Consider the following 57,671-nt stretch of genomic DNA (forward strand, 5'->3'; position numbering starts at 1 on the left):
GCCACCCTTACCTGAAGGGCCTGATGGCAGCCGTTCCGCATTTCGACCTGAAGCCTGGCGAAAGGCTCAAGGCGCTCCGCGAGGTGCCGGTGAATGTCGGGAACCTGCTTGGCAAGCAGACGGCGCCGGTATCGAAGGGGCCAGACGACATCCTGCTGTCGGTCAGGGATCTGGCCAAGACCTTCACCATCCGCAAGTCCGGATGGTTCGGCGGAGATCATCAAACCTCTGTTCGCGCCGTGGACGGCGTGAGCTTCGATATCAGGCGGGGTGAGTGCCTGGGTCTTGTCGGCGAAAGCGGCTGCGGTAAAACCACCGTCAGCAAGATCCTGATGCGGGCTGTCACCCCTAGCGGCGGCTCTGTGATCTTCAACGGCCGCGATGGTCCGATCGACGTCTTGGAAGCCGAGGGAGACGCCCTGCGCATGCTGCGCGCGAAAATCCAGATGGTCTTCCAGGATCCGGTTTCGTCGCTTTCACCTCGCATGACGGTGGAGAACATCTTGAGCGAGCCGCTGGAAATCCATCAACGTGGCAATGCCGCGTCCCGACTCGCCACGGTCAAGAGCCTGATGCAGGCAATCGGGCTCGATCCGCGCTTCATCAAGCGTTATCCGCACAGTTTCTCCGGCGGGCAGCGTCAGCGTATCGGCATCGCGCGCGCGTTGGCGCTGGGGCCTGAACTCCTGATCTGCGACGAGCCGGTTTCGGCACTCGATGTCTCTGTCCAGGCGCAGATCCTGAACCTTCTGAAGGACCTGCAGAAGGAACTGGGCCTGACCTACCTGTTCATATCCCACAATTTGGCGGTGGTGGACTACATGGCAGACCGCATCGCGGTGATGTGCGGCGGGCGTATCGTCGAGCTGGCGCCGCGCGAAATTCTGCTTAGGAAACCAGTCCATCCCTACACGCGCTCACTGGTCGCCGCAGTACCTTTCCCCGATCTCGACAGGCCGATGGATTTCAAGGCGCTGAAGCTCGGCGGCGCTTCCGACAGCAGCGCATGGGGACCGCAGTTCCGAGAGGAAGGCAACGAGGATATGCTGTCGTCGCTCGACCTCGGCGGCGGCCACCTCGTGCTGGCCCGGCGTACGGCCGATGTCGGCGAGTTACGCCATTGATCAGCCGGCGCACCGTCCTTGGACTCGTGGCTTCGGCATTTCTGCCGGGCACGTCGCGTGCCGGCGATCTGGAGCCGGAATTTCTTCAGCCGCAGCTGAAGGCCAAGGCGCTGCCGGCGCTCGCCGAACGCTTGCCCAAGAGCCCGCGCGCGTTGAACCTCGCCGCGATGGGCCGGCAGCCCGGCCAGTATGGCGGCACACTGCGCACGATCATCGGCAGCCAGAAAGATATCCGGATGATGACGATCTACGGGTATGCTCGCCTGGTCGGCTATGACGAAAAGCTTAACTTGCAAGCCGACATTCTCGAAAGTTTCGACGTAGCAGATGATCGCGTCTTCACTTTCAAGATTCGGGAAGGGCATAAATGGTCTGACGGTAGCCTGCTGACGCCGGAGGATTTTCGCTATTGCTGGGAAGATGTCTGGCTGAACGATGAGCTTTCGCAAGGCGGGCTTGCCCCGACCCTATTGGCGGACGGCAAGCCGCCACGCTTCGAGATCGTCGATCCGTTGACGGTCCGCTATAGTTGGGATGCGCCCAATCCCGACTTCCTGCCCAAGCTCGCTGCTGCTTCGCCGCTATCGCTTGTTCTGCCGGCCACCTATCTCAAGCAGTTCCACAAGAAATACCAGGATCCATTCCGGCTCGCCGGCCTAATGAAGGAGAACCGGGCCAAGAAATGGACACTCCTGCATATCCGCATGTCGCGGCAGTATCGCCCGGAGAACCCGGAACTGCCGACGCTCGATCCCTGGCAGAACCGGACCAAGCCGCCGGCCGAGCAGTTCGTCTTCGAGCGCAATCCGTTCTTTCATCGAATGGATGAGAATGGCCGGCAACTGCCCTATGTCGACCGGATCGTCATGAATGTCAGCTCGTCGGCGATCATCTCCGCCAAGACCGGTGCGGGCGAGAGCGACCTGCAATGCATGGGGATCGACTTCAGCGATTACTCCTTCCTTAAGGACGCGGAGAAGCGCTACCCGGTGAAGATGCATCTGTGGAAACGCACACAGGGTTCGCGGCTGGCGCTGCTGCCCAATCTGAATTGTTCCGACCAGGTGTGGCGTGGCCTTCTTCGTGACGTGCGCGTGCGCCGCGCCCTTTCGCTCGCCGTAGACAGGCGCGAGATCAATATGGCTGTGTTCTACGGATTGGCGCAGGAAAGTGCCGATACGGTCCTGCCGGAGAGCCCGCTCTATCGGCCGGAATTCGCGAAAGCCTGGGTTGCCCACGATCCCGACCAGGCCAATGCCCTGCTTGACGAGGTCGGGCTTCAGACGCGTGACGATGACGGCCTGCGGATACTTCCCGATGGACGCCCTGCGCAGATCATCGTGGAGACGGCCGGCGAAAGCACGCTGGAAACCGACGCACTCGAACTCATCACCGATCACTGGCGCAAGATCGGGATCGCCCTGTTCATCCGGACTTCGCAGCGCGATATCTTCCGCAGCCGCGCGCTTGGCGGCCAGATCATGATGTCGATGTGGTCGGGCATCGACAATGGCGTGCCGACCGCCGACATGAACCCGTACCAGCTGGCCCCCACCATCGACGACCAACTGCAATGGCCGCTCTGGGGCGCTTACTACTTATCTCACGGCAAGATGGGTGAGGCGCCCGATCTTCCTGAAGTGATCGAGTTGATGGCTTTACTCAAGCGCTGGAACGCATCGACCGAATCCACGGAGCGCGCCGAAATCTGGAGTTCGATGCTGTCGATCTACACCGATCAGGTGTTCTCGATCGGCACGGTGAACGGAACGCACCAGCCGGTTCTGGTGTCCTCACGGCTGCGCAATCTGCCTGACAAGGCGCTCTACGGCTACGATCCGACCGCCTATTTCGGTGTCTACATGCCGGATACATTCTGGCTTGGAGACACCTGAGCGTGCTTCGATATTTTGTCTGGCGCATCGCCGTGATGGTTCCAACACTGCTGGTCATATCGGCACTGGTGTTCACCATCATCGAACTTCCACCAGGCGATTATTTCGACAGTTATGTCGCCGAGCTTCGGGCTCAGGGCGAAGCGGTGGATTCCGATCGTATCGAGATGATGCGCGAGGAATATGGTTTCGACCAGCCGCCGGTCATTCGCTACTTCTACTGGGTCGGCGGGATGCTGCACGGCGATTTCGGCTATTCCTTTGAATATGAGCTGCCGGTTCGCGACGTCGTCGGGGACCGAATGTGGCTGACGGTGCTGGTTTCCTTCGTCACGATCATCTTCACCTGGCTCATCGCCTTTCCGATCGGCATGTACTCCGCCACGCATCAATACAGCTGGGGCGACTACGGCCTGACTTTCTTCGGCCTTCTCGGCCTTGCCATTCCGAACTTCATGCTGGCGCTGATCCTGATGTATTTCGCCAACATCTGGTTCGGCACATCCATCGGCCATCTCATGGACCAGCAATATCTCGGCGAGCCGATGAGCTGGGCCAAGGCGAAGTCGATCCTCGCCCATCTCTGGATTCCGGTCTTGATCATCGGCACCGGAGGCACGGCAAGCATGATCCGGCGGCTGCGCGCCAATCTTCTCGACGAGCTACACAAGCAATATGTCGTGACCGCGCGCGCCAAAGGACTTCATCCGTTCAAGGCGCTGGTCAAATATCCGCTGCGCATGGCGCTCAATTTCTTCATTTCCGATATCGGTTCTATCCTGCCGGCCATCATCTCCGGCGCCGAAATCACGGCGATCGTACTGTCTTTGGAAACGACCGGGCCGATGCTGATCAAGGCGCTGCAGAGCCAGGATATGTATCTGGCAGGGTCGTTTCTGATGTTCCTGGCCTTTCTGACAGTCATCGGTGTCCTGATTTCCGACCTGGCGCTGGCGCTGCTTGATCCACGAATTCGTTTGCAGGGCGGCAGCACCAAATGAACACGCATTCGCCCCTGCCCGCTCCGGGTGCTCCACTGCAGCACTACGTTTCCACCGCGCCCTTTGACCTGCAGTCGGTCGAGGCGATGACGCCGGAGCAGTCGAAGGTCTTTCAGGCGTCGCAGTTGCGGCTGATGTGGTGGAAATTTCGGAAGCACCGGGTTGCCGTTATATCAGGCATATTCCTGGCAGCGCTTTATTTCGGGATACTCATCTGCGAATTCCTGGCGCCCTACAATCTGCACACGCGCAACATGGACTACATCTATTCGCCGCCGCAGCGGGTGCACCTGTTCCACGACGGCCAATTCGTCGGTCCGTTCGTCTATGGCCGCCAGATGACGCTGGATATGGACACGCTCAAGCGGAACTACATCGAGAAAAAGGATGATGTTCAGCGGATCCGTTTCTTCTGCAAGGGCGACAGTTATCAGTTCTGGGGCTTGATCGAAGGTGACAGGCATTTTGTCTGCCCCGCCGAAAACGGCCAGCTCTTTCTAGCCGGCACTGACAGGTTGGGGCGCGATGTGCTCTCGCGCATCATCTATGGCGCACGCATTTCACTGACAATCGGCCTCGTCGGTATCAGTTTCAGCTTCCTGCTCGGCATTGTCATCGGCGGACTGGCCGGCTATCACGGCGGTATCTTCGACCTGATCGTTCAACGGATAATCGAAGTTCTGCAATCGATCCCCAGCATTCCGCTATGGCTGGCTCTGGCGGCGATCATGCCGATAACCTGGAGTCCGATCCTGATCTATTTCGGCATCACCGTCATCCTCGGGCTGCTCGACTGGACCGGACTGGCGCGGGCCGTGCGTTCAAAGCTTTTAGCCTTGCGCGAGGAGGATTACGTTCTGGCCGCCCAATTGATGGGCGCCAAGAGCAGCCGCATCATCGGGCGGCACCTCATTCCCGGCTTCATGTCGCATCTGATCGCGACGGCGACGATCTCCATACCCGGCATGATCCTGGGTGAGACGGCGCTGAGCTTCCTCGGGCTCGGCCTGAGGGCGCCGATAACCAGCTGGGGCATCCTGCTCACCGAGGCGCGCAGCGTCAGCGTCATCGCTTTCTATCCATGGCTGCTTTTGCCGATGCTCCCGGTCATTCTCGTCATCATGGCGTTCAACTTCCTCGGCGACGGCTTGCGGGACGCCGCAGATCCCTACAAGTGAGATCGCTGTTCCGCCGCGCGGCCCTGCCGACGACTCCACCCGGTATGACGCTTGTCGGCGGCCGGTTGGGTTATTGCAGGGTTTGTCATTCGCCTCTATATGCGGCAAGCCTCGATCGGGGCTGCTGGTTCAGGACATAAAATCGCATATGAGTCGCCTTGATAATTTCATCAGCAGGATGACCGCACAGCGCGACATTCTCAATCAAATCTGCCCCGAGGTGGCCAGGATGGAAGGGCTTGTGCTCGAGCTCGGCCTCGGCAATGGCCGGACGTTCCACCATCTGCGCGAGCGCCTGCCCGGGCGCCGGATCGTGGTGTTCGACCGCGAAGTTGGCGCACACGCCAGCTCAATTCCCGAAGCTGAAAACCTCGTGCTGGGCGAAATACGCGAGACGGCCCGCAAGTTCATTGGCATCGACGCCGCTCTTGTTCATGCCGACATCGGCACCGGCTATGACGATCGCGATGCAGTGACCGCTACCTGGCTTCCCGATCTGATTGCGCGCCTGCTTCGCGTCGGCGGCTTCGCGGTCAGTGGCACGCCGCTCGATCACCCGCTGCTGCAACGCCTCCCGCCGCCGACTTCGGAGCCCGCCGATCGTTATTTCCTCTGCAGGCGCGTCTGAGGGGCCGAGACGACCCAAATCTTCAGGGGCTAAATCTTTAGAGGCCAAGTCTTCAGGGGCCAAGTCTTCAGGGGATCGTATAGACTGCGATCTCCCGCTCAATGCCGCGCAGCGAGACCTCGTGGGGCACGGGTGTCAGCGCGTTCCTGTGCAGCAGTTCGGCGGTGAGATTGTCGTCCACCACCGCACGCGTGGCAAAGATCGCCTGTGCGTTGGCAAGGTTCTGGACCCGCGAAGCAATGTTGACCGTTTGGCCGAAATAGTCCTGCCGCTCGTTCATGGACACGGCGATGCAGGGGCCGGCATGGACTCCGATCTTGAGCAGCAGATCCTCGCGCCCGCTCTTGTCGTTGAGCTCACGCATGGCATCGCGCATCCTGAGGGCCGCAGCAATCGCACGATCAGGCGTCGCGAAGGTCGCCATCACCGCATCACCGATCGTCTTCACCACGGCGCCAGCCTCCGCCGCGACGATCTCGTGCAGAACCTGGAAATGCTCGCGCACGAGATCGAAGGCTGAAAGATCGCCCACCCGCTCGTAAAGCTCGGTCGATCCGCGCAGGTCGGTGAACAGGAAGGTCAGGCTGGTGATTTTCAGGCGCTGGTTGATGTCGAGCGTATCCGTGCGATAGAGATCGCGGAACGTCTGGTTGGTGAGCAGGCGCTTGGCGGTCAGGAAGGGCCGGCGTTTGCCCAGGAAATCATGCAATTCCTGGCCGGCGATGAAGACCGTCGGCAGCACGCGGGTGTCGGTCCTGTTCTCCAGCGAAATGCGCAACGGGCCGGGCTGCATCTCCAGCGTCTGGTTCTGGACATGGTCGCGGTCGAAGACCAAAGAGAGGCTTCGGCGCTCTTTTGTTGGTTCGCCTTTCCCGTCGATGAACTGCACTGAATGGGTGACGGGCTCGAAGACGATGACGAATTCGGACGGAAGCTGTATGGGCAGAACCGCCTTTTCACCGGGGGCAAGCTCGATATCCTCCAGCGAGAATGCTTCCATCTTCTTCGCGAAATCCTCTTCCGGCAGATCGACGCCGGACGCCCAGTAGATCTGGCGGAAATATTCCATCAACGGCAATTCGTGTGGATTGTGGGCGGCAATCCTGCGCACGCGGGGGCTGACGGTGAATGTCACCTCGACCATCTCGTCCAGGGTCGGCGAATAGCCCTCGGAACATAGCGCGCAGGTGTATTCATCCTTCTGGAGGGTTTTCAGCGTGGCGTTGGTGTCGAGCACGCCGCCACAGCCGGGGCACAGAACATTCCAGGAAATGTCGAAGATGCCCACCCGTGCCGCATGGAGAAAGGCGCTTATGGCGCGTTCCTCGTCGAGGCCATGCTTGCTGGCGAAGGCTGGCACATTGATGCGGCAAAGGTCGCGGTCCTTGGCCTCCGCGATGGTTCGCTTGATCGCGTCGATTGCCTGCGGATCGACATCGGTCGATTGCCGTAGAAGCGAGAACAGATCCTGAGCTTCGTTCATCGTGCAGGCTCCGGAAAATGCGCCCCGGAGGCGTGTTGACCGGACCGGTCTTCCGTCCGGGCAGTCCATCTTACTCCGAAACGAACCGTACGGCCATTCGAATGGACAAGCCTGGTGGCGGTTCAATTTCCATCCGGCGGATTTTCACCGGCCGCAAGCGGCACTATGATGGGTCCATGAGGCATTCATCCTTGGGATTTTCTCCCATGCCGACATCCGACAACCCGCCGTTTCCCGCGGCGCTGCGCCTTTTTTCAGTGGGGGTCATCATCGTCCTCATCGTAGGCGCCGGCCTGTTTTTCGCGCCGGTGCTGGTCAAGCCGCGCTGGCCTTGGGCCGTCACGCCGTTCAATGCCCGCTTCCTCGGCGGCTTCTACACCGCCGAAATGGTCGTGATGGCGGCGCTGCTGGTCTGGAATCGCTGGTCGCCCGGCAGGCTCGTGCTCGTCATGGCCTTCATCTTCACCGTCATCGTGTCGGTGGCTTCGTTCATTAATCTCGACTATTTCAACTTCGAGCGCAAAGCGCCCTGGCTCTGGTTTTTGGTCTATCTTGCTTCGGTCGCGGTATCCGGGCTGTTCCTGTGGCGGAACAGGGGCCGCCCTTCCGCAGAAGGCGTGATCTTAAACGCTGCATGGCGCGGCTACATGCCGGTAGAATCGGCGATCCTCGGGCTCTATGGCGTCGGCCTGTTGCTGTTGCCCCTGACATCTAGCAGCTTCTGGCCATGGCCGATCGATGCCTTTCACGCTCAGCTCTACAGCGCCATCTTCCTCGCCGGTGCGGGCGGTGTGTATCTCGTCTGGAGAAGCACGCCGCGCGAGGAACTGCTGGTGCTCGCCCTGGCGCAGTTTCTGGTTGGCCTGCTTGCCATCCTTGGCATCGTCATCACCGACGCTGCGGTGCACCGGATCGACTGGACGGCGACCGGGACATTGTGCTGGCTCGCCCTTTTCGGCTGGATCGGCATCAGCGGCGCCTTCAAACTCTACGCCGCCTCCGGGGCTTTCAGCCCGCAATCGGCATCATAAGTTGGACGGACGGCTGGATTTTTAGGTGACGTCCGGTGCATCGTGCCGGACCGATGCCTTCGCCGGGAGCGCCATGACCAGCACGACCTCGCCATCCCAAGAGATCCAGCCTCAGCTCCGGGCCGTCCGGCCAAGCGATGCGGAGGCGCTTTGCGCTATCTTCAACATGCCGGGCTTCCGCTGGGGCACGCTGAGGATGCCTTTCGAGATGGTGGAGCAGGTGGAGCGGCGCATCGCCAAGTCCGGACAGGAAACCACCTGGATCGTTGCGGAATTGGACGGCAAGGTCGTCGGCCATGGCAGCCTGGTCGTGCAGGGTTCGCCGCGCCGTTCGCATATCGGCGAGATCAATATCGGCCTTGACGATGCCTTTGTCGGCAAGGGCATCGGCTCTGCCATACTTGGCGCACTGCTTGACGTGGCCGACAACTGGCGCGCCCTGAAGCGGGTCGAGTTGACCGTCTATGCCGACAATGAACCGGCCATCCGTCTCTATACAAGCCACGGCTTCGAGGTCGAAGGCCGGCATGTGAAGGCCGGTTTTACCGACGGGCAATACCACGATCTTCTGAGCATGGCGCGGCTGCGGTTCTGAGATCCGCTGTTTAGTTGATGATCTATGTGTGGGCGGCCGCATCCGGCAAGTCTGGTCTCACTTGGCGTTTGCACCGCAAGCGGCTAGACCGGACCAATGACCGCCGACCCAACCCCTGCGCCTCCGGTGGAAATTCTGGCTGTGCTGTCGCTGCTTTGCCCGGAAGTCGTGCGTGACATCGAGCAGAACTGGAATGCGCCGGTTTCCGATTATGCCCGCCATCTGTGGCGGCCGGTGGCAAGGCCTGCATCGGGCCCGGCGATTGCTGCCCGCTCGATCCTGCGCGAAGTCCTGCATCAGCGCCTTGCGGTGATCATGCAGCCTGAAGAGATCGGCAAGGCCCTCGATGAATTCGAGCACAGACCGGTGATTCAGTCCGGCCTGCACTGCCTGCTTCTGATGGACCGGATCACCTTCGATGCCCTCCTGCTTGCCTGGCTCGGCGCGGTCGAAAACGGGCTGTCGGCCTTCTTCGGCTTCATGGGAACGACGATGACCATGGAGACAATTGGCCGGGAGGGACCGGGATGGCTCGATGTCGGTGACGACAAGGTCAACCTGTTTGGCATGGGGCGCCACAAACTGTGCCGCAAAAGCGCCTGCGCGGCCGGTCCCGTCACCCTCAACAAGCGCGCGCTCGAAGCGGTGGGCGACGAAACGGATGCCAGCCGCTGGCTGGGCACACTACTTGCCAGCCAGGACAAGGTGTTTGGAACCGCCGCCGATGCCCTTACAGCCCTCAACGAGGATCTGGTCGCCGATTGGGATCGTTCCGGCATGGCCCTGCCGGTTTTCATCGATGATCGGCTCGCCGCTTCTGTCGTGGCGCGGCATCTAGAACATGATGGCAGCCTTCTTTCCAGGCTGCTCATCGAGCCCGCAAGGCGCCAGCGTCTCGAATGTGCCTTGCAAGCGGCCGCATCGAGCCCGTTTGGCAGATTCCTGCCCAATGCCACGGCCTATTTCTGGGGCATCCGCGAGGAGCGCGTGCGCAAGCTTGCCCTCGAGAACGGGCACCTGATCGAGCCTGACAGGCCGAACGGTCTTTCCATCCCGTTCGAGCGGCCGCACCTCAGGCGGGCGCTGCTGGACGGCGTGCTGCTGCCAAACTTGTTCCTGATGTTCCTCGTCCTTGCCATATTGCCGCGCGTGCGGGTTGTGGGCGGCCTGAGGCAGATTGGTTACGTAGCGCTTTTCCACTCAATCCTGCTGGCTGCGCTAGATGAGAACGCGCCGGAAGAGCGCGATCTGGCTGCGGAGTTGCAGGTTCGGGAAAATGCCTGGGGCATGCGGGTCATCGATGAAAAGATCTCGGTCCGCGAGCAGCTTGCCGGACTGCCGGAAGGGGCGCTCTTCCCGGACCTGCTCCGGCAATACCGTTCGCGGACATTTGCCGAGACGACCGACGACTTGAAACTGGTTCGCGAAAACGCCCGATGGCGCAAGATCGGCCAGGCAGAGATCAAGGCGAGCTGAGCTTTACGTCAGGTTGATTTTCTGGTCCGCACCGCAAGCGATGGCAATCTATGAGTGAGCCTCTGGCGTCTGATCCGGCCGCTTCCTTGACGTTGATGCCTTCGGGATTTCGACTACGGCTTCCGCTTCGATCGGCAGCGCTCTGCCACCCCACCCACACTGATCGCTCGATGTCCATTTGTGCTGCCGCTTGCTGGTCGACGGTTATCGGTTCATCCTTGTGAAATACCCTGGCCGTGAAGTGCGTAGCGAGATCACGCCGGCACGGCCCCTAGTGAGGTCATGTCCTATGGACTGCTCGGGCTGCGGTTTCGAGGTTGAGGGCGGTTACGCTTTCTGTCCGAGGTGTGGTAGGCGCCAGCCCGTGCCATGCGCCAGTTGCGGCTACCCCTGCGCACCTGATTTCGAGTTCTGTCCGAAATGCGGGGCAAACGTCGGTGCGCCCGCAAAAACCGTCGAACGGCCTACTCTCACACCAAGCCGGACCGTTGTGCCGCCTTCTCGAACTCCGTCGCTGCTCCCGAACATCGAAAGCGAAGATGGCCTGCATCCCGTCTCCGACGCCGATCGCCGGACGGTAACAGTTCTGTTCGCTGACCTTTGCGGCTTCACGACACTCAGCGAGCAGCTTGACCCCGAGGTCACGCAAGCGCTGCAGAACGAACTGTTCAAGGAATGGACGGCGGCCGTGCGAAACTTCGGTGGTTTCGTCGACAAATTCATCGGCGATGCACTGCTCGCCTTGTTCGGTGCGCCGGTTGCGCATGAGGACGATCCGGAACGTGCGCTTCGCGCCGCTCTCGACATGATCGCCCGGACGGCGCGGCTCGGCGAAAGCACCTTCCACTCCGGCTCGCCTCTGTTACTCCACATCGGCATAAACACTGGTCCCGTCGTTACCGGTGGATTGGGCATCGGCACCGCCAAATCCTATTCGGTGACCGGCGACACAGTGAATACGGCGCAACGCCTGCAATCACTGGCCGCACCGGGTGAGGTGCTGGTAGGCGAGCTCACTCACAGGCTGACCCGGCATGCCTTCTCTTACGAGTCGCTGGGTGATGTCGTGTTTCGCGGCAAGGCCGGCAGTGTGCTCGTCCATCGACTGGATGCACCGCTTGCGGCGCCTCGTGCCGCGCGAGGGCTCGAGGCGCTCGGCCTCAGTGCGCCGATAATAGGTCGTGGTGCGGAGCTCAATAGAATGATGGCGAGCCTTGACCAGGCGTGCAGCGGCTCGGCCCAACTTGTCCGCCTCGTCGGAGAAGCAGGTATCGGCAAATCGCGGCTGGTGAAGGAGTTCGTCGCCCGCGTCGGCGACGAGGATCGTTTTCGCAACGTCGCCGTGCGGCTAGCCACTTGCTCACCGCTGGGCGAACAATCATTTGGCGCCTTGGGCGCAGTGGTGCGCAGCGCTGCCGGGATGATGCAAAACGACAGTGGGGACGAGGTGCGGGGGAAGCTCTCGGGCATGCTTACCGATCTTGGCCTGCAGGGCGAGGAGGCGGAGCGGCTGATGCCTTTGCTCTACCACGTGCTCGGCCTTGGCGACCCCGATGCCACCTTGCAGCATGTCGAGCCCGAGCAGCTGCGGCGGCAAATTCTCTACGCAGTCCGCACAATCATCGAACGGCGGCTTGCGTTGTCGCCGCTGTTGATTGTCGTCGAAGACCTGCACTGGGCCGACGCCGTGTCGCTTGAGGCACTGCGTTTCGTGATGGACAGGTTGGAACGCACGCGGTTGATGTTGCTGGTCACGCATCGTCCGGCGCCGGACAACGGCCAGCTCGATTCAAGTCGGGTCAGTCACACAGCGCTCAGGCTTCCGCCGCTCAACAATGATGACGGACGCAACCTGCTCGCGGCGCTTTTCGGCGAGAGCTGGGTAAACGCCGCAGGCGGGCTTCTCGACCAGATCCTCGAGCGCGCGGGCGGCAACCCCCTTTTTGTAGAGGAGATCGTTCGCGGCCTAATCGATCGCGGTGTACTGATGCGCGAGGGCCAGCGATGGCGGACTGTGGCAGGCGAAGTCGCAACCGACATTCCCGCCACTATCCAGGCAATGTTGCTTGCTCGCGTCGACCGGCTGCCCCAAGAGGTACGCCGGTTGGCCCAGGAAGCCGCGGTAATCGGCTCGCGCTTCGATGCCACACTTCTGAAAACCGTGACAGCCGATCCCGACCGGCTAGAAGCCGGCTGCGAACTGCTTTGCGATGCGGAAATCATCGAGGAAGTTGCTGGATCAGGCTCGGTCTCGTCGCAGAGCTACCGCTTTACGCAAACCTTGCTGCAGGACGTGATCTACCAGAATCTGCTCCTGCAACGCCGGACCGACATCCACGGGCGGGTCGGTGCTGCCTTGGAGCAACTGTTCGGCGACAAGCCGGAACGGCTCGAGGATTTGACCGTGCTCGGTCATCATTTCGCACAGAGCGCCGAGCGAGAGAGGGGCGCGCATTACCTGCAGGCCGCGGGCGATCGCGCTCGCATGATATACGCCAACGACGACGCCCTCCGTTTCTACGAGCGAGCACTGGCTGCGTTGGCCGCGATCGGGCAAACACCGCTCAAACTGGCAATTGCAGAGCGCATTGCCGATTTGAGCGGTCCGGCAGGCCGCCGCAAGATCGCCCACCACCACTACGAGACGGTGTTGCAAGCATACCGTGAGTCAGCCGACCGTGTCGCTTCGGCGCGCGTTTTATGCAAGATCGGTCGGCTGCTCTGGGACGTCGGCAAGCGGGACAACGCAGAATCCCGCTATGCCGAAGCGGCAGCGCTCCTCGATGGAGCGGACGCCCCGATCGAGCAGGCACATCTCTGGCAAGAACGTGGCCGACAGGCGTTCCGTAGCGGAGATCACGCTCTCGCCGCAAAATGGGCAGACGCGGCGCTGGATTGCGTACGTCCTCTGACAACGGAGCATGTCTCCGAGGTAGGGTGCGATGCCACTCTCGTGACCGCCGAGGCACTTAATACCAAGGCTGTTGCGCTGGCTCGCCTTGGGCAAAACCGTGAAGCCGTGCGTCAGGTTGAGCGTAGCATTGAATTGGCCGAAGCCGCCGGTCTACTGGGCGCGGCGTGCCGCGGCTACACCAATCTCGGCGTGCTTTACACGACCATCGATCCGGCACAGGCGATGGAGGTCTGTCGGCGCGGTCTTGAAGTGGCCCGCCATATTGGTGATTTGGGTTTCCAGGCGCGCCTCCTCGCCAATCTGGCGGTCGCTTGTTGTACTTTCACGGATCGCTGTCCAACGGAGGGCGTGCCTGCTGCCGAGAAGGCGATCGAGATCGACCGGGCGCTCGACCAGCGCGAGCACCTGCCGGTGCCGTTGATCGTGCTTGGGCAGATCCACCAGTGCAACGGCCGTCCGGAACTGGCGGTTGGCTTGTTCCACGAAGCACTCGACGTAGCCCGCGAAACGGGCGAGCCCCAACTGCTGTTTCCGTGCTATGATGGGCTCGCAACGCTTAATCTTGACCTCGACAATCTGGCCGAGGCCGAACGCTACTTTTCCCTGGCGCAGGGAATATGCGCCCAGCACGGGCTCGACCCGGAAGCGCTTGTGGTGCTGCCTTTTCTCGACTAGCCGGGTTGGAGGTTGGAAATGTCCGCGCGTGGTGACTTGGTACCGCTTCAGCCGGGCGACCGTGCGCCGAACTTGGTTCTCGACGCCATTACCCAGGAAGGCAAGATTGCGCTTGACGACTTTCGCGGACAAAAACCGGTGCTGGTCGGCCTGTTTCGAGGTCTGCATTGTGCATTTTGCCGGCGCCATATCGCCGCCCAGGCGCGGTTTGATCCGGAACTGCGCGAAAAGGGCGTGGAGAGCCTGACGGTGGTCAACACGCCGATCGAACGAGCGCGTCTCTATTTCCGCTACCACCCGATACCGAATCTGCTCGCGGCCTCCGACCCTGAACGCGCTTCACATCGTGCTTTTGGACTGCCCAATCTCGAATTCACCCAAAACGAGACGAACTGGCCGTACAAGGTCTCGATGGCAGCGGTAAAGGATATGCGGGTCGACATACCGAGCGAGTTGCCCGGTCCTATGGATCCTCTTGCCGCCGGCGAAATCCTCGACAAGAAGGACCCTTACGAAATAACCCAAGCCGACGAGCAGATGATGGCAACCGGACACGGACAACTGGTCGGTCAGTTCCTGCTGGACCGGCAGGGGATCGTGCGCTGGAGCTTCACGGAGGTTCCAGACGGTGGGCGATACATGTTTGGGGCGCCAAACCCGCAGGAGCTGATGTCAGCCGTGTCCCAAGTCGCCTAATAATGAACTGACAAGTTCACCGCTCTTCGAGCACGGCCTCGACAATGGCAACAAAGTCATCGAGTGAGCGATCTCCGCGAATCTCGATGCGCGGAAGGTCGATGGGATCGCCATCGAGGCCCGCCGGCCCGTGTTTGCGGCCGAAGCCGATTCGATAGCCGCACTCCTTGGCCAGCCGGCCAAGCCGTCGGTCGGTGACAGAGAAGGGTGCCGCGAACGCCGTGGTTGGCCGACCGGTCCACCGTTCGATGAACATACGAGATCGCAGGAGCTCGGCGGCCAAGTCAGAGCTCGACAGACCATCGACCGCGCGATGCGTCGCCAGATGGCTTCCGAAGAAAGCACCTTCGGCGGAGAGGCGTCGCACCGTCCCGGCGTCCATAAGCCGCGTCGGCGAACCGCTGTCGGCGTCCCACAGTGCACTTTCACCCACCAAGTCCGTCACCAGGAACACTTCCGCGGTCAGGTCGTTCGCGCGCAAGGTCGGCCAGGCATGGTCGGCAAAGTTCTGGAAGCCGTCATCGAAGGTGATGAGCACCGGGCGGCCAACGAGAGGATGACGGTTGGCGATGGACCCTTCCAGCTGCTCGGACCCAATCGCGTGAAAGCCATTGGCGCGCAGCCACGCCATCTGGCTGGCGAATGCGGCGGGCGTGAGCCGAAAACGGGTGAGCGCGGCCGGACCATCGTCGGCGACGCTGTGATACATGAGGACAGGGATACGCTGCCGCCGCTCGCTACGCGCGACGTCGCGGCGCAAGGCCCGCGCCCCGCCCCAGACGATATTTCGCGCGACCTCGATTCCGATGGGCGCGCGGATTGGCACATGATCAATCATCGGTTCCGTAGCCACGTCGCCCGGTGACAGGCGGCGGAAGCGGTCTATACGATAGAGCTCGGTCTGGATCGATTGTTCCAGGACGAGACCTTCGGTCGCTGCTAGCGTCTCCGAGATCGCTTGCGCACCGAATGTGTTCCAGTCGAAGCCCGTCCTTTCAACATTGTCACGCAGCACGAATGCGTGTGCGCTGATGAAACTGCCGCCAGGCGCCAACGCCTCAACGAATTTTTTGACAATGCGCCGCAACTCGGCGAGATCGTCCAGATAGTAGAGCACTTCCGAACAGACGATCAGATCCATCTCACCCGGCAGCGTGTCGGCAGAGAAATCCAGTACGCCGAACTCGACATTCGGCTGATCGCCGCATCGCGCGCGGGCCCGTTCGACGGCTATGGCGGATATGTCGGTTGCGGTCAAATGGCCCACTCGCGGCGCCAGCTGCCGCGTGAAATGGCCCTCCGCGCAGGCCAGCTCAAGCGCCCGTCCGATGGGACCGGCAGGCAGAATTTCGAGCTGCCGCTGATATTTTTCCTGCTCATAGGGCGAACCGTAGTTCCAGGGGTCCTCGGTCGCGAAATAGCCATTCCAGAACGACGTACGATCCTTGTCGTGCCTGGCCCGTGCGCGGCGCGGCGCCGCGGGAGGCCCCGCAGGTTCGGCGCTCGACCGAACCAGCTCCCGCGCTTCCTCGGCCAATTGGGCGAGTTTGCCGAAGTGACTGCCTGGATCGGACCGGCGGTCAAGCCGCTCACGGGGCACGACATTCTGGATCAATTCAATCCAATGATCCCTTGTCACTGTCCCAAGTACGCCGAATTGCACGACAGCCTCGATCTGGCCATCCGTCATCAGGTAGGCATAGATTTGATCGATTCCCTTCGGAAGTTCGATCGCGGCCGGATTTCGAGCGTCGACGCGAATTCCAAGTGTCCGCGCCAGCCTGCGCGGCGCGGCAAGGTCATCGAAGTCGAGAAGCATTTGCTCAAGCTGATACTGGACGCGGCGACCCGCGACAGGATTGTCCCAGACCTTGCCGAGTTCGATGATCAACTCGGTGACGGAGCCGCCGAACCGGTCCCACCTGGCAGCCAATTGTACCGGCACCGACAGGCTTCCGACCATTAGGCCATCGAAGACCACCATGGCGATCTCACGCGCCCATTTGCGTCCTGCCGGAAGCGCACGCAGTGACTGCGGCTCGATCGAGCGTGAGCCGCTGCCGCAATCCGACGCGGCGTTCCACAACGCGAACCATGCGAGTGCTTCGGAGGCGGTGCCGCCGTTCGCCTCGATCGCCCCAGCCGCATGAGCCGATGCCGGGTGTTTGACTCTGGCATCAGGAGAAAAGCCGCGGGCGATCACGATTTCCGCATCTAGCAGCATCTGCGCCGAATTGCGGCTGAGCGCGTTGGGGCTGGCCCGATAGAAAGCGAGCGGCTCGTCGACCATCACCCAATTTTTGCCTAGACGTGCGAGGCGCTGCCACAGATCCCAGTCCTCGCAGGTGCGCAGCGACACATCGAAACCGCCCAACTCGACAATTGTCTCCCGATCGACCAGCAGCGCGTGAGTTCGGATGGCACACCGGCGGGCGAATGTTTCGAAGGGCTGGGTCGCAACCTCCGTCGAGATGCTCGGCGGGGTGAGTTCGCCATCCGGCATCACGCGCCGGGAACCGCAATAGGCGGCCACTGCGTCGGGAGCGGTTTTCAGCGCGGCCAGCATTTTCGCAAGGAAGCCGGCATCCACCCAATCGTCCGCATCCAGAAACATCAGCCAATGGCCGCGCGCTGTCGAAATCCCGCTATTGCGCGCGCCGGCGGCGCCATACGCGCAAGAGCTCAATGTCCGAAATCGGGCATCACACTCCACATAACCGGCGATGATCGTGGACGTGCGGTCGGTGGAGGCGTCGTCGATGATGATCGCCTCCCAATCCATTATTTCCTGATCGAGAAGGCAATCGAGTGCGCGCGCCAGCGTTGCCTCCGCGTTGTGCGCAGGAACCACGATTGAAACCAAGGGATTATACGCCACGCCGTCTTACCCGAGCCTGGTTCGAAGGTAGAACAAGGCTCCCGGAACATCGCCCGCGAATTCCTGGCAAAGGAAACGGTCGTTAGGAACGCTGTGTCCAAACAGTCTTCTGCGAGTTCTTCCGAGCCGCCGCGACGCCACTATTTGGCTGCAAAGGAAGCTTGCTCCTGTCGTGGTACCGACATTGGAAGCCTGGCGCAGCATTCGCATCGGTGCTGCCGAGCTTGGGCGCCAGCTGTCGCAGATGCACGTCAAAGCAAGCACGCCGCATACTCATGTCGATCCCCGGAAGCGGCGCCATGACCACAAGCTGCGGTCCCTGGCGCCGTACGAGTGAAATAGCTATGGCAAACTGACGTCCTTTGCAATCGGGGCGCAATAAAGCAGGCCCACGGAAGCTTTGGTGTGAATGACTGCAGTTGTCGGGACTAGTGCTCCCCTCCTATCGACCGAAATGCCTCGATACCGAGCTGCACTCTCGAACAGCCATTCTCCGTGCGAAAGAACACCTTCCTTCTACCGTTGGGCCCGCATCGGAAGCCGATCGTCGCAGTATACAGCCGGATGAGAGGCAGTATGTGCGCCGCCACGTTAACTAATTTAGATATTTCTAATTAGTCCGTGCTACTTAATTGCGCTCCAGCAGCTATAGCCTGATATTGTATTGCCTCATTTCGATAGTAGATTTCGTCCAATCACCGATTAGATTATCCGACTACGGCGCTATAATAAGAGATACGAAAGCTACACCAGTTGGAGCTCATTTAGTTTCTGCTAGTCCACGAGATGTAAAAGGGACGCGCGAATTGGCTTAAGCCAAGAAGATTCCGGCTTGCGAGCCGGGTATTTTGCTGACATTCTTGTTCGTTTCTGAGTTTCGCACTGTGGCAGTTGTTCAAAAGAAGGGGCATAAGGATGGCCAAGGAATCTTCGAATACCGCTTCTTCAGCAAATAAAGCGGACGTAAATCTGATAGGTAATGCAGACGGAAACGGGCTGGCCTTCATGGCGGCCCAGGCTCGCGAGAGTGGAGGCCCCGGCGACGCTGTAGGTGTCGACAAGATACGTGATCTGCTGTTCGGCAACCAGATGCAGGACTATGACCGCCGTTTTTCCAAGCTTGAAGAACGGTTCTTGCAGCGCTTCAAGGATGTCGAATCCGAGGCCAAGCGCAATCTTGAAATGTACGAGTCAAATGCAAAGAAGCAGGTTGAATCGCTTGCGGGGCAATTGCGGAACGAAAAAGATGCAAGAGCCGAGGCCGACAAGGAGATTGACCGGAATCTTCGCGAGCAAAACCAGGCGCTTGAAAAGCAGGTGCGCGCGTTGTCGGATCAATTGAGCGAGCTTGAGCGCGAAGTTGCGGACCGGATAAATCGAAGCGATCAATCGCTGCGTGAGGAAATCAAGCAAAAGAATGAAACCATTCAGATGGTAATGGAGAAAATGTTTTCCGATCTCAGCAACGTCAAGACCGACCGAAATCTTTTGGCCGGCCTGTTTGTCGAGGTTGCAAAATGTCTGAATCAGGATCCCGTCGGCAGCAAGAGCAACTCGGAACGTAGCTGGAAAGTGAGTTGATCGGAACTTGACGTCGACCGTCGACCCAATCAGCCTTCCTCAAGCGGCTTCGAACGATACAGAGATTGATCGCGAGGCTCTGGCTAGTCTTTTGGTCGAAATTGCCCGGAACGTCGATCCGGACTATCGCGCGCGTTTCGACGGAGTTCCAACCGCCGATCCTCGCATGGAAACGCTGCGCCAGTTGCTGGTCGGCCGCGAAATTTCGGAGCTTTCACGAGTTACGCACCTGCTCGACGAACCTGAGCAGCTTGCGTCTGCAGTGGGGGGTGTTCTCCCCAGTGCAGCCGCACGGGCGCCTTATGCGCAACTCGGCGAAGCCCTTGCGCCAGCTGTCGAGAGGGCTGTGCAACGGTCTATCCAGAAGAGCCCGCGTACGCTTACGGATATATTATACCCGGTGTTTCTGCCGGCAATTCGCAAGTCGATCGGGGAAAAGATCGATCAGACCTTTCAGTCGCTGAATGAAACTTTAAGACATATATTTACCTGGCATGGGCTCAAGTGGAGATTTGAAGCTTGGAGAACGGGCGCAAGCTTCTCAGAAGTTGTTCTTAAGCATTCACTTGTCTATCGTGTAGAACATGTCTTTCTCATTAACCGAAATTCCGGGCTTTTGATAGCGCATGTAACTGCCGATAATGCTACAAGCGAAGATCCGCAACTCATTTCTTCGATGCTTAGTGCAATTCAAGATTTTGTAAAAGATTCATTTAACGAGAAAGAGCAGAGCGGCCTGGACACTATCCGTTTTGGGGAGCTTCGTCTCTGGTCGGAAGTTGGACCGTTTGCGACCTTGGTTGCGGTGATCCGGGGGAATCCCCCAGAGGAATTACATGAAATAGTTCGCGATGTGTTGCTTCGCATCCATGATGAATGCTCACAGGCCTTAGAGGAGTTTGACGGCGACAGTTCGCAGTTGGCCGGCGTAGAGACGCTGTTGCAGACCTGCGTTGAACTGAAGCAGGAGGACTCTAACCAGGGATTTCCTTGGCTGGTGGTGGCTGCAGTCCTGCTGGTTTTGATTCCGGCAGGCGGTTGGTTCCTTCTTTCCTGGCAATCCGGGCAGCGCTGGCAGGCCTATGTGTCGCGGCTGAGTACCCAGCCGGGCATCATCGTTGCCGAACAAAAGGTGCGCGATGGCCAATTCTATATTGCCGGCCTGAGAGACCCGCTTGCCGCCGACCCGCAGTCGCTGTTGTCCGGAACGCAGGTCGATCCCGCCCGCGTTCATTCGCAGTGGCAATTCTATCAGAGCCTTGAGCCGGAGTTCGTGCTGAAGCGGCTAACGGCGTCGCTGACCCCACCGAAATCGGTTCGACTTTCGATCGTCAACGATCGCATCGTTGCCGAGGGTGAGGCTCCCGACACCTGGATAGATCGGGCACGCGCAGCGGCCCGACAGCTTTCGGCAGGCGGACCGGCATTCGACATCTCCAAGGTTCGTGACGTGAGCCCCGAAGCACGCGCGGCGGAGCACTGGCAGCATTATGTGTCGCGACTTGAGGCCCAACCGGGGATCATCGTCGCCCAACAAACTGCGAGGGGCGGACATTTCTACATTTCCGGCCTGAGAGACCCGCTTGCCGCCGACCCGCAGTCGCTGTTGTCCGGAACGCAGGTCGATCCCGCTCGCGTTCATTCGCAGTGGCAATTCTATCAGAGCCTTGAGCCGGAGTTCGTGCTGAAGCGGCTAACGGAGTCGCTGGCCCCACCGAAATCGGTTCGACTTTCGATCGTCAATGATCGCATCGTTGCCGAGGGTGAGGCTCCCGACACCTGGATAGATCGGGCGCGCGCAGCGGCCCGACAGCTTTCGGCAGGCGGACCGGAATTCGACATCTCCAAGGTTCGTGACGTGAGCCCCGAAGCACGCGCGGCGGAGCACTGGCAGGCCTATGTGTCCCGGCTGAGTACCCAGCCGGGCATCATCGTTGCCGAACAAAAGGTGCGCGATGGCCAATTCTATATTGCCGGCCTGAGAGACCCGCTTGCCGCCGACCCGCAGTCGCTGTTGTCCGGAACGCAGGTCGATCCCGCCCGCGTTCATTCGCAGTGGCAATTCTATCAGAGCCTTGAGCCGGAGTTCGTGCTGAAGCGGCTAACGGAGTCGCTGACCCCACCGAAATCGGTTCGACTTTCGATCGTCAACGATCGCATCGTTGCCGAGGGTGAGGCTCCCGACACCTGGATAGATCGGGCACGCGCAGCGGCCCGACAGCTTTCGGCAGGCGGACCGGAATTCGACATCTCCAAGGTTCGTGACGTGAGCCCCGAAGCACGCGCGGCGGAGCACTGGCAGCATTATGTGTCGCGACTTGAGGCCCAACCGGGGATCATCGTCGCCCAACAAACTGCGAGGGGCGGACATTTCTACATTTCCGGCCTGAGAGATCCGCAGGCCGCCGACCCGCAGGCTCTGCTGTCCGGAACAGGGGTTGATCCGGCTCGCGTTCATTCGCAGTGGCAATTCTATCAGAGCCTTGATCCGAAGTTCGTGGTGAAGCGGCTGATGGCGTCGCTGGTCCCGCCGGATTCAGTACGATTTTCGATCATCAAGGATCGCATCGTTGTCGTGGGTGAGGCTCCTGCCGCCTGGATAGATCGGGCGCGGGTGGCCGCCCAACAACTGGCCGCGGACGGACTCTCTCTAGAAATTTCCGAGCTGCGCGAGGTGACCCCTCAGAAACTCACTCATTTGAGGGAGGCTATTCAAGCGGTCGACATTTTCTTCGATTCTGGCAAGGCTGTACCGGGGCCAGAGCAACTACCAGTTCTCGACAAATTGGCGAATCAGTTGAAGGAATTGGCCAAGGACGCCCGCAAGGCAGGCGTAACAGCACAGTTCATGTTGACTGGCCATTCGGACGCCGTGGGCCGTGAGACGGCCAACGCTTCGATCAGCGCCGCCCGCGCCGAGACAATTCGTGCGCTTCTCAAGAAGCGCGGCGTCGCTCCGGAATCGCTTTTGGTTCGCGGCGCGGGCACCTTTGAGCCGGCGGAGACTGAGAATAGCAGAACCGGGAGCTCCGCCAATCGCAGAGTTTCGGTTACGGTCAACTTCCACTAGGCGGAGCCCAGGATATTGCAAAAGAAGATCTGCATGTTGGGCGGGTTCGCTGTCGGAAAGACGAGTCTGGTTCGCAGATTTGTGCAAAGCATCTTTTCAGAAACCTACTTGACCACGGTGGGAGTGAAAATCGACAAGAAGAGTGTCGCACTCCCGGACAAAACCGTGGATCTGATTTTGTGGGATTTGGCCGGCGAAGACGATATCGGCTCATTCCGCGTCAGCTATGTGCGAGGTGCGAGCGGGCTCGTGCTTGTCGTCGATGGAACCCGCGCTGCTACTCTTGCCGTGGCGCTCACGCTGCGCGAGCGGGCCGAGGCCGAATTCGGCGCTATGCCGTTTGTATTGCTGTTCAACAAATCCGATCTGGCCGATCGGTGGGCAATCTCGGATAGTGAGATTGCCGAATTCAGGCAACTAGGATGGCAAATCTATCTAACAAGTGCGCTTTCAGGTGAACACGTTGATGATGCATTTCGTCAGCTTGCTTCGATGGTCACCAAATAGATCATGCATGGATTGCCAAGAGAAGTCAGAAGCTGGATTTACGATTTCTTCTACAACGAGCACTCTGTCGCATATCTGAAAATTGATGCCCAGCTTTGCATCGCTGCGAAGGGCGGTAGTGTAAAACATTACGGACTCTCATCACTTCGCATTGGTAGGCCTGTTGCCGAGCAGCTTGAATTCATGGAGGGTTTGCTGCCTTGCCCGGAGCTGCCATATCATATGGCCATGGTCGAGCTGCCCAGCGGGCGTGTCGCGGACCTTCATCTTTTTGCTGACAATGCCTACGTATGGCTGCTCTTTCTTGACGCCACTGCCGAACGCGACAATAGACAGCGGCTTCAACAGAAGGCTTATGAAATGACGCTCCTGCAAGAGAGGGAGCGCCAACTCAACGAAAAATTACAATTGATGAACGAGGCGTTGAGGCAGAGCCAAGAGGGATTGTCGCGTGAATACCAGCGCGCCGAAAACCTACTCCTCAACATTCTTCCGGCGTCGATCGCGGAGCGGTTAAAAGCGGACGAACAAATTGCAGACAACCACGCTGAGGTGAGTGTGCTTTTTGCCGACATCGTCGGCTTTACGGAAAGAGCGCGGAGCGTCGGAGCCGAGACGACGCTCGCTATGTTAAATTACTTCTTCAAGGCGGCGGATCTGCTCTCGGAACGATACGGCTGCGAAAAGATCAAGACAATCGGCGATTGTGTGATGGTGGTCGCTGGCCTGCCCGCCGCGCGATCCGATCATGCAGAAGCCCTTGCGCGCTATGCACTTGAACTGCGGAAGGCGGTTAAGCTCGAGCGCTTCGCGGGACAACCGCTAAGACTCAGGATTGGAATTCACTCAGGACCAATCGTAGCGGGCGTCATAGGCAAAAGACGGTTTGCCTATGACCTGTGGGGCGAGACCGTTAATCTCGCCGCACGTATTCAAACGTCAGCGGAGCCCGATGAAATCCGTGTTTCGGATGCAACTCGCAAACTGCTTGGACCAAATTTTGCCTGCGATCCACTCGCGGAAACGGAATTGCGTGGTACAGGTCGTGTGCGAATGTGGCGGCTCCCGGCCTGACGTCCGTCAGCGGAAGGCCTGGCCGGTGCAAGCCACACGAAGCGAACATCTAGTCGGAGCAGTTGGAAGCTATCGCGCTATTCAAGCCCGGCAGCTACACCACCTGGGCGTGGCCCCGACAAGGCCGCGCCATACTGTCCCAAAACGGTTGTTCCGAATGGGGCGGCAAGTTGCTAATTCAGACAGTATTCGGCTTTGCTAAGCGGCGGCGGCACTTTTGGAAATCCATCCACGCTGGCCATCAGTTCCAAATATCGCTGAGCCGACGCGGCCCACTGAAATCGGGCCGCCCTCGCACGACCGCGTGCGATCAATTTGGTTCTTAGGCCTTCCTCGTGGACCAGGCGCATGAAACAATCGAACCATGCGTTCTCATCGCAAGGCGATGCGTACAAAACCGCATTCCCGCCGATTTCGGGCAGACTGGCACGATCCGACATGACCACCGGACATCCTAGCGTCATGGCTTCGAGGGGCGGTAGTCCGAAACCTTCAACCAGAGAGGGGAACGCGAGGCACAAGCAATCGCTCAGAAGCGCGCCGAGTTCAGCGTCTGACCTTCTCCCCAGCCAGATGATGTTAGGCGACTTCTTGTTGTCAGTGCTGCCGAAGACACGGGACGTGGATGCACCCACCACAACAACCTGTAGCCCCGCAGCGGCAAGTCGTTGGTGCATGCCGGTGATCAGACCGACATTTTTGTGCGGGATCGAACTGCCAAGTACGACGATTGTCCTAGGACCGGCAACGGCCAGTGTTTGTTCCGAGTGACCGGGGGTCCATCGCAGCGCATGTTCATGCCCGTTGCTTACAACCTCGACCTTTGCCGGCGGGCACACGCCATAGCGCGCCAGTTCAACCGCAGAGTACTGCGACACGGTCGCAACCTTACGCGCGGTCCTGCCCAAGGCGGGAACTAAGGTGCGGTAAAGGAGCCGAAATGGAAGTGAATAGCTCTGCGGGCATGCTCGTGTATTGAGGTCGTGAATGCAAAGAACCTGCTGGCGTACAGTCAGAGGGCCCGTGTTGCAGAGGCTGAGCAGGCCGCCGCGAGAGTAGGCAGGAAGCACGGCTTGTTCCCACGCATGCCCACCGAAGCTGCCGACAGTCCGGACACGGATGGCGGCCAAGGGCAAATTGTCAAGCGCCCCCGGCGGGACCAGCAGCTCGAGGGTCAGATCCCGTGCCAAGGGAGCTTGGCCCACGATCAAGGCATCCAGCGCCGAAACGATCTCGCGTGCGTACCGCTGAACTCCGGTGGTCGGCTGCGCGAGAAAACGGCCGTTGATCGTCCAATGTCGTGTCATCGCGAACCACGTCCGGGCGACAGGTTTTGGTCACCAGCGCTATGTCTCAACTCCGCGACTTTGGATGACCGAGACGGCCGGGTCATCTTGGCCTTTGGGACGTAGCCGGTCGTTCTGCCCGGAACAATTTTCGGGGCAGCTTTCATCCGAATGGCGTGGCAAATCCTGAGTGTCTACGCCGAATGTGTGAGGTTCCGCGTGGCGCGGCGGTGGTAGACTGGGTTGAGTGGTGCGGCAGATCTCAATCGTCGTGCCCGGATGAATCTCAGGCAGAGTTCAGCGAATGGAGTGATGCCGCATGATATCTGGCGCAAGACAAGCAAGTTCGCGCTAATGCAGCGGTCGACCAATCCGTCGCAACCAAGTCTCGTTGGACGGGCCGTCGCCCCGACCAGACGTCTATGGACAATCCTGGCATGTCTGCTGGGTATGACGGCCTCGTGCGCAGCGGACCTACTCTGGGGGGTAAATGGACATCCCTTCAACGCTTATCACGGGATATCGATCGAACAGCAGCTCGACTACGTCCGCGACCTCGGCATGAAGTCATATCGGGTCAACATTTCGAGCGCCGACAGCGCCGCCAGACTTGCCGATCTGGTCAAGGCGGGCAAGGAGCGCGGGGTCCAAATCCTACCTGTAATCACGCCCGACCTCGACCTCGACAATGGAACTGTCGATGACCTCTATGCGCAGGCCTATCGCCTCGCGTCGACGCTCGTATCCCGCTTCAAGGACGACATCCGCATTTGGGAACTTGGCAATGAGATGGAGAACTATGCGATCTTGATGCCCTGCGAGATGCAAGACAGCGGAATACAATACAACTGCTCCTGGGGCCCTGCCGGCGGCACCGTGACATCCGACTATTTCAGTCCGCGCTGGGCAAAGGCGAGCGCAGTGCTGCGCGGTCTATCGGATGCAACCATCGCAGTGGATCCGACGATAAAAAAGGCCATGGGGACTGCCGGCTGGGGTCACCGTGCAGCATTCACCCGCATGCTGCAGGACGGTATCAGATGGGATATTTCGGTCTGGCATCTTTACGAAGGTGACCCGGAGGAAGCATTCAAATTCCTGGCGACATTCGGCCAACCCATCTGGCTGACAGAGTTCAATCACAGTGGCGGCAGCCAACGAGGGGAAAAACAGCAGGCCGAAGGTCTGGTCGAGACCATGACACTCCTGCGCAGATATCAATCTCTATACGGACTGCAGGCTGCCCATATCTACGAACTGCTCGACGAGCCATACTGGGCGCCAAGCTATGAGGCCTTCATGGGCCTTGTCCGCCTGAAGAAGCGCGACCACGGGCTATGGGCACCGAGCGGGCAAAAGCTGGCATATGATGCCGTGAAGAAAATCATTGCAGACGGCAATGCAGTTACCAGTTCGCCGACGGTCTCGACGAAGACCCCGCCGCCGCCGGACCAGACGTCGGTGCCCGCCGTTGTGGGCACCGGTACATTTCACCCCTGTTCGCTTGATGCGTTCGACAAGTCTGCCTTCAACCACGCCAACCAGGTTGCATATGCCTATTGTCTGATCTTGCATCGCATGCCCTCTCCGACCGAACAGTGGCGCGAGGTCGTCGCGATGAAGAAGGATCCATCTATATTTCCGACACTGACGAAGCTGTTGCATTCGGTTGAATTCAGGACTGAAAATCGGCCAGTTGGGCTTGGAAATGCGCAATACGTAGCCCTTCTCTATCGGCTGCTGCTTGGACGGGAGCCGGACAACAATGGGCTTTCCGTTTATGTGTCGAAACTGAACAGCGGCAAGGTGAGTGGCGAACAGATCGTGGCGGAGTTGATCCACTCGTATGAATTTCGCTCCAGACACACGGTTCTGTTTCCCAACGAGTCTCAGCAGGCGGTTCAATGAACGTTTTCGGCCGACAGGTCGTTAGTGGCGCTGTTTGGGCCGCCGTCGAGACCTGGGGCCGACAGATCGCCATGTTCGGCGTATTTGTGGTGCTGGCTCGCCACCTTGGCCCAGAGGCATTCGGGCTCGCTGCGCTCGCCATGGTGGTGCCCAATATTCTGGCCGCTCCGGTAACGAGGGGTCTACCCGACGCGATTATCCAGCGCGAGGAAATCGATCCCATTCACCTGGATTCGGCTTTCTGCCTCCTTGCGGCGACAGGCGCTGCGATCACTGCACTTATCTGGATATCCGCCGGCGCCATCGCGGCCGCGTTCGACCAACCGCACTTGGAGGCGCTCGTAAAATGGACCAGCGCCATCGTTGTGATCCAGGCATTCGGTGTCGTACCGGCGGCGATCCTCAAGCGGCAGCTGAATTTTCGGCTGTTCGCCGTGCGCACGCTTGCAGGCTCGGTAGTCGGCGGCGCGTTGGGCGTAGGCATGGCTATCGCAGGTTTTGGCGTGTGGAGCCTCGTTTGGATGCAACTCACGAAGGCCGCAGTTGAAACCGCCATTATTCTTTTCGGAAGTTCCTGGCGGCCAAATTTCAGATTCTCCTACGTCCGCATTCGGGAGCTGTTCGGATTTGCCGGCCCTCTTGTCCTGCAAACGCTCTGGAATTTCGCGAACGACGAGCTGCCCAAGATTGTGCTCGGCGCATTCCTCGGCCCTCATGCCGTGGGTATATATGCGCTTGCGCGTCGACCTCTCGATCTCCTGGTGGAATCGTTGCTCTGGCCGCTCATGGCCATCACCTTGCCAACCGTGTCTCGCATCCAGGCTCAGCCGGAAAAGATAAACAGCTTTTTCAACGCAACCGTGCGCGTGGCGGGTATAATAGGTTTTCCGGCCTTTTTTGGTTTTGCCGCGGTCGCGCCGATCGCTGTTCCCTTCATCTTCGGCCAGCAGTGGTCGGTTGGCGTAGCGGCTGTACAGATACTCATGGTTTTGGGCGTCCAACGCACCGTTGACAGCCTCTGCTCGTTCACGATCCTGGCGCTCGGCCGCTCGGGCCTGCTCCTGAAACTGAACATGGTCTATACGGTGCTGGCTCTCGCCTTGATCACGGGGGGCGTGCAGATCAGCTTCGAATGGGCCATTGCCGCCCTCGTGGCTAGCAACGTTCTGCTTCTACCGGTCTTCCTCATCCAGGTTCAGAGACTTGCCCACATCGACGTTTTGAGGCCGCTGGTGATTTTCCCACGGCTTGCCGTCGCTTCGATCTTGATGTTTGCAGTCGTCAGCGCATGGCTGCGCGGTGCCCCGGCGAATGCCGCGCCTGGAATCGTACTGGCCGGCGGTATCTTGATTGGCGCGGGCGTTTATGCAGCAGCTTCCTTCGTGCTGGTGCGCCCTGACCTGCTCAACGCACGCAATTTTGTATTAAGGCTGAGGGCTCGATGAAGGTCGTAATCCTGAGCCAGCCTTTTGACACGGTCACGCCCCCGATCCAGAACTCGATCGGCATTTGGACGTATGAAGTCGCGAGGCGGCTGGGTGCAGATTGCGACACGACCATAATCGCTCGGCGCCTGCGCGGGATGCCGGCCCAGATGGAAATCGACGGTGTATGTTTTGAGTTGCTCAAATGCGCGCCGGCACGCGTATGGAGCCTGGCGTCCCGCCTCTGGAGCCGCGTCCGGCCGCGCTCGCCTTTGGTTGCACAAAGTGTCTATGCATTTGACTTTCTCGCCCAGGCCATTCGGACGATACGCCGTCTCTCGCCCGACGTGATCCACATCCAGAATTTTCCGCAATACGTACCCGCCATTCGAAGGGCGGCGCCGCAAGCAGCAATCGTGTTGCACATGCACTGTGACTGGCTCGCAGAACTTGACCGCCATGCAATGAAACGAGCGCTTGCCGCCACCGATCTCGCCGTCGGGTGCTCAGACCATGTCGTGACCGCGGCGCGCACGCGCTTTGCTGAAATGGGCCCAATTTTCGCAGTCCTGCCGAATGGAGCGCCCACGAACCAGGACGTCACCGTAGCGCGAATACCGGGAAAGGTATTGTTCGTTGGCCGTGTGTCGCCCGAAAAAGGCATCCACACACTGATTGAGGCCTGGCAGACCGTTGTTGCGGCCTGTCCCGATGCCCGCCTCGAGATCGTCGGCCCATCGGCAACGCTTCCTCGTGAATTCCTGATTGACCTGAGCGCGGACCGCGAAGTCCGCGATCTCGCTCGCTTCTACCACGGCGGTAGTGCGTATCTCGGGTCCTATGATGCCGCGCTGCGTGCGATGATACCGCCGGCGATCGCTCCCACCGTGAGCTTCGTCGCTACGCTGCCCTACGAAAAACTGGCCGAGCGATATGCCGAAGCATCGCTTCTGGTAAATCCCTCTCTCAGCGAGTCCTTCGGAATGAGCCTGATCGAGGCGCTGTCGAATGGTACCCCTGTCGTAGCCACTCGCGTCGGCGGCATGACGGAGATTGTGGAAGCGACTGGCGGTGGCGTCGTGGTTGAGAAGAATGACCCGGATGCGCTTGCAGCCCAAATCATCGACCTTCTCAAAGATCCAGCGCGAGCGGCGAAACTGGGGAACCGGGGAGCCGCGCGCGTCGCCGATCTTTATGCTTGGGAAAGGATAGCCCAGTCGACCCGGACCCTATACGACAAGGCCATCGCCACCCACCGTTCACAGCTCGGAAAGCGAAACCGCACTTTCGTTCAGCGCCGGGCCTTGAACGACGTGAACACCGAGCCCGTGTCATCTCCCCACTCCCAGTTGACGGCGAGTCCGACCCGCAAAATTTGAAGGGCAGCGTCATCGGGATAGATGTCGGTGAGGCTTCGCTGCATCACCAGTTCGTCGTCGATCAAGACCGCAAACCGATTTCCGTCGAATGCAACGCGCATGCGAAAACATTTTCCCCAAACGACCTTGTCCGCCACATTAGTCCAGACCGCGTCATAAAGTTCCTCAAAGCCAAGTCGCTTGATGAACACCGAAATTGAAGCACCTGGGTAGACATCATCGAGCCAAGTCGTGACACAAACGTAGTTGTCGCTGTCTTGCCAGAAAAGCAGTCCCGCCCGGCTGCGCTGATCTTGGCCCCGGCGCTCCCCAGGAGGCTTGATTGTAACCTCGAGATCGCTGAACCCCGGTAGATCCCACGGCAGCGAATAGAATGTGCGACCCGGGTTCGGTCTGTCTACACTGGCGCGCACACGGGCGCTGCCCAGCCCGTCGACGTCGATGACCCCGGTTCCCAGTGTTCTTGCCCATTGTCCGCCGCCCAGTTCCGTCGTGCGGCGATCCAGTTCGCCGGCAGCACCAGTAAAATCGTCGGCGTAGGACAGGCTTGCTCCGCGGTGGTTCCACGGCGCCTCCAGGGGCGCCATCACTGGTATGGGAATTTCGCAAGGATGAGCCTCGAAGCTATGCCAGCGCGGCTCGCTGTCGGAGCTTTTCCATATACCCACTCCTGTCGCACTCTCGATTGGACCGGCCTCAGCAGACAGGTCGAAAAGGCGAGCCCCATCCAGGAAGCAGCTCACCTGACCGTTCCAGTCAAGGATCTGGACCGAATGGGTAGAACGCTCGCGCAACGTGTGCCCCGCATTGGTCGCGATCGTGATCTCGCTCCCCAATTGTTTGCTGACCAAGGTGCATTCACGCGTCGAAAGTTTCAGCAGCCAGAAATTGTCCTTGTCCCGAAACCGCCAGACAAGACCACACACATCAGAGGCTGCGGAAATTTCAAGCAGCCCGTGGATCAATCCTGAAGGCTGGCCAGGATCGACGATGGATAGATTGTCGCCAGCGTCTTGCAAGAAACGCCACCGCCCCCCGATTGCGGCGACCTGCCCCGGCAAGCCTTCTACGTGTGCATCGGCAGCATGGGCGGTGCTAAACTCGCTAGAGAATCCAGGTATCCGCCCGACATGAACCGCTTGGACGCGTGTGTCGACCCGAAACCCTATCTGGCCAAGTGCCGACTGATGCACACCTGCAAACAGCTTTTCGTCCTTGTTGAAAGGATCGATCGCGATAGGACGCATCATCGGAAATGCGGCAACCCCGTGGGCTTCTTGGTCAGCGGCCACATAATAGACGGCGCCCTGCTCCCGCAGCGCTACGACATAATAGAGATGAAGGTTCTTCAGACGTCGGAACGCACTCAGGCATTGCTTTCCTACGCGAGCCCACAGCTCGCCGTTTTCGCCTTCGGCGGCATGCACGACAAAGCCGCAGCCCTCTTCCACGGGATTAACCGGCGCCTCACTGGGGAACCACCCGACAGCCAGGTTCTCGTTGATGTTCGGACCCCGATAGGTCCAAGGCGTGCTGAGCACCCACCACCAAAGGCGGCGAAGGGTGAGCCTCTTTCGTGGCGCCCGTATCAACGACATCAGACGGCCGGGCCACGGGTCGATGCCGGGTCCCCGCAGCCAACGGTAGACCCGCCTGGCGATGTCGTCGGGCAGCGGCGATCCCTGCGACGTGTTGTGGCCGTTGGTGATCGAGACCAACAGCACCAGACCAGCCTCTCGTTGAAAGGGACCGTAGGAGATCCCTTGCCGGCCCCAGCCGGGCCTGACGAGTGGCTGGAAACGAAGTGCACCGTGATCGATCGCGATCTGGCGTTCGATGTCGCGTCCGAGCCTCACTCCTCCCGCTGTCGCCAAGGTCCCAATCACCGTCCCGCGGGTGCGATCGTCCTGAAAACTGTCTGCGAGAAGAACCTCCGGCCGGACAACGCCGGGCTCGGCCTTTTCAGCAATCCCTGCCCAGTCAAGACGCAGCAACGAAGACCTCCTCACGTCGGCATGGGCTGCGCGACAATGTGCTCGACCTGCCAGCCGTCGTTGGCATAAGCGGCAGGCAAGGAAGACACGGCATAGCCGGCTGTGGCCAAGAACCCGATGATTTCGCGTGCCTTGTGATCGAGCCCGCTTTTCGTTGCCGCATCCACCTCGCAAATGACCTTCGGGCGATATGCGGTCAGCGCCGCTGTCATGCCGCGAAGTACGTCGATTTCTGCACCCTCGACGTCGATCTTGACGAGGGTTGGCGGCCTGAGGCCGTATCTGGCGATCGAATCGTCGAGTGTCGTCGTCCTGACGCTGAGGCGCCCATTCACATCCGGCGGCGTGGAGACATTGGCGAGCGTTGCGCCACCGAGGTGGCGCGCCAGCAACAATTCGGCATCGCCGGTCACCGCCCCAACCGCTTCGGCGAAAACCTGAATGGTGCTCAGCCTGTTGACGTCTCGGCTTCGCCTGATGGCTGCGGCATTTCGGGGGACAGGCTCGTATGCGTAGACTTGGCCATGCGAGCCGACGCGACGCGCTGCGATCAGTGAGAAGAAACCGATGTTGGCGCCAACGTCATAGAACACATTGCCCGGCTCCAGAAGCGATACAATTGCTTCCTGTATCGGAAACTCATAAGTCCCTCTCGCAAAATCGGGGTCCGCGCCGCGCGAAAAGATCCTCAGGCCGGCAGCTTCACCCGCTGCAACGACAGGCATGCTGTAGAAGACATTGCGGAGCTTCGTCGCCAGTCTCATACAGTGTCCTCATTGGCCGATCTCACATCCAGGGCCAAGCTCAGTGCGGCGCATCGAGTTGCACCGTCCGAAGATGGCAGAATGAATGGCCACCTTCGAGTTATACATCAGGTGGTCTGCTCATACTTTTGCCGGTCTGGCGGTACCTCCGATGTGTGTTTGCCTAATGCATGTCGCCCAAAAGTGCGCAGCGGTTTTGGGGTAAGAAACAAAGACTTAAAGCGCGTTGCATGAATCCTTCAAACACGAAGCGCTTTAAGTGGCGCATGAAGAGGCGAAGACGGCGCTCACGCGTAAACCTCGTATCGCGTGAACATCTCGTGGTCGCTCAGCAGCCGCTTTAGAAAATCACCCCCACCTACATCCGCCAGGGTAGGCCAATCGTCGAGGCCCGCCGGCCGCTCCATCTGGGACCGGTGCGCTGCCAGCGCGTGACATTTTACATCGATCATGTCGCCGATATAGGCATGGGAATTGAACATCCTAATGCCGCGCAAGCCGGCAAGAGTCCGGGCTGTTTGCCGGAATGCGGTGCGATTGAATCCATGCACATCGTCGTGCAGACGGACCCAGGGCCACTGATACCAATACCAGACAGGATATTCGAACACCGTCACGCGCCGGCCATACAGCTTAAGCGCGCCTCGCACGCCAAGATTGGTGGCAACATGGTCGGCAGGCGGCTCCTTTGCATGCGTGACGTACACGCTCTGTGGCTGCCAAGCGAACAGCAACTGAACGATTGCGTCTGCGATCTCGCCGACATGATGCTTTGCCACGCCGTCGGGAATACGCAGAAATCTCACCCGATCGGCCGACCCGCCCAACCGGCAAACAGCCTCGATCGCTTCGTTTTCGCGCGCGATCCGCAGTGCCTCCATATCAAGCCGATCTGAATGAGATGCCGAACCGTCGGTAACGAAAATAAACCGGACGTCGGCGCCGGCGCTAAACTTCTTGCTGGCGACCCCTCCACATCCCAATGTCTCATCATCGGGATGGGGTGCAATGACGACCGCCGACGCCTGCCAGTCTGCTACGTCGAATGGATGAGACCCCTTATGCATCGCTCTATCGAGCATAGCGCCAATTGTATGCCTGACGTCACGCATCGATGGTTTCCGATCATCCGTTCTTCGGTGTGGTCCAACCTGACCTACGCATGGTAGCAAAACAGTAAGCAGTTGGGGTGAGAAAACAATGAAGGTAGGAATTCTTGCTGGCGGATTGGGAACGCGCCTAGCGGAAGAAACGGAGATCCGGCCGAAGCCAATGGTCGAGATCGGAGCGAAGCCGATCCTTTGGCATATCATGATGCATTACTATGCCTATGGCCACCGCGATTTCGCGGTCGCGTTGGGATACAAGGGCGAATACATCAAACGCTGGTTCAGCGACTATGTCGCATTCGATGGCAGCTTGACGGTCAATGCGGCATCGGGAAGCGTCAAGCGCCATTCGAACTCGCTGCCTAATTGGTCCGTTGATCTTGTAGAGACGGGGCTGAACACGCTGACGGGCGGCCGTATAAAACGCCTGATCGACTGGATGGGCGACGAGACGTTCATGCTCACCTGGGGCGATGGCGTTTCGGACGTCAACCTCGATGACCTGATCGCCTTTCACAAGTCGCATGGCAAGCTCGCAACGATGACGGCGGTACGTCCGCCAGCACGCTATGGGCACATCGAATTCGATGGCCATCGCGTTGTCGACTTCACAGAAAAGCCGCAGGCCTCAGAGGGTTGGATCAATGGCGCCTTCTTCGTGCTCGAGCCGGGCATAAAGGACTATATCGACGGCGACGACGTCATGTTCGAACACGCGCCAATGCAGCGGCTCGCGGCCGACGGCCAACTGATGGCATATCGCCACGAATCCTTCTGGCAATGCATGGATACCATCCGGGAAAAGCATCTCCTTCAGAAATTGTGGGACAGCGGGCAGGCCCCCTGGAAAACATGGGAATTGAACGATGAAAGTTCTGGTTACAGGCCACCTCGGTTACATCGGTTCCGTCCTGACTCCGATGCTGCTTGACCGCGGCCATCACGTCACGGGCCTAGACAGCGACATCTTCCGGTCATGCACTTTCGTAGGGAAGCTGGCCGAAGTGCCGACGATCGAGAAAGACATCCGTGACATCGAAATCGACGATGTCGCCGGCTTCGACGCGATCATCCATCTCGCCGGACTTTCAAACGATCCGTTGGGAGACTACCGACCCCTCCTTACCGAAGAGATCAACTGCGGCGCTTCGGTAAGGCTTGCGCGACTCGCCAAGGCCGCCGGAGTCCAGCGGTTCCTATACGCCTCGTCTTGCAGCAATTACGGCGCAGCAGGCGACAGCTTTCTGACTGAAGATGCTCCCTTCAATCCGGTTACGCCCTACGGCGCCTCAAAGGCGAATGTGGAGCGCGCAGTCGCGCCGATGGCGGATCAATCGTTCAGCCCGACGTTCCTGCGCGCTTCCACTGCCTACGGCCTGTCGCCTCGCATCCGCTTCGATCTCGTGGTCAACAATCTGACCGCCTGGGCTTATACAACCGGCCTGGTTTACCTCAAAAGCGACGGCTCGCCATGGCGTCCGATCGTCCACGTGGAAGACATTTCGCAGGCCTACATCGCCGTACTCGAAGCCGAGCGAGAGCTGGTCCACAACGAGGCATTCAATGTCGGCTTGACCACGGAAAACTATCAGATTCGGGAGATCGCGGCGCTCGTGCAAGCGGTCGTTCCCGACAGCCGCGTGAAGTTCGCGCCCGACGCCGGTCCAGACAAGCGGTGCTATCGCGTCGACTGCACCTATATTGGTCGCCGCCTGCACGGGTTTAAGCCGCAATGGACAGCGCGGCGCGGTATCGAACAGCTCTACTACACATTTCGCGCAGCAGGCCTTGCACTTGGGGATTTCGAGGGCGAGCGGTTCAAGCGGATCGCCCATGTGCAAAAGCTGATCCAAAATGGCGAACTGGACGCCGATTTGCGCCGGACGCCGCAGTTGGCGATGGCGGTTTGAGCAAAACACAACCGGGAGCCATGGCCATGATGATTGCTGGAGCAGCATCCGTAACCGAGCAGGTCTGCCGCTCCTGCGGCGGAAGTCACATCGATACTTTCCTGAAGCTCGGCACGACGCCTCTTGCCGATCGGCTTCCATCGAGCATCGACGATGGCGAAGAGGAGCCTGTCTTTCCGCTCAGTGTCGCCTTCTGTGGCGATTGCAGCTTGGTGCAGATCACAGAAACGGTGAACCCCAGGATCCTGTTTGCCGATGCCTATCCCTACTACTCCTCGTTTTCGCAGGCACTGCTACGGCATTCTCGAGACAATGTGCTCGATTTGATTGAGCGTCGCGGCTTACACTCGGGCAGTTTTGTAATCGAGCTGGCAAGCAACGACGGCTATCTCCTGAAAAACTATGTCGAAGCGGGCATTCCAGTTCTTGGCATCGACCCCGCCGATGGGCCTGCTGCCGTCGCCAGCGAGTTCGGCGTGCCAACGCACGTAGCTTTCTTCACGCGCGAACTGGCTGAGTCACTTCGCAGACAGGGCGTGCGAGCCGACGTAATTCACGCAAACAATGTGCTCGCGCATGTGGCCGACACGAACGGTTTTGTTGCAGGCATTGCGCTGTTGCTCAAGGACGACGGCGTTGCGGTGCTGGAGGCGCCGTATGTCGAACCAATGATCGAGCATTGCGAGTTCGATACGATCTACCACGAACACTTGTGCTATTTTTCAGTGACGGCATTGGACAAGCTGTTTCGCAGGCATGGCCTTTATCTCAACGAGGTAAAGCAGCTCTCGATTCACGGCGGTTCAATTCGCCTTTACGTCGAACTGCAAGAGCGTGTCGGAGCAAGCGTCAGGGACCTGCTTGCTCATGAAAGGGGGCAAGGTATCGACGCCATCGATTACTACATTGATTTTTCCGCGACGGTCGACAAGTTGAAAATTGATCTCTCCGCATTGTTGCACCGACTGAAGGCTAACGGCGCCTCAATTGCTGCCTATGGGGCGGCGGCAAAAGGCGCCACCTTGATCAACACGGTCGGCATCGGACGCGATCTCATCGACTTCGTCGTCGATCGCAACGTTCACAAGCAGGGCAAGCACATGCCCGGTCAGAAAATTCCTATCCGCTCTACGGAAGCTCTGTTGGAGGCGCAACCTGACTACGTTCTAGTGCTTGCCTGGAACTTCCTTGATGAAATCATGGAACAACAGGCTGAATATCGAGCTAGGGGCGGAAAATTCATCGTTCCCGTGCCGACCCCGCGGATCGTGTGACCGTGCAAGTCCGAAGCGGTGCCTGCGCCGAGCCGTGCGAACCGGTGAAGAATTCGATGCGTCTTCGCGGCGACTGTCCGGTCTGTCGGCAGAAGGATTTGCTGCACTCGGTGTCATTCGAAGCCATTCCGTTTTCCTGCAACTCTCTGCACCCTGACGCAAACTCGGCCGTCGCTGCACCGACTGGCCAATTCGTTCTCGCGTTTTGCCGCAGTTGTGAACATTTCTTCAACGCGGCGTTCGAAGACGGTCGGATCGGCTATACGCAAAATTACGAGAATTCCCTGCATTTTTCGCCCCGCTTCGTGGCCTTCGTCGAGGATCTCGCCGGTCGCCTGTCCACTGCCTACGCACTCGACGGAAAAACGGTCGTGGACATCGGTTGCGGCAAGGGGGATTTCCTCAAGCGGCTTTGCTCAACCAGCGGCGCCAGAGGCATTGGTTTCGACAGGAGCTTCGAAGATAATCGGGGCGAAAACGTCGCCGGCGTTGAGTTCATCAACGACTGGTTCGGCGATGCCTATCCGGACGTCAAACCTGACTTCGTTTCATGCCGTCACGTCCTGGAACACATAGCTAGCCCGATCGCCTTCCTGCAAGGGCTTCGTTCCCATCCAGGCGTTGGGCCGAGTACCGTATTTTACATCGAGGTGCCTAATGCCCTCTATACATTGCGCGACATGGGAATCTGGGATCTGATCTATGAGCACGTTTCCTACTTTACGCCTCACTCGCTGCGGACAGCGATCCAGGAAGCAGGGTTCGAGGTGCTGGACCAAGGCGCGTCGTTCGGTAACCAGTACCTCTTCATCGAAGCAAAGCCTCTCCAAACCGGCGGCGATTTTTCAATCTCTGGGGAGATAGACGCGTTGGTCCGCCGCTTCGACCAAACCTATCGCGACAAGGTCGCCTGGTGGCGCGATTACCTTGCAGGACGGGATCCAGAGCAGACCGTTGTCTGGGGTGCAGGATCAAAGGGCATCACTTTCGTCAACGTCGTTCCGCTGGGACCGCGGATAAGCGCTCTGGTCGACGTCAACCCGCACAAGCAGGGGCGCTTTGCTCCAGGCACAGGCACACCCGTGATTGGGCCGGAGAGCCTGCGCGGCAGACCCTTGCAGTCGATCATCGTGATGAACCCGCTCTATCGAGACGAAGTTGCCCAGGCGGCGAACAGGCTTGGTCTCGCGCCGGATATCATCGTGGCGTGAGCCGACCCGCCCTTTGCGGCTGACGGCCTGGCATTCCGACTCCATCGACGTCGATCCGTTGCAGGTTGACCGGTCTCGACCAGCAATGTCGCGTATAGTCGGTCGACCGACGCATAAATTGCGTCCAATTGACCGGCGTCCTGAACAGCGCCCGCCAGAGGGACAGGGAGTTAAGTCCGATCAGAAAGCGGGACCGGACGAGTTGCCCGCGCCGGTCGACCGCTGCATAGGTTACGAACCCGCGAAACGCAGTGCCGAACCTCTTCAGCACGGCATCGACCTGTATGTCGTAGCGTTCGTTGGCAGCGAAGCCTTGAAGCGACTTTGTTGTCCCGACCGGCCGCGTGTGTCTTACAACGACGTCGTCAATTATGGCGTAGCGCAACCAGGGCATGTCGGTCAGGCGGGTCCAAAGAAGATCTATTCCCGTCTCGTAGCCAAGCCCGAATAGCTTCAACGCGGTTTGCAGACACCTTGCGCTGAACACCGGACACATCATTTCGACCGTGTTGGTGTATCGCAACAAGTATCTCTTGCCGCTGACAAGTGTCGCTGCGTAGGAGAAATAACTATCCCATGACAACGCTGGCTGAAACAGATCTAATTTATATTGGCGCCCGATTGCGAACAGACGATTCAAGTCCAGCTTCGTCACCTCGATATCATCGTCGATCAGTGCAATGAGGTCATATCGCGTCACAATTTCAGGGTAGCATTGGAACAAGGCATGATACCCTGCGATCTTGCGCCCCGGCAGAAATACGCTCAAATCGTTCTGTCCATGAGAGACGCCAGCCTCGTAGGCGGCGACGAGAAGATCGAAGTCGGCTTCGACCGTCCCCTCCGTCCAGCCGGCATGCAACGAGCTACGCCCCGCCCGGACGATAACCAGATTTCTCTTGCCCGAGCCCTCCGGCAATCTTCGGAAGGCTGACACTGCCGCGGGCGTAACTTGGCGAAAGTTCATTCAAAGCCTCCCGGCAGACGTCGCACCAGATCACTCGTTTCTAGCCAGGAGATCGATTTGAGACGGCATGAATGCGTTTCAGTGCCCCCAGACCGGCGCCGCGCAGCTTGATACGAAGCTGCGGAGAAACAACGCCTACAAGTTCCAGGCAAAATCTCGCGATGAGCAGCGGATCCAAGATCCATCCAACCAGATGAAACAGCGTCATACCCAGCGGTGCTGTCCGCCTGTGCCGATAGGCAATCGCGACGAGGTGTTTTACCCGCCTCGACAATTCAAAGGCGTTCGCGGTAGAGCGGTCTGGATTTTGCCAAGCCAATCGTTCGGAGCTCGGCAATCGCACCGAGCGCGTCGGATGGTCACGGCTATATAGTATGGCGTTGGGCGCGCGAACAAAGGACCCGAGAAGAGCCATCTCGGCCAAAAGCGCACAATCGGAGCCATAGTAGGGCTCGTGCAATGTCGTTTTGGCTAGGGAATCCCGGCGCCAAAGACCAAACATCGCCGCATCCCATCCATGGGCCGCAATCATCACCCGGAAGCGGGATGCGGGCGACGATCCTTCCATGTCCTGCAGCACCCGTTCGACATAGGAAGTCAGTTGCCCGGTCTCGTCGATTCCCAATAAGCGCGGATAGGCAATGACGTGGCGGGCATCGTCGTCGAGCGCACGCACACAGTCCATCAGGAAACCGCGACCCAAGACGTCATCGTGTGCGCACCACTTGAAATATGCGCCCGAGCTCAATTCGAAAGCTCGATTGAAATTGGCTGCGGCGCCCAAATTGCGTGGATTTCGGACATAGCGGACGCGCTTGTCCCGCCGAGCGAATTCCAGACATATGTCGGCGGTTCTATCTGACGAAGCATTGTCGGTGATGACAAGTTCGAAATCGGTGAAGTCTTGCTCGAGGATCGACTGGATCGCCTCGGAGACGAAATTCTCGCCGTTGTAGACGGGCATACCAAGGGATACTTTTGGCGGCTTGGAGTGTTCCATTTCCGGGTTCTTCTTTGATGAAAGTGCGATCAGACCGCGACGATTTCCGGTCGCAGGTCCAGCGCTTTCAAGGATAGCGCCACTTCATTCAGGTAAATCGGGTTCATGACGATGACGAGGTCAGGCGGAGCGTCCAAGAGGTCGCTTGGCGCGATGACCGGGTGACCGGTTCCGGGCGTAAACTTGCCTTGCTTATAGGGGTTAATGTCGACTGCTGCCCAGACTTCGTCTCCAAGCTGCAAGGTCGTCAGGAACGACACCGCTTTGGAACCGCCGCCCCACAGAACGACCCGCCGGCCGTCGGCATGCGCAGCGCGAATGCGCTCCTGCCAGGCGTTCTGAACGGCTCGCACGCGGGCGGGAAAGGTTTCCGCCAAACGGTGCATCACCTCCAGATCGTCCTCGAGCGGCAGTCTCGATGCGGTCCGACCTGCCGACGGCCGAGCGTACTGAACGATGTACTGATTGTCGTAGACGAGTTCCAGATCGGTAACGTCGAATCCTTCTTGGCGAAACAGGCGTGCGTGGGTGCCGGGACTGAAATAGGAGCAATGCTCGTAGTAAATGTCCCAGAACGCGCTCTCTAAGAGCACACGTTTTGCATCGGGCGTTTCGAAGACGGCCCAATCTTCGGTCCTTTTACCGATCATCTTGCGGATCAGCCGCACGAAACTCGACACGGAACTTACGTGTTCGAGCGTGTGGCGACAAAGGACGGTATCCGCTTGGAGATGTTGGTAATCTGGTCCGAAAAAATCGATGATGATCTTAACGTCGCCGTGTTCTTCACTGCGCCCTTTGTCAGCTCGATAACCTGGATCGATGCCGAGCCCAGTGGCACCGCCGGATATGCAAAGTTCGCGGAGAAATTCACCCTTGCCGCAGCCGATCTCCAACACGTGCTTGCCAGTTATCGCACATTTTTGTGCAATCTCGCGTGCAAGTCCCTTCGCGAAACTGTTGAAAGTGCTGGAAAAATGCTGGGATTCCTCAAAATTGGTCGAGTAACCCATGATCGTTTCGTCAAAGGCCCTGTTGAATATGAACCCGCATGCTTCGCAGAATGCGAGGTCAAGGTCGCGACGAGGAAAGGCATGGGCTTCTTGGGCCGAGTTAAGCAGGACGCAGCTATGTACCGGGATGGCTTCGACCCGGTAGATTGACCGGCTAACGGGCGCCGAGCAGCACGGACACGCGGTCGGTCGAAGCGCTTTGCTGTTGCTTGTCATGTGAAGGTCAACCGAATTCATTGTAGAATTGGCTCGGCAAGAGAATCGGTTATATCGCGCGTCGAACTCTCGGCTCCGAAGAGTTCATTGTGCACGGTTGCGCGACCGAGCTGGACAGACCGGGCCAAGCCAAGAGCGTCGAGTATCGCCAGGTCGAACCTTTCCTCGGAGAACCGGGTCGCGTTCATACGACAGGCGTGCGGCGTAATGGACACCGCATTTTCCTCGAATAGATCAATTGCCTCAGCTACAGAATCGACGGCTTGACGGTCGAAGAGCACACCTGTCGGATGGATGCTCTCGCCAAGCGGCCGGACAATGTCGCGGGCACCGCCACGGCCGAAGGCGATCAAAGGAGTACCGCACGCCTGGGCCTCGGCAAGCGTTATCCCGAAATCCTCGCATCCAGCGAACACCATCGCACGAGCATTGGCGATTTTTTCGACGTATTCATGCCGCGGAAGATAACCAGTGAAGATTATGTTTGGACCAGCAAGCGAGCGGAGATGCTTAGATTGTACTTCGTCGCCCACAACAATCAGGCGACGCGACGGAGTTTTGCTGAACGCCTCAATTATCAGATCCGTACGTTTATACGGGGCGTGGAACGCGGCAGTTACGTAGTAGTCATCCTTGCTGGCGACGAATTTAAGTTTCTCGGTGGCCACGGGCGGATGGACTACCCGCGCGTCGCGGCCGTAAATCCGTTCGATCCGGGAGCGAACATAGTTCGAGTTTGCCAGCATCAAATCAGGCCCGTGTGCCGTACGGGTGTCCCAAGTCCGCAGCTTGTGAAGCATATAACGAAAGGCCAGACCCTTCGGCCCGAATCCCAAGCGGGCTTGCTGCAAATAGGAGAATTGTTCGTCCCACGCATATCGCACCGGACTGTGCACATAGCAAAGGTGTGGTTGGTCTGGGCGAGTGAGAACGCCTCGAGAGAACGCGGCCGAAGAAGAAATTACTGCGTCATATCCTGTGACATCAAATTGCTCGATCATAAACGGGCAGAGAAAAAATAAGGACCTGTAGTACTTTTCCACGAATGGAAATCGGTTCATCGGAGAAACGTGAAAAACTACGTCTCGAAAAAACTCGTCTTTGACTTCCGCTGGGAGAAAATCAAATAGGGTGAAGACCTCGGCTCTCGGAAAAATCTTGCAGATCCGAGCTAGGACCTGTTCCCCTCCCCGAAAATTCGGGCACCAGTCATGCACGACGGCGATGCGCGCGTTGCGGTCGATGGCAGCAAATGGCGCCTTGCTGAGGGATCGAAAATGTTTGGTGTCACGGCCCATTATGGTGGTTGCTTTTGGCTGTCGCACATGGCGCATGAATTGCCCTCCCGGAACGTTGGCACCTTTCGGGAATTCTGTGTTGCCCGGATGCTCAACGACTGTGTGTCGTCCGTTCCGTGCAAACAAGCTGTCTATCGGGTTAAGCTCCGCCGCCTCCCGAGACCAGATATACTCCAACGAGGTACGGCTCCTACTTCGATGGGCCTAAGCACACCTCAACGCTAACCTTATGCGCAGGCTGTGTCGGCACGATCGGCGGATTAGGATCATAGCGCGCTCACGTCAGAAGCAGTGCGGGGGCAGAAGCAGTCCGGGGCGCCGTGTCCGTGTCCATTGCCGCGCAGGGAGTTGATCGTCGATGAAAATGGTCGTTATTGTCGCAACGTTTGGTCGCCGGGAACAAGTGGCTCGGCTTCTCGCTCAGCTTGAGCGACAAACCCGACTTCCTGACGCGGTAATCATTTCGGCTCCCGACGCAGGCCATGTTCCCGACAACATAGTTTGCCGGTTTCCTGTATCGAGCGTCTTCGGGAAAACGGGCTTGCCGGCACAGCGCAATATCGCCCTCGATGTCGCGGGTGACCGTTTCGACGTAATCACCTTTTTCGACGACGACTTCATTCCTGCAGACGACTATCTCGAAGGCGTATCCAAGGCGTTCAACCAGCAGCCGGACTGGGCAGTGGTGACTGGAAACGTGCTGAAGGACGGCGCCACGACTGCAGGGCTAACCTGGGACCAAGGTATCCAGGCGCTTCACGAAGCCGGCACAGCGACTGATGCGCGTGGAGTGGATCAACTCAGCGCCTATGGATGCAACATGTCGATCAGGGCGGCATTCATCAACGGCCTTCGCTTCGACGAACGGCTTGTGCTCTATGGGTGGCAGGAAGACGTTGATTTCACCAGCCAGTTGAGAGCCCGAGGGCGGGTCGTCTCTCTGCGTTCGATCCGCGGAGTTCATCTCGGCGTCAAGAGCGGTCGCGTAAACGGCGTTCGTTTCGGCTATTCTCAGGTGGCGAACCCAATCTACCTCATCCGCAAAGGGACCGTTCCATTGACGGTCGCAGTAAAATTGATGGGCAAGAATCTGCTTGCCAACCTCGCGCTCAGTCTCTGGCCGGAATCCTACATCGACCGGAGAGGACGTCTGCGCGGCAATCTTCTGGCTCTTTCACACGTCGCAAGAGGCCGGGTGCAGCCAGAATACATCCTAGAGATCTAGCGCAGAGGCAAGAGATGCTCGACGACCCGTCTTTTTCGACCGACAAAGCCACTCGCTCAAATCACCGAGCCCGGTGCCCCGACAGGCTGTCCAATCGGCGCGAGCATTGGCGCTCGCTCCACGTCGTGGTGGCGGCGGGGATGTCCTTGGCCTGCATGTTGGGTGTTTCGGTTGCAAACGCCAAAGAGTATGTGCTCGGCCCGCAGGATAAGCTCCGCATCAAGGTCTACGAATGGCGCGCGTCGCGCGACACGATTTTTGCCTGGAGTGCTCTCAACGACGTATACACGATCGGTCCCAACGGCTCCGTCTCGCTGCCGCTGGTTGGCGAAATCAAGGCTGCCGGCCTCACCAGCAGCGAGATTGCGAACTCCATCGGCGACAGGCTGATGAAAAGTGTCGGTCTTGGGCGAAAACCGAACACTGCTGTGGAAATCGTCCAGTTCCGACCGTTTTACGTTGTCGGCAAGGTGACGCAGTCGGGAGAATTCGCATACCGGCCCGGACTGACCGTCTTGCAGGCATTGAGTATTGCCGGCGGACTGCGGACGCGGGAGGACAAGGACGCCAGGTTCGAGCGCGAAGTGATCCAGGGTCGAGGGGACGTGGACCTGCTTAAACTGAACGAGGCCAATCTCCTCGCTCGCAAGGCACGGCTCGAGGCGGAACTCTCGCATGCCAGCGACATTCAGTTTCCGCCCCAGTTGACGTCGAGCATTCAGGACGGCGTTTTCGCTATGCTGATGAACCAGGAGCGTTTGATCTTCCAAGCGCGCAGCGAAGGGTTGGACACTCAGATCAAGGCGCTTCAAGGTTTGCGTGAATTCCTCCAGAAAGAACTCGCTTCGCTGGAAGCGCAACTCGTTTTCCTCGACAAGCAGATCGGCTCCATCCAGAAAGAGTTGACAGCGGTCTCGGCGCTTGTCGTCAAGGGTCTTGCGGCGGCGCCGCGGGAATTTTCCCTCGAGCGAGCCCTTGCGCAGGCGCAGAGCGAGAGATTGTCAGCGGAAACCAGTCTGCTGCGCGGCCGTCAGGAAATCAGCAAGACAGACATATCAATTCTCGAACTCCAGGATGGGCGGAAAAACGAGATAACGATCGACCTGCGTCAGACTCAAGCCGAACTCGATGCTCTCGACAGCAAAACAGAAACAGCAAGGCGGCTACTGTACGACTCCGCGATATCCGCCCCGAACCTTCTTGCCCGCCGAGCCGACGCGGATCTGGCTGCGCCAATCTACACGATTTTCCGACCGTCGGCGGATGGTACGACGGCGCAAATACAAGCTAAGGAAACGAGTGTCGTGGAGCCTGGAGATACCATCAAGGTTGAAATACCACTGCCTCCGGATGAAACAGGCGTCTTGGACCTGACGTCAACCGAGCGGCACGGGGCGCCGGGAATAGAACTCAAAGCAGATATCACCGGCGATACTGTTGGCATTCCGTAGCCTCGGCGGATTTTTTTAGACGCGGCCTGGAACACTGCCGACCTGGGCTTGAATCGCGTTTTCGCTGGAATCGCGCGAATGCTGGAGCGTCGCAAGAGCTCCAGCAACCCTTTTGTCTTCAACAGGCAAGAGCCGGCTGACAAGAACGACCGCGAGAGGAATCAAGAACACGATACCGGGATCGGCGCTACCGCTTGCCAGGGAACCGGCGACGAGCGCAGCCAAGGCGCAAGCGCGCACACTCGATGCGATCGCGTCAACCTCCGGGTCGATCCGACCGCCGCCACCCCGCAGACCGCGTACCAGCATTGCCAACAGAACTGTCATCATCGCGGTGCCGAACAGGCCCAACTGGGAAAGCAGCGCTATCGGCCAACTCGAGGCCCGCGAGCTTCCCAGCCCAACCCCCAGCCCACCTGTATCGAAGAAAGACTGCAGGCTTTTGTAATTCCAGTAGCTGCGCTCCTGGCCGGAGGCCGATGTAACTTTGTTGATTACCGTGGTGTCGACAAGCTGCAAAACCGGATCGAAGAAATGCGGATAGAGCAGACTGGCGGCCATCGCGGAGAGGAGCAACGGCGGCAGCAACGCGATAAGCAGTGCCTCCCCCGGCCTCAGCCGACCTGAAGCGAGCGACTTCACGACGGAAAAGACAGCGGGCACGCTTATGATTGCAAGACCGACATAGGCGGTCGACGATGTCGACAACAGCAGGAGAACAAACAGGGCCGCTCCTAACCCCAATGCGAATTTGGATCCGGTCTTGCGCCAATAGGTGTAGGTGAACGCCAGCCCTGCCAGCGATGCCCCGCCGAATGCCGATGCCTCTGAAAACGCCCCCGCAATCCGCCAAAATCCAGCTTCCGTAACTTGCGTCAGCATGGCGTAATTGGCCGTACGAATCGGGGCGAGGATGTCGCCGGCGCCAATCACCTTGCCCAACAAATCCAGAATACCCATCGACACGTGCAAGCTGAACCATAAGAAGAAGCCTCGCCTGATATCGGCTAACGTGCCGCTGCGCCGAAGCAGCAGACAGACAGCCAGGAATGTCAGCCCTCCCAGAACGAAGTATCCCGCCTGAGAGATATTGGCCGAGACCGGCGCCAAGGCCGCTTCGTAGACGCCCCTACCGGTGCGGGAAGCGACGAAGGCGCTCGTCTGCCCAGCAAAGAGCCTTGGAAATAACAGCGCTCCGATGCTCACATAGATCATGAGCGCGCAGACGATCCATGCTGCACCTATACGAACGAAGACCGCTCCTATTTCTCCCCAGATTCCCCGTCGAGCTAGCGCGGTCACTATCAGGAGCATGTCAAAGACCGTGAAGATAAGCGGCGATGAGCCGCCAAGCGCGGTTATTGTCCCGATCGCGGTCGCACCAAAAGCCAGAGAGGCAATTAGCGCGGTGATCATCGACCAGCGCATGTAAACGACGAAGGCTAGGATTCCCGTGCAAATTAATAACCCAACGACGGAAACCTGCATTTCATCCTCCGACGATCAATGATCCCGATGCTGGCTGCGCCACCGGAACCGCTTAGCCAAGCGAGTGGCTTCACAGAAACGGGCGACTCTGATTTCCTTGGGACGGGGTTGATCTCGCGCAGCGTAAATTGCCCCGGGGAGGTCGTCGTGTTGCTTGCCATTGTCGGCGTTGCGGGTGTCGCCCTGATAATGGGGCTTACGCTGCGCGCGCCGGCGCTGATAGTGGCGACATTGGTGGTGATCGTCGTCAGCATCGCTGTGGGCAGTTTTCTCGACCTGTCTGTTCAAACCACCATCCGCTCGACACTCTACCTTGTTATCGTCACCCAAATTGCCTACTTGGTCGGCCTTGCGTTTGCCGTGCTGCGGCGCCGCCCAGGCCGCGGGCGATAATCGCGTGGGCGATACCCCTAAGACCGTTCCGCTCCATCTCCCCCTGACATTCCCAAGTTCAGGAGGTCTGATCAAACTTCATCATGGCCGGTATTGTCCGCATCAGGATCGAAAGATCGCTGCGTAGAGACCATGTTCGAACGTACTGCGTATCCAGCAATACGCGATGTGAATAGTTTGTCATGTTTCTCCCGTTTATCTGCCAGAGGCCGGTCAGTCCTGGCCGCGTCTTCAAATATTCGTGCGACGCGGCGCCGTAGCGTCGCAATTCGTCGGCAACGACAGGTCGCGGACCGACGCAACTCATGTCGCCACGCAAGACGTTGAACAGCTGCGGCAGCTCATCCAAGCTCGATTTGCGAAGCATCTTCCCGAAAAACAGGATACGCGGATCGCACTTCAGCTTCTGGTTCGCTGCCCACTCCTGGGCGGCTTGTGGATCACTGCTCAGATGCCGCTCGAGCACCTCCTCGGCGTTTGGTACCATGGTGCGGAACTTGTAGCAGTCGAAGACCTTTCCGTTGAATCCGATACGGCGGTGAACAAACAGCACCCGACCGCCTGTGGTGGCGTTGATCAGAAGCGGGATAAGAACCAGGAGCGGGCCGGCCATAATGAGCGCTGTCGAGGCCACCAGCAGATCCAGAACCCTCTTGGCCCGACCGCCGAGAGGCTGTCGGTGGTCGCCTCGCGCATTTTCCTGAATGCTTGCCGTTTGCGTACCTGGCTCAAGCACAATGGTCCCGTGGTCATGGCTTGCATTGAGTTGAGGCGACGAAGGGTCTGGCGTGTTCGATGTGGCGGCCGCGCCGGTTTCACGCCGGAGAAGCAATGTCGCCGCAGGCTTGGCTCCGACCAGAACGGCCCAGTCTTCAAGGGCCAAGTCTTCGCACGACCCCAGGTTGCTTTCGATCACGTTGGACATTTCTGCTTGCGCTCGATTTCAGCTGTTTTCGTTTGCATTTTGTCGACGACGGATGACCTCCGGCAAGCAGGGAAAAGGTGGTAGATTGGGGGTGATTGGCAGCGGAGGGCTACCCCTAAGATGCTAAAGCTAGGTACGGACGAATGGCTGCTCCGTCCAAAGGCTGGGCACGATACCGGAATCGAACGTTCGGCTCGCCGTTCTCTGCGCCGTCTTGCCAGGGGCGCAGATTCACTGGCAGGCAGGTCGAATTGACGGGCGATGGGCTCGCGCTCCACTGACAATGCTGCGAGGACAAGATGTCAGCGTGGTGCTTCGGCTGCGCGCTTGCGGTAACGATGAGCCGAAACAGAACGAACACGTGTCATCAACACACCAAGGACGGACGAATTGGTGTTTTTGAGAGTCTGCGTCAGATCCTCAAGTTGATCGAGCGACGTCACACCCCACTGCGCCACCACAATCACGCCATCAAGAAGCGGGCAGACGGCAAGCCCTTCAGCACCTGAACTAAGCGGCGGAAGCTCAACAATGACGACACTGTAAGCGCCAGCACCGCTTAGTAAGCTCTCCATGTTGTCGGGAACACGCAAATCCGACGAACTCGACCAATCGTTCTTCAGGTAATAAAATGATGTCTCTTCAATGAACCGAATTTGCTTCACGAGATCTTTGGGGCTCCCGGAATCCTGGCCGATCAATTTGAAATCGGATGGATCGATAAGTTCGTTGGCCAGGGCCGACTTATGATCGACGTTGATCACGAGGGTCGCTGTGCCAGAGGCCCCACAGAGGGCCGCCAGATTGCTCACAACGGTGCTCTTTCCATCACCGGGGGACACGGATGTGATTCCGATGCGACGCCTTGAATGGGTGGTCCCGGCCAAGCCCATGATCGCCTTGACTCTTTTAAGACTGCCGCTGAATGAAGAGTCCGGGTTCCTCAGCACCTCGTCAAGGCGGCCAAAACCACCCCGCCTGAAGTTGACCGGCGGCAGTTCTCCAATACAGGCCAGGCCCAATTCCAATCGGATCTGATGCGGTGTCCTCACGTTCCGATCGAGGCCGCGCCGCGCCACGGCATACCCGATGCCAGCCACCAGTCCGGCAAGTGCACCAAAGGCGAGGATCAGCGTCTTGCGCGGCCGACTCGCTATCTTTGGGCTCGTTGCGGATGTAATGACGCGAGCATCGGCGATTAGATAAGGCTGTTGGTCAACCGAGTTCGTATACGCCCCGAGCAGGCTTTCATACATCTTGCGATAGGTGTCGGCGGTAACTTCCAACTGCTCTAGCGTAGTCTGGTGTGTTGGCTGTTCTTCGCTGGGCGGGAGAGCCTGCCCCTCGATGGACGTCTCCCCCTGATCTATGCTGTAGTCGTGCTTTGCGCGAAACTCCTGGGCGACCCTGGTTGCCCTGTTCATCTGATCGCCGACCTCCCGCATCCGCCTTTCCAACCATGCGATGCCTTCGCTGGCCGCTGCTGTAGTCGTTTGCACTTGCTCACGCACGAATGCGTCCGCTGTGGCATTTGCAATGCGTGCCGCCAATGCCGGGTCCAGAGACTGGAATGTGATGTCTATCGCATACGAGACACCGACACGCTGGACGTCCAAGCCATCGTTGAATGTCTCCACTGCGCTAAGCTCACGTTCGGATTCCGGCTGCGGGCTAGCCGTTTGCATTCGGTCCGGCCCCGGCAGCACTCGATGAGGTCCACCGGCCTGAACCACACTCACCCAGGCCCTGCGAAACCTCTCGCCTATGGTCGGACCTTGCATATCCCTGAACGTTGGATTGTTCATGAGTCCAAGCTCATCGATCACCATCCTGGCGATCTTCTGGGACCGCAGAACTGCGAGCTGGCTCTCGACCTGAGCGGTGTCGAGCGACAGATTCACTTCGGCGGGTTGCTGCTGAAGGTTTCTGGGAATCTTCGGCTCGATGAGGATCTGGGTCCGCGCCGTATAAATAGGATCCGAGGTAACAAAGTAAAATGTGGCGCAAACGATCCCGGCGACCGTGAATGCCAGAATCGAGAAAAGATACTGCCGGACAAAAGAAACAACGTCTGTGAGGCTGATAAAATCCTGCGAGGCATCTGCCCCGAGCCATGGCTTGTGAGCAATTGCCGCCAACGGCCGGTCTAGCATGGCTTCAATCCATATCTGCAACGAAAAGAGCGGCGAACTGCAACGGTCGAGCAGGATCGCCACCAATGGGCCACATTGGGAGCATGCAGCCGTGGCGAAACCGTTTAGCTTGATCGGCTCAACATTTGGGCGCCAGGAAACATCTCATTGAGCTTGTAGACGACCTCCGTCCTGTTCGTCGCCTTCAGCTTCTTCATGATGTTGCGGATGTGGACCTTGACCGTGCTCTCTCGGAGGTTGAGCTCATGAGCGATTATCTTGTTCGCCTTCCCGCGCCTGAGGGCCTGGACGACCTCTTCTTGCCGCTCCGTGAAAACGCTCGCCATGGGCCTTGTCATATCGACACCCGTATCGATTGCTTTGTGCTGGGCAAGCACACTGCTTGCAGGGACGAATGTGCCACCGGCAAGGACAAGATTTACGGCTTCAACACAGATCTCGAAACGGATCGACGAAGGGATGTAGGCCTTTGCGCCATAATTCAATGCCTTCAGAATCTGCTCCAAATCGTCGGTATCGGCCAAAATCACCACTGGAACCGGGTGAGCCTCATTCACGAGATCGGCGATCTCGCTGCCGGTCCTTGCGTCTGTCACCTTTCGGCTGCCCACGTTCAGTAGAATAGCCGACGTCGACAACGCGATCTCTTGATGCCGCCACTCTTCGATGGAACCGAACGACAGGATTTCCTTCCCGATGCCATAAGCGGTCAGGCATTGCGCAAGACATTGTCGGTCAAGCACTCGTTCATCCACCAGAGCCAGGCAGGATTCGGCTAAGCCGTGTCTATGAAGATGTATTCCATTCCCGGCCTTCCGCGATACGAATTCCAGCGCACCGGGCGATTTGGTGTCCAATTGAATTGTCGCAACCATGAAGTTACTCCCCAACATTACCCACGTTTAGAGACCAGCACGAGAGGGACTTCGGAAAACTACCTTTCCCGCGAGCGATGTTCCGCTCGCGCCACCTTCATTATAAGTGTGAGATTGTCAGGCCCCCGCCACGGTCACAGCACTATTGCGTAGACGAGGGTATCGGTCAAAAGATGGGCCTTCACTAATTTAGGTTAACAAAATCTAAAAAAAAAATTTGGCTACTTCATTTGGTCTCAGAAGAGCCGAATCGAGCGGAAACTGGACCCTCGCGTTGTTTTCCAGTTGCAAATATCGCCGTCCATAAGGATAGCCGGCTTTCACGGAGGCGGTATGGCTTTGAGGCGCGTCGCACCGCCTTGGCGTCGTGCGCCAATGTGGCGTCAACCATAGATATAGCTGTCATCGAACTCGGCAAATTTCGTTACGCCCAGTCGATCGAGCAGGCGAACATGACCTTGGCGGAACTCCAGGAACCTACGTTCCCGCAATTCCCGCAGCATTCGATTGACATGGATCGGCGTCAGGCCGAGCGCGTCCGCGAGGTCGTACTGGGTGAGAGGGCATGCATAGCCCGTGCGGGTGACAGCACCGACACGCTCCAAGCGCGTTCTCAGTTCGAGCAATAAGTGCGCTGTACGCGCCAAGGCGCTGCGTCGGCCTATGTTGGTGAGGTGTTGGGCAACAAGCGCTCTCTGGCGCGCGATAGTTTCGAGAAAAAGAGAAGCTATGTGGGACGACTTCGCCGCACCAAGTGTCTTGGTGGAGGCTTCCAATACCGCAAGGTCGGTTTGAGCCACAAATGTCTCAAAAGCAGTACCGGTGTACATCTGTGGCATGACGACATCGCCTTTCAGGGCGAAATCCAAGATCTGTCGCTGGCCACCGGCAAGATCATGGGAAATGCACCCCCAGCCTGACTCGATCAAGAAGACCCGATCGTCGCCCTCCCCCTGATTGACGATGGCGGTTTCCGCCTCGTATCGCTTCGGCACGAAACCTAGCGCCTTAATATACGCCTTATCGTGGCTTTTAACTCCGACCGACGTCGGACCGTTTTCATATCCATTCGAAAAAGGGCGTGAAGCGTACGTCATTCGAACCCCGCCAATCCTCCTCTAGATACCTCCCTAGGCAAAAATGTACTTCAGCTTTGACGCGCTGAGTACCCTGCTCAGGCTACAACCATCGGATGATATTGCACTGCACTCTCCCAAGAAAGCAAGGATCCTGCCCGATCAAGCCCGAAATAGGATCCGAATTGACCCTAAAGTTCGACCGATTTTCTGCACCGCCCTTCCGCGTCGCGACGTCTCCGGCGGTCGCCAGCGCTCGGTGACATCTGCCACTCGCCGTCAACTTTCGAACACGCGCTCACGGCATTCGGCGTGACTGATCCGCCGGAATCAAACCGAGGCGAGCATCACTGCTTTGACTGGAGGTCGCGCCGACATTGCCAACTGAACCCGCCGGTCGTTCAGTCGGCCACACCATACCACGTCTTTGGGTTACCCCTTTGATTTCATTCGCAGATAACACTTCTGGCGGCTCCTGGTATGCAGCACGATTCACACGTCAAGTGCAGTGCTACAAGCGCAACCGCTATAGGTGAACTGCCTCACAGGACCAGTAACTCGCCGCGAGGCCGCACGAGATTTTCTTTCTCCTAAGACAACGTTCAAAGGACGAGAGCGCTGGTTTATCCGGAACGACTACTGCGGCCCAACTAGTACCCTTCGCCGCAGTTCTGGAGTGGGCCGATTGATGCCCCATTCCTCGGCCCAAACGGTTCCCGTTTCAACCGCTGCACAGTGGCAAGATACCCCATTCGCGGTAGCTATGGTTCCCCGATTACTTCGCAAATGCGAAGAGACCGCCCGCCACATACCCGCAAAAGGACATCTGGAAAGCCGATGGTACCAACCGAAGCCGTCCAACGGCCGCATCGGCTTTTGCGCATCGTGGAGCACCACCTAGGGCGAGCGGCGCTTCAACCGTCTTGCCACGGTCCATAGTGTGAATGTTCCACACGCGGTGGTGGCTTCGGGTTGCGGCTTAAAACCGGATTGGTCCGCCCTTGGCGGGCTGAGACACGTCACACTGAAATTGTCGCCTGATTCAAGGCAGGGCCAGGTTGTAGATGTAGGGCGCGCGTCTCATCGGTTCGTTCCCACGGCGCCCTTTCCGATGCAGCGCGGTCCCAAACCATGCGGCCGCCACGCTTACAGCGCCGGGATCTCAGCCGCCTAAAGGCGTGGGGTTTCCTGGTCCCCCATCGGCGACTCTAAATCGCCATCGTGATCGCGTCTGACGGCGGGTTTAGCGCCCCCTCCTCTGACGGCGCTTTGAATCCTCTTTTCCAACCACATAACAGCCATGCTCAAACCCAAAACGAACAGCATGGAGAGCACAAAGACGATGGGCGCCGGAAAATCCCAGGTAAATAGCCACCAGACCGTAACCATGCCGACGGAATAGTGATTCAAATATATTGGGTAACTTACTCCTCCAATATATTTTATTATCTCCTGATGCTTAGAAAGTTTATATTTAATAAATTTACCGTGATTTATTCCTTTTGCCATTGCATACATGCATGCCAACCAAATTACCACAGCATAGATCTTATGCGCATAGTCGCGCTCAACCGAAATGAAAATCTCCGCAGTGCTCATACAGCCGAAAAGAAACAACAATATTGCCTTCCACGCATGACGCTCCATTTTGCGATGATCATCACCGCCGTTCTTGACAAGAAAGAAGACCATACCGGCAGCGAAGAAAACGCCGTGCTGCAGCAGAAGCAGTTTGAAGGGGAACCGCGAAAGCGCTGAAATTGCTTCCTCCGACCGCGTGGACGGTGGCAGCAAATGTAGCCCCGAGACAATGAGAATATATACCGAACTAGAAAACCCTATTATCTTGGCAAGATCGTAGAGTGATAGACGAAATCTCGACAAGATTGATGCGGCTACCAAGATATAAAATACGGCCTCGACGACGAGAGACCATACTACCCCGTCGATATAGGGTCCTTTAGGGGACAATATTAAAGATCTACAAAAATCCATCAGAAGATAGGACAAATCCTCGCCATAAAAAGCTCGTGCGGCCAAGCTGACGAGCGCAGACAGCCACAAGGCTGGCAATATACGCGTAGCGCGGACGCGTGCGAAACGCAGTGCTTGCGACGCCCCCCCTTCGCCTGAGGCACTCATGGCGATGACAAACCCGGAAATTACGAAAAAAATCTCGACCCCTACAGCTCCCAAACCGGCAAACGCCGACAGGAAACCGAAGGCGACATCGCTTCCCTCGGCGACTGACGCACTGTTCCAGGCGTATGTCGCGAAATGGTTCAGCAGCACCAAAATCGCTGCAAAAATGCGTAAGAAATCTATGATAAGGTAGTGGACACTGCGTTCCAATGTTTCCGGACCTTGCCAACGCCAAGGCGGAATATTACCGTGAATCCATCTGCACACATGCTAGTACATTCGGATATAAGCCAAATGGATTACCCGTCTGATATGGTATTTTCCCTGCTGAAGATACTCCGGCCTGTTACACCTTACCTTCTCTAGACGAGGTTTTATAACATATTGATCACTCGACCCCTTAGAAGTGGAGTAGCATCGCGTTCCAATCATTGATAATGATGGAGAATGCTTCGTGCCGTCTTCAAGATAACCGCATGGCTCTTGCTCATCGCTATCATAGCCGCGACGATTGTGCCGATTGGAATGCGCCCCCATTCAGGCCTTGGCCCAGAGCCAGAACGGGTCGCCGCATTCCTTGTCGTCGGTCTGTTGTTCGGTCTCGCCTACGACCGCAACTGGATACTGGCGCTTAGCGTGGTGATCGTGGCTGGACTCGGCATTGCAGATGCTTAGCCCAAGTCGCCACCCTACCCTTGAGGACGCTGTGATCAAAGCGATCGCCGGCAGCGTCGGGGTTTCGGCCGGCTGCGTCATCACAAAGAAGGGCTGGTTAGGACGGTAGATCGCTCGTTTTGAACCGGCGCCTTGCAGCCAAAAGTGTACCTGCCGTACGCCTAATTGATGCCATCTCTCTAATTGATCCCATGCTAATGTTGCGGTCGGCTTGGGAGGTTCCAATCGACCTCATTGCGAATGTATTCGCCGGCGCATGGGCTGCCGGTGTGCTTGCCGCCGTCTGGTATATCTGGATGCGGCCCTCGCCGCCCGTTACCGAAAGCGAGCAAGATCGCGATTTACGGGAATGGCTGGATGGGCAATTGTAGAGATCGTTTCTGGTGACTGGTCGATATAGGCAAGGCACATCCACAATGTGGCTCGCAGAAGAATATGCCGAGATCGGGACAGCCGTACCCGAGATCGGCCGTCTCCGTCCAGTTCGGGCGCGGGCCATGTGCAGGCTCCCGACAGATCGAGGCGGAGCTCCTCGTAGATCCTGATTTATCAGCCGGTCATGGCGAACCGTAGCGTAGTTTCGGATACTGCCGGATAGGTCTGAATCATTCCCACTCTATGGTGCCCGGTGGCTTGCTCGTCACGTCATAGACAACGCGGTTGATGCCACGCACCTCGTTGATGATGCGGGTGGCGGCGGCGCCCAGGAACGCCATGTCGTAGTGGTAGAAATCCGCAGTCATGCCGTCGACCGAGGTGACGGCGCGCAGCGCGCAGACGAATTCATAAGTGCGGCCATCACCCATCACGCCGACGGTCTGCACCGGCAGCAGCACGGCAAAGGCCTGCCAGATGGCGTCGTAGAGGCCCGCCTTGCGGATCTCGTCGAGATAGATGGCGTCGGCCTCGCGCAGGATCTCCAGCTTCTCGCGAGAAATGCCGCCCGGGCAGCGGATGGCAAGACCGGGGCCGGGAAACGGATGCCGGCCGATGAAGCTGTCGGGCAGGCCGAGTTCCTTGCCGAGCGCCCTCACCTCGTCCTTGAACAGTTCGCGCAGCGGCTCGACCAGCTGCATGTTCATGCGCTCGGGTAGGCCGCCGACATTGTGGTGCGACTTGATCGTCACCGACGGGCCGCCGGTGAAAGAGACGCTTTCGATGACGTCGGGATAGAGCGTGCCTTGCGCCAAGAAATCGGCGCCGCCGAGCTTCTCGGCCTCTTCCTCGAACACCTCGATGAACAGCCGGCCGATGGTCTTGCGCTTCTTTTCCGGGTCCGACTCTCCCTCGAGCGCGCCGATAAAACGGTCCGAAGCGTCGACCAGGATGAGCGGCAAATTATAGTGCTGGCGAAACATCTCCACCACGCCTGCCGCCTCGTCCTTGCGCATCAGCCCGTGGTCGACAAGGATGCAGGTGAGCTGGTCGCCGACTGCCTCGTGGATCAGGAGTGCAGCGACCGAGGAATCGACGCCGCCCGAAAGCGCGCAGATGACCTTGCCCTTGCCGACCTGCTTGCGGATTGTCTCGACCGCATGCTCGCGATAGGCGCGCATCGTCCAGTCGCCTTCGATGCCGGCGATGTTGTGGACGAAATTCCTGAGCAGCCGGGCGCCGTCCGGGGTGTGCACCACTTCGGGGTGGAACATGATGCCGTACATCTTGCGCTCGATATTGCCGAAGATGGCGAAGGGCGAGCCTTCCGATTTTCCGAACACCTCGAAGCCTTCCGGCAAGGAGATGACACGATCGCCGTGGCTCATCCACACTTGGTGCCGCTGGCCGGGCGCCCACAGGCCCTCGAACAGCGGACTGTCCTTCTGGATCTCGACGAAGGCACGGCCGAATTCGCGATGGTCGGAGCTTTCGGCGACGCCGCCCATCTGCACGCACATGGCCATCTGGCCGTAGCAGATGCCGAGCACCGGCACCCCGGCATCGAAGACGATCTGCGGCGCGCGGGGGCTGCCGATGTCGCTGGTCGAGGCCGGGCCTCCGGACAGGATCACCGCCTTCGGCTTGATGCGCTTGAACGCCGCTTCGGCCGACTGGAACGGCACGATTTCGGAAAAGACGCCGGCCTCGCGGACGCGCCTGGCGATGAGCTGCGTGAACTGGCTGCCGAAATCGACAATCAGGACGGTGTCGGGGTGATTGGCTATCTTCATGGCGAGCGTTTAGAGAAAGAAACGAGTCGGCGCAATGGGTTGCGAGGCGTCTCTCTCAATCTGATTCCGCGTCTTCATGTGGTGGTCCAAACTGCAGTGCGCCGGACCCGATCGCCTGTTCGAGCCGCATGACCGCATCCGCCAGCTTTTCGTCGATGACATGGAGATACTCCTTCCAGTCGCCGACATGCCTGAGATCGGCGGCCCCGTCGGAAATGCCGCGCAGGCCGACGAGCGGCACCCTGAACAGTTGGCAGGCACGCAGGCAGGCGAAGGTCTCCATGTCGACCATGTCCTCAGCAATCGCATCGTAGGCGCTGCCGGAAATGATCGCCGCACCGGTCGACAGCGTCGCCTCTCTTATGCCGGGAATCCTGAACGGCAGCAGCACGGTCACCGGCAGGTCGAGAAACGGCGTCGCGCCCTTTTCGAACCCCAATGGCGAGGCGTCGATGTCGCGGTAGGCGACCGAAACGGCCTGGTAGATTTCCGTCTGTTCCAGTGTCCTGCTGCCCGCCGAACCGAGCGACACCACGAGGTC

General features: G+C 58.7%; 42 protein-coding genes and 1 pseudogene (2 of these 43 only partly in view). 25 read left to right on the forward strand and 18 right to left on the reverse strand.

The window, feature by feature from the left end:
* The 5 genes from ABID19_RS15970 to ABID19_RS15990 form a co-directional block, all read left to right on the forward strand.
* Positions 1 to 1,124: the 3' portion of an ABC transporter ATP-binding protein gene (locus ABID19_RS15970; RefSeq protein WP_354491962.1), read on the forward strand. The gene continues 772 nt to the left of window position 1, outside the view; 1,124 of the gene's 1,896 nt are visible here — the last part of the coding sequence; the start codon falls outside the window, past its left edge; it ends in the stop codon at positions 1,122 to 1,124.
* On the forward strand, positions 1,121 to 3,019 hold the full coding sequence (locus ABID19_RS15975) for an ABC transporter substrate-binding protein (protein WP_354491964.1): 1,899 nt from the start codon (positions 1,121 to 1,123) through the stop codon (positions 3,017 to 3,019). The genes ABID19_RS15970 and ABID19_RS15975 overlap by 4 nt, the downstream gene beginning before the upstream one ends.
* A 2-nt stretch (positions 3,020 to 3,021) precedes the next feature.
* On the forward strand, positions 3,022 to 4,020 hold the full coding sequence (locus tag ABID19_RS15980) for an ABC transporter permease (protein WP_352936177.1): 999 nt from the start codon (positions 3,022 to 3,024) through the stop codon (positions 4,018 to 4,020).
* The gene (locus ABID19_RS15985) at positions 4,017 to 5,198 is read left to right on the forward strand and encodes an ABC transporter permease (RefSeq protein ID WP_354491967.1); all 1,182 of its coding nucleotides are present in this window, start codon (positions 4,017 to 4,019) and stop codon (positions 5,196 to 5,198) included. The genes ABID19_RS15980 and ABID19_RS15985 overlap by 4 nt, the downstream gene beginning before the upstream one ends.
* A gap of 148 nt (positions 5,199 to 5,346) precedes the next feature.
* Positions 5,347 to 5,826, forward strand: a complete 480-nt coding sequence (locus ABID19_RS15990; protein WP_354491969.1) for a class I SAM-dependent methyltransferase — start codon at positions 5,347 to 5,349, stop codon at positions 5,824 to 5,826.
* Between the two features lie 67 nt (positions 5,827 to 5,893).
* Here the strand turns inward: ABID19_RS15990 and ABID19_RS15995 are convergent, their stop codons facing one another.
* On the reverse strand, positions 5,894 to 7,309 hold the full coding sequence (locus ABID19_RS15995) for an adenylate/guanylate cyclase domain-containing protein (protein ID WP_354491971.1): 1,416 nt from the start codon (positions 7,307 to 7,309) through the stop codon (positions 5,894 to 5,896).
* A 206-nt stretch (positions 7,310 to 7,515) separates the two neighbouring features.
* Between ABID19_RS15995 and ABID19_RS16000 the strand changes: the two genes are divergently transcribed.
* The 5 genes from ABID19_RS16000 to ABID19_RS16020 all read left to right on the forward strand — a co-directional run bounded on the left by ABID19_RS16000 (position 7,516) and on the right by ABID19_RS16020 (position 14,696).
* Positions 7,516 to 8,340, forward strand: a complete 825-nt coding sequence (locus ABID19_RS16000; RefSeq protein ID WP_354491972.1) for a hypothetical protein — start codon at positions 7,516 to 7,518, stop codon at positions 8,338 to 8,340.
* Positions 8,341 to 8,413: 73 nt separating this feature from the next.
* Complete coding sequence (locus ABID19_RS16005; protein WP_354491973.1) at positions 8,414 to 8,935, forward strand: GNAT family N-acetyltransferase; 522 nt, start codon at positions 8,414 to 8,416, stop codon at positions 8,933 to 8,935.
* 96 nt (positions 8,936 to 9,031) lie between these two features.
* Complete coding sequence (locus tag ABID19_RS16010) at positions 9,032 to 10,411, forward strand: hypothetical protein (RefSeq protein WP_354491974.1); 1,380 nt, start codon at positions 9,032 to 9,034, stop codon at positions 10,409 to 10,411.
* A gap of 289 nt (positions 10,412 to 10,700) precedes the next feature.
* Positions 10,701 to 14,000, forward strand: coding sequence for an ATP-binding protein (locus ABID19_RS16015; protein WP_354491975.1), 3,300 nt, complete (start codon positions 10,701 to 10,703; stop codon positions 13,998 to 14,000).
* An 18-nt stretch (positions 14,001 to 14,018) separates the two neighbouring features.
* Positions 14,019 to 14,696, forward strand: a complete 678-nt coding sequence (locus ABID19_RS16020; RefSeq protein WP_354491976.1) for a redoxin domain-containing protein — start codon at positions 14,019 to 14,021, stop codon at positions 14,694 to 14,696.
* A gap of 16 nt (positions 14,697 to 14,712) precedes the next feature.
* Here the strand turns inward: ABID19_RS16020 and ABID19_RS16025 are convergent, their stop codons facing one another.
* Positions 14,713 to 17,547: a trifunctional glycosyltransferase/class I SAM-dependent methyltransferase/polysaccharide deacetylase gene (locus tag ABID19_RS16025; protein WP_354491977.1), complete on the reverse strand. Its 2,835-nt coding sequence runs from the start codon at positions 17,545 to 17,547 to the stop codon at positions 14,713 to 14,715.
* 942 nt (positions 17,548 to 18,489) lie between these two features.
* Between ABID19_RS16025 and ABID19_RS16030 the strand changes: the two genes are divergently transcribed.
* Genes ABID19_RS16030 through ABID19_RS16045 form a run of 4 tightly spaced genes read left to right on the forward strand, consistent with a single transcriptional unit; the run spans position 18,490 to position 23,806 of the window.
* Positions 18,490 to 19,155 (forward strand): hypothetical protein, encoded by a 666-nt coding sequence (locus ABID19_RS16030; RefSeq protein ID WP_352938561.1) that lies wholly within the window; start codon positions 18,490 to 18,492, stop codon positions 19,153 to 19,155.
* Positions 19,156 to 19,162: 7 nt separating this feature from the next.
* Positions 19,163 to 22,225 carry an OmpA family protein gene (locus ABID19_RS16035; RefSeq protein ID WP_354491978.1) on the forward strand — a complete coding sequence of 1,021 codons (3,063 nt, stop codon included), beginning with the start codon at positions 19,163 to 19,165 and terminating at the stop codon, positions 22,223 to 22,225.
* Positions 22,226 to 22,240: 15 nt separating this feature from the next.
* Positions 22,241 to 22,732, forward strand: coding sequence for a Rab family GTPase (locus tag ABID19_RS16040; protein ID WP_352938555.1), 492 nt, complete (start codon positions 22,241 to 22,243; stop codon positions 22,730 to 22,732).
* 3 nt (positions 22,733 to 22,735) lie between these two features.
* Positions 22,736 to 23,806, forward strand: coding sequence for an adenylate/guanylate cyclase domain-containing protein (locus ABID19_RS16045; RefSeq protein WP_354491979.1), 1,071 nt, complete (start codon positions 22,736 to 22,738; stop codon positions 23,804 to 23,806).
* 173 nt (positions 23,807 to 23,979) lie between these two features.
* On the opposite strand, the gene ABID19_RS16050 is transcribed toward ABID19_RS16045, so the two are convergent.
* Positions 23,980 to 25,113 carry a glycosyltransferase family 4 protein gene (locus ABID19_RS16050; RefSeq protein WP_352938548.1) on the reverse strand — a complete coding sequence of 378 codons (1,134 nt, stop codon included), beginning with the start codon at positions 25,111 to 25,113 and terminating at the stop codon, positions 23,980 to 23,982.
* Positions 25,114 to 25,404: 291 nt separating this feature from the next.
* Between ABID19_RS16050 and ABID19_RS16055 the strand changes: the two genes are divergently transcribed.
* From ABID19_RS16055 to ABID19_RS16065, 3 genes are read left to right on the forward strand one after another with little or no spacing between them, the layout of a single operon-like run.
* Complete coding sequence (locus ABID19_RS16055; RefSeq protein ID WP_354491980.1) at positions 25,405 to 27,000, forward strand: DUF4214 domain-containing protein; 1,596 nt, start codon at positions 25,405 to 25,407, stop codon at positions 26,998 to 27,000.
* Positions 26,997 to 28,445: a lipopolysaccharide biosynthesis protein gene (locus tag ABID19_RS16060; RefSeq protein WP_354491981.1), complete on the forward strand. Its 1,449-nt coding sequence runs from the start codon at positions 26,997 to 26,999 to the stop codon at positions 28,443 to 28,445. The genes ABID19_RS16055 and ABID19_RS16060 overlap by 4 nt, the downstream gene beginning before the upstream one ends.
* Entirely contained in the window at positions 28,442 to 29,803 is a 1,362-nt protein-coding gene (locus ABID19_RS16065) for a glycosyltransferase family 4 protein (RefSeq protein WP_354491982.1), read from the forward strand. The genes ABID19_RS16060 and ABID19_RS16065 overlap by 4 nt, the downstream gene beginning before the upstream one ends.
* Here the strand turns inward: ABID19_RS16065 and ABID19_RS16070 are convergent.
* The 3 genes from ABID19_RS16070 to ABID19_RS16080 form a co-directional block, all read right to left on the reverse strand.
* Positions 29,716 to 31,797, reverse strand: a complete 2,082-nt coding sequence (locus tag ABID19_RS16070) for an oxidoreductase (RefSeq protein ID WP_354491983.1) — start codon at positions 31,795 to 31,797, stop codon at positions 29,716 to 29,718. The genes ABID19_RS16065 and ABID19_RS16070 overlap by 88 nt on opposite strands.
* Before the next feature lie 11 nt (positions 31,798 to 31,808).
* Positions 31,809 to 32,561, reverse strand: a complete 753-nt coding sequence (locus ABID19_RS16075; RefSeq protein WP_354491984.1) for an FkbM family methyltransferase — start codon at positions 32,559 to 32,561, stop codon at positions 31,809 to 31,811.
* A 287-nt stretch (positions 32,562 to 32,848) separates the two neighbouring features.
* Positions 32,849 to 33,673, reverse strand: a complete 825-nt coding sequence (locus tag ABID19_RS16080) for a PIG-L deacetylase family protein (RefSeq protein WP_354491985.1) — start codon at positions 33,671 to 33,673, stop codon at positions 32,849 to 32,851.
* Positions 33,674 to 33,761: 88 nt separating this feature from the next.
* On the opposite strand from ABID19_RS16080, the pseudogene rfbF reads away from it, so the two are divergent.
* From rfbF to ABID19_RS16100, 4 genes and pseudogenes are all read left to right on the forward strand, one after another.
* A pseudogene (rfbF, locus tag ABID19_RS16085) lies at positions 33,762 to 34,529 on the forward strand (glucose-1-phosphate cytidylyltransferase); the annotation flags it as partial.
* A 7-nt stretch (positions 34,530 to 34,536) separates the two neighbouring features.
* Entirely contained in the window at positions 34,537 to 35,580 is a 1,044-nt protein-coding gene (locus ABID19_RS16090) for an NAD-dependent epimerase/dehydratase family protein (protein WP_354491986.1), read from the forward strand.
* Positions 35,581 to 35,606: 26 nt separating this feature from the next.
* Entirely contained in the window at positions 35,607 to 36,854 is a 1,248-nt protein-coding gene (locus ABID19_RS16095) for a class I SAM-dependent methyltransferase (RefSeq protein ID WP_354491987.1), read from the forward strand.
* A 56-nt stretch (positions 36,855 to 36,910) separates the two neighbouring features.
* Positions 36,911 to 38,065, forward strand: coding sequence for a class I SAM-dependent methyltransferase (locus tag ABID19_RS16100; protein WP_354491988.1), 1,155 nt, complete (start codon positions 36,911 to 36,913; stop codon positions 38,063 to 38,065).
* Here ABID19_RS16100 and ABID19_RS16105 read toward each other — a convergent pair.
* The 4 genes from ABID19_RS16105 to ABID19_RS16120 form a co-directional block, all read right to left on the reverse strand.
* Positions 38,052 to 39,032 (reverse strand): DUF707 domain-containing protein, encoded by a 981-nt coding sequence (locus ABID19_RS16105; protein ID WP_354491989.1) that lies wholly within the window; start codon positions 39,030 to 39,032, stop codon positions 38,052 to 38,054. The genes ABID19_RS16100 and ABID19_RS16105 overlap by 14 nt on opposite strands.
* Positions 39,033 to 39,072: 40 nt before the next feature.
* Positions 39,073 to 40,032, reverse strand: a complete 960-nt coding sequence (locus ABID19_RS16110; protein WP_354491990.1) for a glycosyltransferase family 2 protein — start codon at positions 40,030 to 40,032, stop codon at positions 39,073 to 39,075.
* A gap of 29 nt (positions 40,033 to 40,061) precedes the next feature.
* Positions 40,062 to 41,045, reverse strand: a complete 984-nt coding sequence (locus ABID19_RS16115) for a class I SAM-dependent methyltransferase (RefSeq protein WP_354491991.1) — start codon at positions 41,043 to 41,045, stop codon at positions 40,062 to 40,064.
* A 233-nt stretch (positions 41,046 to 41,278) separates the two neighbouring features.
* Entirely contained in the window at positions 41,279 to 42,559 is a 1,281-nt protein-coding gene (locus ABID19_RS16120; RefSeq protein WP_435528737.1) for a glycosyltransferase, read from the reverse strand.
* A gap of 358 nt (positions 42,560 to 42,917) precedes the next feature.
* Between ABID19_RS16120 and ABID19_RS16125 the strand changes: the two genes are divergently transcribed.
* Positions 42,918 to 43,784: a glycosyltransferase family 2 protein gene (locus tag ABID19_RS16125; RefSeq protein WP_354491992.1), complete on the forward strand. Its 867-nt coding sequence runs from the start codon at positions 42,918 to 42,920 to the stop codon at positions 43,782 to 43,784.
* Between the two features lie 14 nt (positions 43,785 to 43,798).
* Positions 43,799 to 45,235 (forward strand): polysaccharide biosynthesis/export family protein, encoded by a 1,437-nt coding sequence (locus ABID19_RS16130; RefSeq protein WP_435528732.1) that lies wholly within the window; start codon positions 43,799 to 43,801, stop codon positions 45,233 to 45,235.
* A gap of 15 nt (positions 45,236 to 45,250) precedes the next feature.
* Here ABID19_RS16130 and ABID19_RS16135 read toward each other — a convergent pair whose 3' ends face one another.
* Positions 45,251 to 46,723, reverse strand: coding sequence for a hypothetical protein (locus ABID19_RS16135; protein ID WP_354491993.1), 1,473 nt, complete (start codon positions 46,721 to 46,723; stop codon positions 45,251 to 45,253).
* 18 nt (positions 46,724 to 46,741) lie between these two features.
* On the opposite strand from ABID19_RS16135, the gene ABID19_RS16140 reads away from it, so the two are divergent.
* Positions 46,742 to 47,116 carry a hypothetical protein gene (locus ABID19_RS16140; protein WP_354491994.1) on the forward strand — a complete coding sequence of 125 codons (375 nt, stop codon included), beginning with the start codon at positions 46,742 to 46,744 and terminating at the stop codon, positions 47,114 to 47,116.
* Positions 47,117 to 47,174: 58 nt separating this feature from the next.
* On the opposite strand, the gene ABID19_RS16145 is transcribed toward ABID19_RS16140, so the two are convergent.
* From ABID19_RS16145 to ABID19_RS16165, 5 genes are all read right to left on the reverse strand, one after another.
* Positions 47,175 to 48,041, reverse strand: coding sequence for a sugar transferase (locus tag ABID19_RS16145; protein ID WP_354491995.1), 867 nt, complete (start codon positions 48,039 to 48,041; stop codon positions 47,175 to 47,177).
* Between the two features lie 302 nt (positions 48,042 to 48,343).
* Entirely contained in the window at positions 48,344 to 50,257 is a 1,914-nt protein-coding gene (locus tag ABID19_RS16150; RefSeq protein ID WP_354491996.1) for a Wzz/FepE/Etk N-terminal domain-containing protein, read from the reverse strand.
* A 41-nt stretch (positions 50,258 to 50,298) separates the two neighbouring features.
* The gene (locus ABID19_RS16155; protein ID WP_354491997.1) at positions 50,299 to 51,069 is read right to left on the reverse strand and encodes a response regulator transcription factor; all 771 of its coding nucleotides are present in this window, start codon (positions 51,067 to 51,069) and stop codon (positions 50,299 to 50,301) included.
* A 383-nt stretch (positions 51,070 to 51,452) separates the two neighbouring features.
* On the reverse strand, positions 51,453 to 52,166 hold the full coding sequence (locus ABID19_RS16160; protein WP_354491998.1) for a Crp/Fnr family transcriptional regulator: 714 nt from the start codon (positions 52,164 to 52,166) through the stop codon (positions 51,453 to 51,455).
* 1,149 nt (positions 52,167 to 53,315) lie between these two features.
* Entirely contained in the window at positions 53,316 to 54,497 is a 1,182-nt protein-coding gene (locus ABID19_RS16165) for an acyltransferase family protein (RefSeq protein WP_354491999.1), read from the reverse strand.
* Positions 54,498 to 54,734: 237 nt separating this feature from the next.
* Between ABID19_RS16165 and ABID19_RS16170 the strand changes: the two genes are divergently transcribed.
* On the forward strand, positions 54,735 to 54,962 hold the full coding sequence (locus tag ABID19_RS16170; protein ID WP_354492000.1) for a hypothetical protein: 228 nt from the start codon (positions 54,735 to 54,737) through the stop codon (positions 54,960 to 54,962).
* Between the two features lie 605 nt (positions 54,963 to 55,567).
* On the opposite strand, the gene guaA is transcribed toward ABID19_RS16170, so the two are convergent.
* Together guaA and ABID19_RS16180 are read right to left on the reverse strand one after the other, a co-directional pair.
* Entirely contained in the window at positions 55,568 to 57,130 is a 1,563-nt protein-coding gene (gene guaA / locus ABID19_RS16175) for a glutamine-hydrolyzing GMP synthase (protein ID WP_354492001.1), read from the reverse strand.
* 55 nt (positions 57,131 to 57,185) lie between these two features.
* A protein-coding gene (locus ABID19_RS16180) for a 5'-methylthioadenosine/S-adenosylhomocysteine nucleosidase (protein WP_354492187.1) crosses the window boundary here: on the reverse strand, positions 57,186 to 57,671 show its 3' portion. Its footprint extends 180 nt past the window's final position; only the last 486 of its 666 coding nucleotides appear in the window; the start codon falls outside the window, past its right edge — the gene reads right to left on this strand; the stop codon is at positions 57,186 to 57,188.

This window comes from Mesorhizobium robiniae (assembly GCF_040545535.1).
Lineage (GTDB): Bacteria > Pseudomonadota > Alphaproteobacteria > Rhizobiales > Rhizobiaceae > Mesorhizobium > Mesorhizobium robiniae.

Bases quoted from the DNA above. Each gene is read 5' to 3' on its own strand.
- ABID19_RS16160 (WP_354491998.1), bottom strand. From the start codon at position 52,166: ATGACGTACGCTTCACGCCCTTTTTCGAATGGATATGAAAACGGTCCG.
- ABID19_RS16015 (WP_354491975.1), top strand. From the start codon at position 10,701: ATGGACTGCTCGGGCTGCGGTTTCGAGGTTGAGGGCGGTTACGCTTTC.
- ABID19_RS16125 (WP_354491992.1), top strand. From the start codon at position 42,918: ATGAAAATGGTCGTTATTGTCGCAACGTTTGGTCGCCGGGAACAAGTG.
- ABID19_RS16080 (WP_354491985.1), bottom strand. From the start codon at position 33,673: ATGCGTGACGTCAGGCATACAATTGGCGCTATGCTCGATAGAGCGATG.
- ABID19_RS16095 (WP_354491987.1), top strand. From the start codon at position 35,607: ATGATGATTGCTGGAGCAGCATCCGTAACCGAGCAGGTCTGCCGCTCC.
- ABID19_RS16010 (WP_354491974.1), top strand. From the start codon at position 9,032: ATGACCGCCGACCCAACCCCTGCGCCTCCGGTGGAAATTCTGGCTGTG.
- ABID19_RS16090 (WP_354491986.1), top strand. From the start codon at position 34,537: ATGAAAGTTCTGGTTACAGGCCACCTCGGTTACATCGGTTCCGTCCTG.
- ABID19_RS15990 (WP_354491969.1), top strand. From the start codon at position 5,347: ATGAGTCGCCTTGATAATTTCATCAGCAGGATGACCGCACAGCGCGAC.
- ABID19_RS16020 (WP_354491976.1), top strand. From the start codon at position 14,019: ATGTCCGCGCGTGGTGACTTGGTACCGCTTCAGCCGGGCGACCGTGCG.
- ABID19_RS16065 (WP_354491982.1), top strand. From the start codon at position 28,442: ATGAAGGTCGTAATCCTGAGCCAGCCTTTTGACACGGTCACGCCCCCG.
- guaA (WP_354492001.1), bottom strand. From the start codon at position 57,130: ATGAAGATAGCCAATCACCCCGACACCGTCCTGATTGTCGATTTCGGC.
- ABID19_RS16055 (WP_354491980.1), top strand. From the start codon at position 25,405: ATGCCGCATGATATCTGGCGCAAGACAAGCAAGTTCGCGCTAATGCAG.
- ABID19_RS16135 (WP_354491993.1), bottom strand. From the start codon at position 46,723: ATGCAGGTTTCCGTCGTTGGGTTATTAATTTGCACGGGAATCCTAGCC.
- ABID19_RS16075 (WP_354491984.1), bottom strand. From the start codon at position 32,561: ATGAGACTGGCGACGAAGCTCCGCAATGTCTTCTACAGCATGCCTGTC.
- ABID19_RS16115 (WP_354491991.1), bottom strand. From the start codon at position 41,045: ATGGGTTACTCGACCAATTTTGAGGAATCCCAGCATTTTTCCAGCACT.
- ABID19_RS16130 (WP_435528732.1), top strand. From the start codon at position 43,799: ATGCTCGACGACCCGTCTTTTTCGACCGACAAAGCCACTCGCTCAAAT.
- ABID19_RS15985 (WP_354491967.1), top strand. From the start codon at position 4,017: ATGAACACGCATTCGCCCCTGCCCGCTCCGGGTGCTCCACTGCAGCAC.
- ABID19_RS16110 (WP_354491990.1), bottom strand. From the start codon at position 40,032: ATGGAACACTCCAAGCCGCCAAAAGTATCCCTTGGTATGCCCGTCTAC.
- ABID19_RS16155 (WP_354491997.1), bottom strand. From the start codon at position 51,069: ATGGTTGCGACAATTCAATTGGACACCAAATCGCCCGGTGCGCTGGAA.
- ABID19_RS16100 (WP_354491988.1), top strand. From the start codon at position 36,911: ATGCGTCTTCGCGGCGACTGTCCGGTCTGTCGGCAGAAGGATTTGCTG.
- ABID19_RS16000 (WP_354491972.1), top strand. From the start codon at position 7,516: ATGCCGACATCCGACAACCCGCCGTTTCCCGCGGCGCTGCGCCTTTTT.
- ABID19_RS16145 (WP_354491995.1), bottom strand. From the start codon at position 48,041: ATGTCCAACGTGATCGAAAGCAACCTGGGGTCGTGCGAAGACTTGGCC.
- ABID19_RS15995 (WP_354491971.1), bottom strand. From the start codon at position 7,309: ATGAACGAAGCTCAGGATCTGTTCTCGCTTCTACGGCAATCGACCGAT.
- ABID19_RS16050 (WP_352938548.1), bottom strand. From the start codon at position 25,113: ATGACACGACATTGGACGATCAACGGCCGTTTTCTCGCGCAGCCGACC.
- ABID19_RS16170 (WP_354492000.1), top strand. From the start codon at position 54,735: ATGCTTCGTGCCGTCTTCAAGATAACCGCATGGCTCTTGCTCATCGCT.
- ABID19_RS16030 (WP_352938561.1), top strand. From the start codon at position 18,490: ATGGCCAAGGAATCTTCGAATACCGCTTCTTCAGCAAATAAAGCGGAC.
- ABID19_RS16005 (WP_354491973.1), top strand. From the start codon at position 8,414: ATGACCAGCACGACCTCGCCATCCCAAGAGATCCAGCCTCAGCTCCGG.
- ABID19_RS16105 (WP_354491989.1), bottom strand. From the start codon at position 39,032: ATGAACTTTCGCCAAGTTACGCCCGCGGCAGTGTCAGCCTTCCGAAGA.
- ABID19_RS16120 (WP_435528737.1), bottom strand. From the start codon at position 42,559: ATGGGCCGTGACACCAAACATTTTCGATCCCTCAGCAAGGCGCCATTT.
- ABID19_RS16140 (WP_354491994.1), top strand. From the start codon at position 46,742: ATGATCCCGATGCTGGCTGCGCCACCGGAACCGCTTAGCCAAGCGAGT.
- ABID19_RS16060 (WP_354491981.1), top strand. From the start codon at position 26,997: ATGAACGTTTTCGGCCGACAGGTCGTTAGTGGCGCTGTTTGGGCCGCC.
- ABID19_RS16045 (WP_354491979.1), top strand. From the start codon at position 22,736: ATGCATGGATTGCCAAGAGAAGTCAGAAGCTGGATTTACGATTTCTTC.